The 57,671-nt window shown below is 29.6% G+C and carries 50 protein-coding genes, 3 riboswitches and 1 other annotated feature (2 of these 54 only partly in view); of the genes, 35 read left to right on the forward strand and 15 right to left on the reverse strand.

Annotated elements, in window-relative coordinates; genetic code table 11:
- The 5 genes from ACTNBA_RS05195 to ACTNBA_RS05215 all read left to right on the forward strand — a co-directional run.
- Window positions 1-1,141 carry the 3' portion of an NAD(P)/FAD-dependent oxidoreductase gene (locus ACTNBA_RS05195; RefSeq protein ID WP_441072916.1) on the forward strand. 143 nt of this gene lie to the left of the window's left edge, so only the last 1,141 of its 1,284 coding nucleotides appear in the window; its start codon lies off the left edge, out of view; the stop codon is at window positions 1,139-1,141.
- A gap of 1 nt (window position 1,142) precedes the next feature.
- Window positions 1,143-1,532 (forward strand): DUF1667 domain-containing protein, encoded by a 390-nt coding sequence (locus tag ACTNBA_RS05200; protein WP_441072917.1) that lies wholly within the window; start codon window positions 1,143-1,145, stop codon window positions 1,530-1,532.
- Window positions 1,522-3,078, forward strand: a complete 1,557-nt coding sequence (locus tag ACTNBA_RS05205; protein ID WP_441072918.1) for an FGGY-family carbohydrate kinase — start codon at window positions 1,522-1,524, stop codon at window positions 3,076-3,078. Before ACTNBA_RS05200 ends, ACTNBA_RS05205 begins: the two co-directional genes overlap by 11 nt.
- 21 nt (window positions 3,079-3,099) lie before the next feature.
- Entirely contained in the window at window positions 3,100-4,824 is a 1,725-nt protein-coding gene (locus ACTNBA_RS05210) for an FAD-binding oxidoreductase (protein ID WP_441072919.1), read from the forward strand.
- Between the two features lie 181 nt (window positions 4,825-5,005).
- Complete coding sequence (locus tag ACTNBA_RS05215; protein ID WP_441072920.1) at window positions 5,006-5,500, forward strand: hypothetical protein; 495 nt, start codon at window positions 5,006-5,008, stop codon at window positions 5,498-5,500.
- Window positions 5,501-5,608: 108 nt separating this feature from the next.
- On the opposite strand, the gene ACTNBA_RS05220 is transcribed toward ACTNBA_RS05215, so the two are convergent.
- Window positions 5,609-6,364 carry a creatininase gene (locus ACTNBA_RS05220; protein ID WP_035132102.1) on the reverse strand — a complete coding sequence of 252 codons (756 nt, stop codon included), beginning with the start codon at window positions 6,362-6,364 and terminating at the stop codon, window positions 5,609-5,611.
- 385 nt (window positions 6,365-6,749) lie between these two features.
- On the opposite strand from ACTNBA_RS05220, the gene zupT reads away from it, so the two are divergent.
- From zupT to ACTNBA_RS05240, 4 genes are all read left to right on the forward strand, one after another.
- On the forward strand, window positions 6,750-7,574 hold the full coding sequence (gene zupT / locus ACTNBA_RS05225; protein WP_441072921.1) for a zinc transporter ZupT: 825 nt from the start codon (window positions 6,750-6,752) through the stop codon (window positions 7,572-7,574).
- A 21-nt stretch (window positions 7,575-7,595) separates the two neighbouring features.
- A complete protein-coding gene (gene uvsE, locus ACTNBA_RS05230; RefSeq protein WP_441072922.1) occupies window positions 7,596-8,843 on the forward strand; it encodes a UV DNA damage repair endonuclease UvsE in 1,248 nt (415 codons plus the stop codon).
- Between the two features lie 105 nt (window positions 8,844-8,948).
- Window positions 8,949-10,889, forward strand: a complete 1,941-nt coding sequence (locus ACTNBA_RS05235) for a sigma-54-dependent Fis family transcriptional regulator (RefSeq protein ID WP_441072923.1) — start codon at window positions 8,949-8,951, stop codon at window positions 10,887-10,889.
- Window positions 10,890-11,226: 337 nt separating this feature from the next.
- The gene (locus ACTNBA_RS05240; protein ID WP_343826068.1) at window positions 11,227-12,306 is read left to right on the forward strand and encodes a 2,3-butanediol dehydrogenase; all 1,080 of its coding nucleotides are present in this window, start codon (window positions 11,227-11,229) and stop codon (window positions 12,304-12,306) included.
- A gap of 109 nt (window positions 12,307-12,415) precedes the next feature.
- On the opposite strand, the gene ric is transcribed toward ACTNBA_RS05240, so the two are convergent.
- Both ric and ACTNBA_RS05250 read right to left on the reverse strand, forming a co-directional pair.
- The gene (gene ric, locus ACTNBA_RS05245) at window positions 12,416-13,132 is read right to left on the reverse strand and encodes an iron-sulfur cluster repair di-iron protein (RefSeq protein WP_441072924.1); all 717 of its coding nucleotides are present in this window, start codon (window positions 13,130-13,132) and stop codon (window positions 12,416-12,418) included.
- Between the two features lie 127 nt (window positions 13,133-13,259).
- Complete coding sequence (locus tag ACTNBA_RS05250; protein WP_441072925.1) at window positions 13,260-13,967, reverse strand: Crp/Fnr family transcriptional regulator; 708 nt, start codon at window positions 13,965-13,967, stop codon at window positions 13,260-13,262.
- 198 nt (window positions 13,968-14,165) lie between these two features.
- Here ACTNBA_RS05250 and ACTNBA_RS05255 point away from each other — a divergent pair, with 198 nt between their 5' ends.
- From ACTNBA_RS05255 to bioA, 5 genes are all read left to right on the forward strand, one after another.
- A complete protein-coding gene (locus tag ACTNBA_RS05255; protein ID WP_441072926.1) occupies window positions 14,166-15,059 on the forward strand; it encodes an AraC family transcriptional regulator in 894 nt (297 codons plus the stop codon).
- Window positions 15,060-15,350: 291 nt separating this feature from the next.
- Complete coding sequence (locus ACTNBA_RS05260) at window positions 15,351-15,911, forward strand: biotin transporter BioY (RefSeq protein ID WP_035132089.1); 561 nt, start codon at window positions 15,351-15,353, stop codon at window positions 15,909-15,911.
- Window positions 15,912-15,935: 24 nt separating this feature from the next.
- The gene (gene bioB / locus ACTNBA_RS05265; RefSeq protein ID WP_441072927.1) at window positions 15,936-16,919 is read left to right on the forward strand and encodes a biotin synthase BioB; all 984 of its coding nucleotides are present in this window, start codon (window positions 15,936-15,938) and stop codon (window positions 16,917-16,919) included.
- Window positions 16,912-17,637 (forward strand): dethiobiotin synthase, encoded by a 726-nt coding sequence (gene bioD, locus ACTNBA_RS05270; protein WP_441072928.1) that lies wholly within the window; start codon window positions 16,912-16,914, stop codon window positions 17,635-17,637. The genes bioB and bioD overlap by 8 nt, the downstream gene beginning before the upstream one ends.
- An 18-nt stretch (window positions 17,638-17,655) precedes the next feature.
- Window positions 17,656-19,017 carry an adenosylmethionine--8-amino-7-oxononanoate transaminase gene (gene bioA, locus ACTNBA_RS05275; protein WP_441072929.1) on the forward strand — a complete coding sequence of 454 codons (1,362 nt, stop codon included), beginning with the start codon at window positions 17,656-17,658 and terminating at the stop codon, window positions 19,015-19,017.
- Between the two features lie 278 nt (window positions 19,018-19,295).
- Here bioA and ACTNBA_RS05280 read toward each other — a convergent pair whose 3' ends face one another.
- Complete coding sequence (locus ACTNBA_RS05280; RefSeq protein ID WP_441072930.1) at window positions 19,296-20,417, reverse strand: anti-sigma-I factor RsgI family protein; 1,122 nt, start codon at window positions 20,415-20,417, stop codon at window positions 19,296-19,298.
- Window positions 20,414-21,142, reverse strand: coding sequence for a hypothetical protein (locus ACTNBA_RS05285; RefSeq protein WP_441072931.1), 729 nt, complete (start codon window positions 21,140-21,142; stop codon window positions 20,414-20,416). The genes ACTNBA_RS05280 and ACTNBA_RS05285 overlap by 4 nt, the downstream gene beginning before the upstream one ends.
- Before the next feature lie 168 nt (window positions 21,143-21,310).
- On the opposite strand from ACTNBA_RS05285, the gene ACTNBA_RS05290 reads away from it, so the two are divergent.
- Together ACTNBA_RS05290 and ACTNBA_RS05295 are read left to right on the forward strand one after the other, a co-directional pair.
- Window positions 21,311-23,014 carry an ABC transporter ATP-binding protein gene (locus ACTNBA_RS05290; RefSeq protein ID WP_441072932.1) on the forward strand — a complete coding sequence of 568 codons (1,704 nt, stop codon included), beginning with the start codon at window positions 21,311-21,313 and terminating at the stop codon, window positions 23,012-23,014.
- 40 nt (window positions 23,015-23,054) lie between these two features.
- Window positions 23,055-24,797, forward strand: a complete 1,743-nt coding sequence (locus ACTNBA_RS05295; RefSeq protein ID WP_441072933.1) for an ABC transporter ATP-binding protein — start codon at window positions 23,055-23,057, stop codon at window positions 24,795-24,797.
- A gap of 142 nt (window positions 24,798-24,939) precedes the next feature.
- Here the strand turns inward: ACTNBA_RS05295 and ACTNBA_RS05300 are convergent, their stop codons facing one another.
- Window positions 24,940-26,256 carry a hemolysin family protein gene (locus ACTNBA_RS05300; RefSeq protein ID WP_441072934.1) on the reverse strand — a complete coding sequence of 439 codons (1,317 nt, stop codon included), beginning with the start codon at window positions 26,254-26,256 and terminating at the stop codon, window positions 24,940-24,942.
- A 246-nt stretch (window positions 26,257-26,502) separates the two neighbouring features.
- Window positions 26,503-26,608: riboswitch (SAM riboswitch) on the forward strand.
- 89 nt (window positions 26,609-26,697) lie between these two features.
- Window positions 26,698-26,815: riboswitch (SAM riboswitch) on the forward strand.
- A gap of 113 nt (window positions 26,816-26,928) precedes the next feature.
- Between ACTNBA_RS05300 and ACTNBA_RS05305 the strand changes: the two genes are divergently transcribed.
- The 9 genes from ACTNBA_RS05305 to ACTNBA_RS05345 all read left to right on the forward strand — a co-directional run bounded on the left by ACTNBA_RS05305 (window position 26,929) and on the right by ACTNBA_RS05345 (window position 37,092).
- Window positions 26,929-28,227 (forward strand): O-acetylhomoserine aminocarboxypropyltransferase/cysteine synthase family protein, encoded by a 1,299-nt coding sequence (locus tag ACTNBA_RS05305; protein ID WP_441072935.1) that lies wholly within the window; start codon window positions 26,929-26,931, stop codon window positions 28,225-28,227.
- Between the two features lie 4 nt (window positions 28,228-28,231).
- Window positions 28,232-29,116: a homoserine O-acetyltransferase/O-succinyltransferase family protein gene (locus ACTNBA_RS05310; RefSeq protein ID WP_441072936.1), complete on the forward strand. Its 885-nt coding sequence runs from the start codon at window positions 28,232-28,234 to the stop codon at window positions 29,114-29,116.
- Between the two features lie 40 nt (window positions 29,117-29,156).
- Window positions 29,157-30,383: a homoserine dehydrogenase gene (locus tag ACTNBA_RS05315; RefSeq protein ID WP_441072937.1), complete on the forward strand. Its 1,227-nt coding sequence runs from the start codon at window positions 29,157-29,159 to the stop codon at window positions 30,381-30,383.
- Window positions 30,384-30,418: 35 nt separating this feature from the next.
- Window positions 30,419-31,306, forward strand: coding sequence for a methylenetetrahydrofolate reductase [NAD(P)H] (gene metF / locus ACTNBA_RS05320; protein WP_150841781.1), 888 nt, complete (start codon window positions 30,419-30,421; stop codon window positions 31,304-31,306).
- Between the two features lie 36 nt (window positions 31,307-31,342).
- Entirely contained in the window at window positions 31,343-32,023 is a 681-nt protein-coding gene (locus ACTNBA_RS05325) for a methionine synthase (RefSeq protein ID WP_346866909.1), read from the forward strand.
- Window positions 32,013-34,391: a homocysteine S-methyltransferase family protein gene (locus ACTNBA_RS05330; protein ID WP_441072938.1), complete on the forward strand. Its 2,379-nt coding sequence runs from the start codon at window positions 32,013-32,015 to the stop codon at window positions 34,389-34,391. Before ACTNBA_RS05325 ends, ACTNBA_RS05330 begins: the two co-directional genes overlap by 11 nt.
- A gap of 111 nt (window positions 34,392-34,502) precedes the next feature.
- Window positions 34,503-34,734: a binding site (T-box leader), on the forward strand.
- Between the two features lie 131 nt (window positions 34,735-34,865).
- Window positions 34,866-35,387, forward strand: coding sequence for a serine O-acetyltransferase EpsC (gene epsC, locus ACTNBA_RS05335; RefSeq protein WP_346866911.1), 522 nt, complete (start codon window positions 34,866-34,868; stop codon window positions 35,385-35,387).
- A 36-nt stretch (window positions 35,388-35,423) separates the two neighbouring features.
- Entirely contained in the window at window positions 35,424-36,353 is a 930-nt protein-coding gene (gene cysK, locus ACTNBA_RS05340) for a cysteine synthase A (RefSeq protein WP_150841785.1), read from the forward strand.
- Window positions 36,354-36,507: 154 nt separating this feature from the next.
- Window positions 36,508-37,092, forward strand: a complete 585-nt coding sequence (locus tag ACTNBA_RS05345) for a hypothetical protein (protein WP_150841786.1) — start codon at window positions 36,508-36,510, stop codon at window positions 37,090-37,092.
- A 233-nt stretch (window positions 37,093-37,325) separates the two neighbouring features.
- On the opposite strand, the gene ACTNBA_RS05350 is transcribed toward ACTNBA_RS05345, so the two are convergent.
- The gene (locus ACTNBA_RS05350; RefSeq protein ID WP_441072939.1) at window positions 37,326-37,805 is read right to left on the reverse strand and encodes a TspO/MBR family protein; all 480 of its coding nucleotides are present in this window, start codon (window positions 37,803-37,805) and stop codon (window positions 37,326-37,328) included.
- A gap of 170 nt (window positions 37,806-37,975) precedes the next feature.
- On the opposite strand from ACTNBA_RS05350, the gene ACTNBA_RS05355 reads away from it, so the two are divergent.
- The 4 genes from ACTNBA_RS05355 to ACTNBA_RS05370 all read left to right on the forward strand — a co-directional run bounded on the left by ACTNBA_RS05355 (window position 37,976) and on the right by ACTNBA_RS05370 (window position 42,574).
- A complete protein-coding gene (locus ACTNBA_RS05355) occupies window positions 37,976-38,497 on the forward strand; it encodes a hypothetical protein (protein WP_441072940.1) in 522 nt (173 codons plus the stop codon).
- Window positions 38,498-38,599: 102 nt separating this feature from the next.
- Complete coding sequence (locus ACTNBA_RS05360) at window positions 38,600-39,460, forward strand: rubredoxin-like domain-containing protein (RefSeq protein ID WP_441072941.1); 861 nt, start codon at window positions 38,600-38,602, stop codon at window positions 39,458-39,460.
- A 127-nt stretch (window positions 39,461-39,587) separates the two neighbouring features.
- Complete coding sequence (locus tag ACTNBA_RS05365; protein ID WP_346847576.1) at window positions 39,588-40,238, forward strand: FMN-dependent NADH-azoreductase; 651 nt, start codon at window positions 39,588-39,590, stop codon at window positions 40,236-40,238.
- 347 nt (window positions 40,239-40,585) lie between these two features.
- On the forward strand, window positions 40,586-42,574 hold the full coding sequence (locus ACTNBA_RS05370; RefSeq protein ID WP_441072942.1) for a methyl-accepting chemotaxis protein: 1,989 nt from the start codon (window positions 40,586-40,588) through the stop codon (window positions 42,572-42,574).
- Between the two features lie 81 nt (window positions 42,575-42,655).
- Here the strand turns inward: ACTNBA_RS05370 and ACTNBA_RS05375 are convergent, their stop codons facing one another.
- Genes ACTNBA_RS05375 through ACTNBA_RS05385 form a run of 3 tightly spaced genes read right to left on the reverse strand, consistent with a single transcriptional unit; the run spans window position 42,656 to window position 45,542 of the window.
- Window positions 42,656-43,420, reverse strand: coding sequence for an ABC transporter ATP-binding protein (locus ACTNBA_RS05375; protein WP_441072943.1), 765 nt, complete (start codon window positions 43,418-43,420; stop codon window positions 42,656-42,658).
- Window positions 43,420-44,508 carry a FecCD family ABC transporter permease gene (locus ACTNBA_RS05380; RefSeq protein WP_441072957.1) on the reverse strand — a complete coding sequence of 363 codons (1,089 nt, stop codon included), beginning with the start codon at window positions 44,506-44,508 and terminating at the stop codon, window positions 43,420-43,422. Before ACTNBA_RS05380 ends, ACTNBA_RS05375 begins: the two co-directional genes overlap by 1 nt.
- An 8-nt stretch (window positions 44,509-44,516) precedes the next feature.
- Complete coding sequence (locus ACTNBA_RS05385; protein WP_441072944.1) at window positions 44,517-45,542, reverse strand: ABC transporter substrate-binding protein; 1,026 nt, start codon at window positions 45,540-45,542, stop codon at window positions 44,517-44,519.
- A gap of 133 nt (window positions 45,543-45,675) precedes the next feature.
- Window positions 45,676-45,844: riboswitch (cobalamin riboswitch) on the reverse strand.
- Between the two features lie 255 nt (window positions 45,845-46,099).
- Between ACTNBA_RS05385 and ACTNBA_RS05390 the strand changes: the two genes are divergently transcribed.
- Window positions 46,100-46,420, forward strand: a complete 321-nt coding sequence (locus ACTNBA_RS05390; RefSeq protein WP_346847572.1) for a (2Fe-2S)-binding protein — start codon at window positions 46,100-46,102, stop codon at window positions 46,418-46,420.
- A 159-nt stretch (window positions 46,421-46,579) separates the two neighbouring features.
- The gene (locus tag ACTNBA_RS05395) at window positions 46,580-46,756 is read left to right on the forward strand and encodes a (2Fe-2S)-binding protein (RefSeq protein ID WP_441072945.1); all 177 of its coding nucleotides are present in this window, start codon (window positions 46,580-46,582) and stop codon (window positions 46,754-46,756) included.
- A gap of 77 nt (window positions 46,757-46,833) precedes the next feature.
- On the opposite strand, the gene ACTNBA_RS05400 is transcribed toward ACTNBA_RS05395, so the two are convergent.
- A complete protein-coding gene (locus ACTNBA_RS05400) occupies window positions 46,834-47,115 on the reverse strand; it encodes a hypothetical protein (protein WP_346847571.1) in 282 nt (93 codons plus the stop codon).
- A gap of 492 nt (window positions 47,116-47,607) precedes the next feature.
- On the opposite strand from ACTNBA_RS05400, the gene ACTNBA_RS05405 reads away from it, so the two are divergent.
- Window positions 47,608-48,969 carry a short-chain fatty acid transporter gene (locus ACTNBA_RS05405; RefSeq protein WP_441072946.1) on the forward strand — a complete coding sequence of 454 codons (1,362 nt, stop codon included), beginning with the start codon at window positions 47,608-47,610 and terminating at the stop codon, window positions 48,967-48,969.
- A gap of 193 nt (window positions 48,970-49,162) precedes the next feature.
- Here the strand turns inward: ACTNBA_RS05405 and ACTNBA_RS05410 are convergent, their stop codons facing one another.
- From ACTNBA_RS05410 to ACTNBA_RS05425, 4 genes are read right to left on the reverse strand one after another with little or no spacing between them, the layout of a single operon-like run.
- Window positions 49,163-50,077, reverse strand: a complete 915-nt coding sequence (locus ACTNBA_RS05410) for a DUF4097 family beta strand repeat-containing protein (RefSeq protein WP_441072947.1) — start codon at window positions 50,075-50,077, stop codon at window positions 49,163-49,165.
- Window positions 50,078-50,105: 28 nt separating this feature from the next.
- Window positions 50,106-50,822 (reverse strand): hypothetical protein, encoded by a 717-nt coding sequence (locus ACTNBA_RS05415; RefSeq protein ID WP_441072948.1) that lies wholly within the window; start codon window positions 50,820-50,822, stop codon window positions 50,106-50,108.
- Between the two features lie 9 nt (window positions 50,823-50,831).
- Window positions 50,832-51,599 (reverse strand): ABC transporter ATP-binding protein, encoded by a 768-nt coding sequence (locus tag ACTNBA_RS05420; protein ID WP_441072949.1) that lies wholly within the window; start codon window positions 51,597-51,599, stop codon window positions 50,832-50,834.
- Window positions 51,600-51,601: 2 nt separating this feature from the next.
- Window positions 51,602-51,967 carry a GntR family transcriptional regulator gene (locus ACTNBA_RS05425; protein ID WP_150841796.1) on the reverse strand — a complete coding sequence of 122 codons (366 nt, stop codon included), beginning with the start codon at window positions 51,965-51,967 and terminating at the stop codon, window positions 51,602-51,604.
- A 393-nt stretch (window positions 51,968-52,360) separates the two neighbouring features.
- Here ACTNBA_RS05425 and ACTNBA_RS05430 point away from each other — a divergent pair, with 393 nt between their 5' ends.
- The 3 genes from ACTNBA_RS05430 to ACTNBA_RS05440 form a co-directional block, all read left to right on the forward strand.
- The gene (locus tag ACTNBA_RS05430; protein WP_441072950.1) at window positions 52,361-54,778 is read left to right on the forward strand and encodes a PAS domain S-box protein; all 2,418 of its coding nucleotides are present in this window, start codon (window positions 52,361-52,363) and stop codon (window positions 54,776-54,778) included.
- 156 nt (window positions 54,779-54,934) lie between these two features.
- Window positions 54,935-55,504: a TetR/AcrR family transcriptional regulator gene (locus ACTNBA_RS05435; protein ID WP_035132024.1), complete on the forward strand. Its 570-nt coding sequence runs from the start codon at window positions 54,935-54,937 to the stop codon at window positions 55,502-55,504.
- Window positions 55,505-55,708: 204 nt separating this feature from the next.
- A protein-coding gene (locus ACTNBA_RS05440) for a YhgE/Pip domain-containing protein (RefSeq protein WP_441072951.1) crosses the window boundary here: on the forward strand, window positions 55,709-57,671 show its 5' portion. 839 nt of this gene lie beyond the right edge of the window; only the first 1,963 of its 2,802 coding nucleotides appear in the window; the start codon lies at window positions 55,709-55,711; its stop codon lies off the right edge, out of view.

The following is a 57,671-nucleotide window of genomic DNA, read 5'->3' on the forward strand; positions in this document are numbered from 1 at the left end:
ATGTATTCATGATGGATTTGGATTAATTACCTTCAATGAGACACTTAGTGGACCAGAATATGCCGATAGATATATGAGAAAGATTAGGGAAAAAGAGATATCAATTTATAAATCAACATTTGTAAGTAAAGTAGAAAAGTTAGAAGAAAGTTTTATATTAACCTTAATAAATTCAAAAGAAGATGTTTTTCAGGTTAGCTCTAAGGCGTTAGTTTTAGCCAATGGGTGTAGAGAGAGAACGTCTAGACAAGTTTTTATAAATGGAGATAGACCTGCTGGCATATATTCAGCAGGAACAGCACAATATTTAACAAATATCATGGGTTATCTACCTTGTAAAAACTGTGTGATTTTAGGAAGTGGAGATATTGGATTAATTATGGCTAGAAGGTTAACCTTGGAAGGTGCCAAGGTTATAGGTGTGTATGAAATGAAAAGTACTCCTTCAGGATTAAGCCGAAATATTATGCAATGCTTAGAAGATTATAATATTCCATTACATTTATCCCATACAGTAACTAGGGTAATAGGGGAGAGCAAAGTTTCAGCAGTTGAAACATGTAGAGTTGACGAAAATATGAAGCTCATTGATGGAACAGAAGAGATAATTAAGTGTGATGGATTAATATTATCAGTAGGATTAATACCAGAAAATGAGGTAGCAGAAAGTTTGAATATAGAAATTGATCCATTAACCAAAGGACCAAAGGTAGATCATAACTTTAGGACAAGTGTAAATGGGGTATTTTCCTGTGGAAATTCTCTTCATGTTAATGATTTAGTAGATTATGTATCAGAAAGTGGGAAATATGCTGGAGAACAGGCAGCAACTTATGAAGAAAATAGTTATAGAAAATTAGTGGATATAACCTTTGATAAAAAAGAATTTCTATATGTAGTACCACAAAGCATAGATTTAAATTCTATAGATAAAGATATAACAATTTACTTTAGAAGTAAAGATGTAATAGAAGATGTAAAAGTGGAATTTTACTTAGGTAACAAGGTAGTATTTATGAAAAAGTATAATATAATAAAACCTCCGGAAATGGAAAAAATAATTTTAAACTTAAAATCATTTTCTGTAAATAATATGGATAATCTAAATTTGGTTATGAGTAAAATTAAAGAGGGTGTATAAGGTGGAGTTAAAAAGAATCACCTGTATAGTGTGTCCTAATGGTTGCAAACTTACTATAATTGAAAAAAATGAAGAACTATTAGTGGAAGGTAATAAGTGCAAAAGAGGCATAGAATTTGGAATTAATGAGATTAAAAATCCATTAAGAAGTATTGCTTCAACAGTAAATACAATATATAAGAAAATGCCAAGACTACCGGTGAGAACTGATGGACTGATTCCAAAGAGTAAAATATTTAATGTAATGAGAGAAATAAGTAAAGTAGTAATAACAAATCATGTTGATATAAATGATGTAATAATTGAAAATGTATTAAATACTGGAGTTAATATAATTTCAACCTCAAGTTTGATTGAGATATTAAAGGAGGAGTATCCGAATGGAGGATAAATATGTTCTCTCCATAGATTGTGGGACACAAAGTGTAAGAGCGTTGATATTTAATGGATTAGGTACATTAGTAGCTAAAGAGAAGCTAGATTTTCAACCATACTTTTCAAATAGACCAGGATGGGCAGAACAAGATCCAGAGATTTGGTGGCAAGGTGTATGTCATGTATGTACAGCACTAAAAGAGAATAATTCTGCTTTTTTCAATGAAATACTTGCAGTATCAGTAACAACACAAAGAGATACAGGTATAAATGTAGATAAAAATGGGGAAGCATTAAGACCTGCAATAATATGGTTAGATCAGAGGATGGCAGAGTGTAAAAAACCTATAAGTAAAAAATATGATTTTCTCTTTAGGTTAATTGGAATGAAAAAAGCCATAGAGGTTTCAAGGAAAAAATGTAAAGCAAATTGGATAATGGAAAATCAGCCGGAAATATGGAGAAACACTTATAAGTATTTATTACTTTCAGGATATTTAAATTTTAAATTAACAGGAAATTTTGTAGATTCTATAGCATCTCAGATTGGACATATACCTTTTAATTTTAAAAAGAAAGATTGGCCAAAAGGAAATAAAGATTATAGATGGGAAATTTCGGGAGTTGAAAGAGAAAAACTACCTCAGCTTGTAGAGGTGGGAGAAAGAATTGGGGAAATAAGTCAAGAAGTTGCAAAGGTTACAGGGTTAAAGATTGGAATACCTGTTATTGCAGCAGGATCAGATAAAGGTTGTGAAACCTTAGGTACAGGTTGTAAGAATGAAAAATGGGTAAATTTAAGTTTTGGAACAACAGCTACAGTTCAGACTATGTCAAAAAAATATATAGAGCCTTTAATGTTTATGCCAGCTTATCCAGCTTGCATCCCAGGATATTATAATCCGGAATTTGAAATTTTCAGGGGGTATTGGATGATTAGTTGGTTTAAGAGGGAATTTGCTAGAAAGGAAGCTATGGAAGCTGAAGAAAGAGGTATTTCTTATGAAGAAATATTAAATGAAAGATTAAAGGATGTTCCACCGGGATGCCATGGGTTAATGCTTCAACCATATTGGGGACCAGGTTTAAAATATCCTGAGGCAAAGGGAGCAATTATAGGTTTTGGAGATGTTCATACAAGAAGCCATATTTATCGAGCTATTATTGAAGGAATAAATTATGGATTATTAGATGGAATAGAAAAAATAGAAAGAAAGACTAAGGAAAAAGTGAAGTATGTAATGGTTTCAGGAGGCGGATCTCAAAGTGATACTATTTGTCAAATAACTGCCAGTATGCTAAATAGAAAGGTTTATAAAACTACCACCCATGAGACGTCAGGATTAGGAGCAGCTATTATAACTTTTGTAGCTTTAGGAATGTATGTAACTTACAATGAAGCTATTGAGAAAATGGTTCATTACAAAAAAATATTTACTCCAGAAAAAGAATATACAGAAATATATTCAAAACTTTTTAAGAAAGTTTACAAGAGAATATATAGAAGACTTAAATCACTATATTCAGATATTGGAAAGATAACAAATTATCCAGATATTTAATTGTATATGGGGGAATTATATATGAATAAAAATGAAGATATTTTCACACCAAATTGGTATGAAGATTTGCCACCAGAAGGATCCTATAGATCTATTTTAAAATGGGGAAACCCTAAGGAATTTAAACATCCCAATCCTAGATTATACACTTTGATGAAGAAAACCTTTGAAATGACTGATGATGATTTTAAAACACCTCAAAAAATGGGTTTAGAAAAGGTTAATTTTGAAAAAGAGATTACTTTAGCAGAAGGGCAAATTGCTCACTTTAAACACATAGTAGGAGAAAATAATGTAAGAATGGACCCTTATTCAAGGCTTCAAATAGCTTATGGAAAAACTATGATAGATTCAATGAGACTTAGAGAAGGTATCGTTGAAAATATTCCTGATATAGTAATACATCCAAGAAGCAAAGAAGATATAAAAGAAATAGTTGAGTACTGTAATGAAGAGAAAATACCAGTGTATGTTTACGGAGGAGGTTCATCTGTAACTAGAGGCGTTGAGTGTGTAAAAGGTGGAGTATCCTTAGATATGAGAGTTCATATGAATAAGGTAGTTAACTTTAATGAAATAAATCAAACAATAACTGTAGAAGCTGGTATGTCAGGTCCGAAACTAGAAGAAACATTAAATAAAGCAAAGGAACTCTTTGGTGCAAAGAGGGCATATACCTGTGGGCATTTCCCTCAATCCTTTGAATATTCGGTAGTCGGAGGCTGGGTTGTAACTAGAGGAGCAGGTCAGAATTCAACCTACTTTGGAAAGATTGAGGATATGGTTATATGTCAAGAGTATATCACGCCGGCTGGAGAAATAAAAACTGATGAATATCCTGCATTAGCTACAGGACCATCCATCGATGAAATCATGATGGGAAGTGAAGGTGCCTATGGAATATTAGTTTCTGCAACTCTTAAGATTTTTAGATACATGCCAGAAAATCAAAGGAGATTTAGTTATATATTCAAGAACTGGGAAGATGCTAGAAATGCAGCAAGAGAGATTATGCAAGGGCAATTTGGATTTCCATCAGTATTTAGATTATCAGACCCAGAAGAAACTGATGTTATGATGAAACTCTATGGCGTAGAAGGAACAATTATTGATAAAATAATGACTGTAAGAGGATATAAGCCAAATGAGAGATGTATGTTTTTAGGATTTACAGATGGAGAAACATGTTTTACAAAGGTAGTAAGGAAAAAGGTTCATAAGATATGTAAAGCGTATGGAGCTATGTCGACAACAGGATATGTAACTAAGGCATGGGAGCACGGAAGGTTTAGAGATCCATATTTAAGAGAAGATTTACAGGATTATGGTATTATGACTGATACCCTTGAATGTTCAGTTAATTGGGAGAATATGGATTACGTTCATAAGGGAGTAAGAGCTTATTGCAAAAGTAGACCAAATACAATTTGTATGACACATATGTCTCATGTTTATCCACAAGGTGCAAATCTGTACTTTATTTTTATAGCTAAAATGAATAAAATAGATGAGTATTTAGAATATCAATATGGAATACTTGATAATATTCAGAAGTATGGAGCTGCGATGAGTCATCACCATGGAATAGGAAAGATGACAGCCCCTTGGCTTGAAGGTCAAATAGGTAAAAATCAAATGGAGGTATTCAAGGTATTAAAAAGTCATTTTGATCCAAATAATATTATGAATCCAGGTGGAACATTAGGTCTTGATTTATCTGATGATAAGAAAAGAATGGTAAAGTAAAAGGATGAAGTAAAATTTAGCTTTAGTGTACCCATAATTGTACTAAAATTTTAAAAAAATAGGTAGAAAAGCATTCTTTATTACTTTTATATTTTTAAAGAAGATATTTAAATTGTAACACAAGTTTTTTCAATCCATAATATAATAACAACACAGTATGTTATTATATGGAGGAATAATAGTGAAAGAATTTTTAAGTGTTGAAGGAGTAGTTAAAAGTATAGAAGTGATGAAAACATCAGTAAATGACACATCGGCATGTACAATGATAATGTCAGTAAGAGGAAGAAGAGATGATGATTTTAACTTAGTAGTTAGCCGAGATACTTACTTTGTAGACCATGTTAATATAAGACCTGGCGATTATATAATTGGATTTTATGATGCATTGGCACCTGTTCCATTAATATTTCCACCCCAGTATAGAGCTATTGTTATAGCCAGAAAATCAAAAAAAGAAAATGTCAAAGTGTCTCATTTCAATAGAAGATTAGTCAGTAGAGATGATTCACTTAGACTTAATATTAGTAATAGAACACAAATATTACTTGAAAATGGCCAGAGCTTTTTGGGCAATATAGAAAATAGAAATCTTGTGGTTGTATATGGAATGAGTACCAAGAGTATACCTGCAATTACAACACCATCACAAATTATAGTTTTATGTGATAATTAGATATTTTATAAATAAGTTTGCCTAGTATGAATAATTATAATACTAGGCAATTTTATTATATTAAATAGAAGCATAATAATTTTATAAATTAAGCGATAATTCTTAAATTTATCTGAAAGCTTCTTTAACTATTTTAACAATGTTTGGAATAACGTCATCTACAATTATTTTTCCCCTTGCAGCTGAAGAGGATTTAGCTGATGCAAGTATTCCAGTTTCGGGAACGATATCTTTTTCTATAGGATATCTAAAATAAGTTGCTGGACTAGCATTTTCAGTATCTAATATTTTATCTTCTCTAACAAGCTCTGGTGCAAAGTACATCATTAATGAAGTCTCTGTAACGGCAGCATGTTCTAAAGCCCATCCTGGGAATGGTACTTCATCAAAAACTTTATCAATAACATCAGGTGACATTGGATCCCACCAGTTAGTAAGAAGAAGCTTTACCTTGTCTCCATATTTTGCAGAACATAGATCCATAGCTTCTACAATAAATGCTTCGTTTTCAAAGTGAGCACTTAAAATAAATATTTTTGTAAATCCATCACGAACAAATTCATCAACAATATCCATTACTAAGGCTTGTAATGTAGCACCATTTAAGTCAATAGTCCCTGGAAATAATGGACCACCACCACTTAATGGTTTTGATTTATATCCATAAGAAATTGTTGGAGCAACTACTCCATTTATTTTTTCAGCTATGCGATAAGCAAACTCTCTTGCTAATACAGAATCTACACAGGTAGGTAAGTGAGGGCCATGTTGCTCTGTAGCACCTATTGGTAATATAATTACATCATCTTTTTTCTTTGCAAACTCTTGCCATGTCATATTTTCCATTTTAACATTTTCATACATAATTAATGTCTCCTATTCTTAAGTGTAATAAAGTTTTTTGATAAGTATTTATATAATAAAAATAAAGTTTACATAATATTATTGTAACATAAGTATGCTTTTACATAATAACCATATTATAAACAAAAATATAAATAGAACTATTAAAATACTAGCATAAGTATTATTTTATATAGGATAGCATAGTAGTGATTTTTAAATTGATTATGATATAATAATTATACTATTAAAGGAAAATAGAGTAATTCATCCTATGAAAATGATTAGGTTTAATTAGGGTGAAAATTAGTTAAAGTTGCATTAATTGATATTGTAATGATTAAACAAGTTTGTGTAAATTATTAATAAGTATATGAATAAAATATAGGATTTAGGGGGAAAAGATATGGAACAGGTTTTTATTGCCTTTGCATTAACGTTATTTGCAGGGCTATGTACAGGAATTGGAAGTGCTCTTGCGTTTTTTGCTAAAAAGACCAATACAAAATTTTTATCAATTAGTTTAGGATTTTCTGCAGGAGTTATGATATATGTTTCTATGATAGAAATTTTTGTTGAAGCTAGGAACTTATTATCCGTTGAACTTGGATTTAAATTGGGTTCTTGGGTTACAGTAGGAGCTTTCTTTTTTGGTATGTTAATTATAGCGATTATTGACAAAATTATACCAAGTGGTGAAAATCCTCATGATATTTATAAAATTGAAGAATTAGAGGGAACGGAAAATGAAAATTTAAAAGATACATCAAAAGATAATAAGAAATTGCTTAGAATGGGATTACTTACAGCACTAGCGGTGGCTATTCATAACTTTCCAGAAGGATTGGCTACTTTTATTTCTGCATTACAAGAACCATCAATAGCCATACCTATAACAATTGCTATTGCTATTCATAATATTCCTGAGGGTATCGCAGTGTCAGTTCCAGTATTTTATGCTACAGGTAGTAGAAAGAAAGCCTTTCTATATTCTTTTCTATCTGGACTGTCAGAGCCTCTAGGTGCTATTATTGGTTATTTAGTGCTAATGCCATTTATTAACAATGTTACTCTTGGAATTATTTTTGCTATAGTTGCTGGTATTATGATATTCATTTCTCTTGATGAATTACTTCCATCGGCAAGAGAATATGGTGAACATCATTTATCTATCTATGGACTAGTAGCGGGAATGGCTGTAATGGCAATTAGCTTATTACTTTTCATTTAAGTAAAAGGATGGTGTTGTAAGTTGCTTGAAAAAAATAGAATTGGATATGCATGTACACCTGCATCTATTCCATATAAAACTTCAAGAAGCTTTTTATTAAAAAATTTTAGTGATAATGTTTTTAATCAGTGTGTTAGAAGTAACATTGATGATTTAATGAATATATTAAAGTGGAATGTAGAAAATGCAATATATTTATTTAGGATAAGTTCAGATATAATTCCCTTTGGTAGTCACCCCATTAATAACCTAAAGTGGTGGGAGACCTATAATAAAGAACTTACAGAGTGTGGAGAATTTATAAAAAATAATAATATTAGGGTTTCTATGCATCCTGGTCAATATACAGTTCTAAATTCTCCTAATGAGGAAGTTGTTGAGAAAAGTATTATGGATCTAGAGTATCATTGCAAATTTTTAGATAGTTTAGGTGTGGACTATTCTAACAAAATTATACTTCATGTTGGAGGGGTATATGGAGATAAAATTTCTGCCATGGAACGATTTAAGCATAATTTTAATAGACTATCAAACTCTTTGAAAAAAAGATTGGTAATTGAGAATGATGATAAGAGTTATACCATAGAAGATGTATTAAATATTTGTAATGATATTAAAATACCAGCAGTGTTTGATAATCTTCATCATCAGCTCAATCCTTGTTCTTTAGAGTGGAAGGATATTTTATACTCTGTTAAAAATACATGGAAGGTTGAAGATGGTCCAGTAAAATTCCATTATTCTGATAGGGATATAAGTAAAAAAGGAGGAGCTCATTCTAAGTTTGTTGTTACTAGTAATTTTTTAGATTATATGAAAAGTATTTCAGAAATTAATTCAGATATTATGCTTGAAGTTAAGGATAAGGAAATATCAACAATCAAGTGTATTTGCACTCTTAATGAGGACTTACCAATTTCAATAAGGACAGAGCAATGGGCGAAGTATAAGTATTCTTTAATGGAAAAGGATTATTTTTATTATAAAAAATGTAGTAGCTTAGTAAATTCTCCTATACCAATGAGAGAAGTGTATATGTATATAGATCAGTGTTTAGAAAAACCTTTTAGTAGAGGAAATTTTATTAACACAGCACAACATGTTTATGGATATATAAAAGATAAAGCAACATTAAAAGAAAAGAACAGATTTAATGAACTTTTAAAAAATCCAGATGAAAATAATATTAAGGTAAAAACTTTGTTAAAGAAACTAAGTGAAAAATATGGAGTGGATTATATTAATAACTCTTATTATTTTATATATTAGATTTAGTTCTAGGTATACATTTTATCCATGGTGATATAAAACAAATACTAAAATAATAAATTTATTGTTTTAAGTATATATTTCTTAAGGGGTGGGAGTGTAAGAATGGATAATTATACGGAATTAATTACAAAAGCATGGAATGAATTTGTGAAATACGGTATAGATAATAAAAAAGTTAAAAAAGATATAAGAGATTCATGGATAAGATGTAAAGAGTATAATGTAGACTATATGGATGGAAGAGGTGTTGAGAAATATAAAGCTCCTGTAGGAATTAAAGTTAAAGAGAATATAGATTTAGTTTCAGTAGCACATTCTATAATGGAGAATTTGTATAACACCATATCAGGTTCAGGCTTTGCTTTATTCCTTGCAGATAAAGATGGATATATAATAGATGTTATTGGTGACGATAGTATTTTAGAAAAAGCCAGGGATTTAAGATTTACAAAGGGAGCCTTATGGTCAGAAAAAGCAGTAGGAACTAATGCTATAGGAACCTGCTTATATCTTAATAAACCAATACAAACTATTGGGGCTGAGCATTATGGTATACAACAACATTCTTGGACGTGTTCATCAGCACCTATACATGATAGTGATGGGAAAATAATAGGGTGTATAAATATGTCTGGCATATGCAAGGATGCACATCTGCATACTTTAGGAATAGTTATTGCAGCAGCTGAATCCATAAAGAAACAGTTAGAACTTATATTATCCTATAATTTATTAAATATAACTTTTGATTCCATTGTAGAGGGAATGATAGTAATAGATGAAAAATTTAATATTAAGAGAGTGAATCATAGAGCAGAAAATATTTTAGATATGAATCAAGATGAAATATTTGAAATAAATATAAAAGAAGCTCTAGGTAATTTAAATTTTGATTACATTATAGAAAATTATGAGGAAGCGTATAATAACATAGAATGTGACTTTAATATTAAGAATAAAAGAATAAAATGTATATTAAATGTTGTACCCATGAATGTTAATAATAGGTCTATGGGAGTAGTTATAACTTTTAGAGAAAGTAAATCTGTACATAGGTTTGTAAATAAAGTGGTAGGATATAAGGCTAACTATAAGTTTAAAGACATTGTAACTAGTAACGATCAAATGATAAATATGATAAATTTTGCAAAAAGGGCGTCAAGAAGTGATTGCAATATATTAATAGAAGGACCTAGCGGCACGGGAAAAGAACTGGTAGCTCAAGCTATACATAATTATAGTGAAAGAAGTAATGGCCCTTTTGTAGCTGTAAACTGTGCTTCAATTCCTAGAGATCTAATGGAAAGTGAATTTTTTGGTTATGATAAGGGCGCTTTTACTGGAGCTGCTAAAGAGGGACATCCAGGGAAATTTGAATTAGCAGATGGTGGAACAATTTTCTTAGATGAATTAGGAGAACTTCCTTTAGGTATGCAATCGAAATTATTAAGAGTTTTAGATAACAATACCATAGTTAGAGTAGGCGGAAATTACGAAAAGAAATTAGATGTAAGAATAATAGGAGCAACTAATAAAGAGTTAAAAGAAGAGGTAAGTAAAAAAACTTTTAGAGAAGATTTGTATTACAGGTTAAATGTAATGAATATAAAAACCATCCCTTTGAACGAAAGAAAGGAAGATATAGAGACACTAGCAAGACACTTTGTTAATAGTCTTAATTTTAAAAATAAAGATAAATATAAACTAATAACAACAGATTATATAAATGAACTAAAAAAACATGATTGGCCTGGAAATGTAAGAGAACTTAGAAATGCTATAGAAAGGGATTATTATTCTAGTGAAAAGGATATAATTTGTGTACAATCTTTGGAAAAGTCACAAATAATAGAAGCTAATTTTAATAATGAGAAAGCAAGTGATGTAGATGAAATAGTACCTATAGATATTTTAGAAAGAGAAAGTATAATAAAAGCTATTAACTCTTGCGGAGGTAACATATTAAAGTCTGCGGAAATGCTAGGAATAAGTAGAGCTACTATTTATAGAAAGATAAAAAAATATAACATAAAAAACCTATAAATTACTTTGTTTTTTTATTATCAATGATTAGAATCATATATGTATCAAAATGAGAATTAAATATAAAAAATCTCAAGATGAGACACTGAGGTGTGTATCATTTTGAGATTTTTTTATTTACCATATAAATTAAATTTTTATATAGGATTTATAATAAATTTAATTAGAAATATAGAATGGGACTTAGTGTAGTCATTTACATAGCTATAAGTAAAATAGGAAAAATAATGTCTAAAAAAGTATTTTAAGTAATGATTTTGGCATAAGACTTGCATGATAAATATGTGAGAATATTAACAATGTACTAGATTATTATTTTTTAGGAGGTATTTTTATTATGAAAGCAGCATTATGGTATGCTAAGAAAGATATTAGGGTTGAAGAGGTAGATGAACCAAAGGTTACTAAAGGAAATATAAAAATTAAAGTTAAATGGTGTGGAATATGTGGTTCAGATTTGCATGAATATTTAGGAGGACCTATTTTCATACCTGTTGGACAACCTCATCCTTTAAGTGGGAATATAGCACCAGTAGTTCTAGGGCATGAATTTTCAGGGGAAGTTGTAGAAGTAGGAGAAGGAGTAACAAAATTTCAAATAGGTGATAGAGTTATTGTAGAACCTATAGTAGCTTGTGGAGAATGTCCAGCATGTAGAGAAGGTAAATACAATCTATGCTCTTCCTTAGGATTTCACGGACTTTGTGGTAGTGGTGGAGGACTTGCAGAATATACTGTATTTCCAGAAGAATATGTGCATAAAATGCCAGAGGGGATGACTTATGAACAAGGAGCTTTAGTAGAACCAATGGCGGTAGCACTTCATTCTATTAGAATTGCTAATTTTAAAACAGGAGATACTGCTATTGTACTTGGTTCAGGCCCAATAGGACTTGCAACTATTGAATGCTTAAAAGCAGCAGGAGCAAAACTAGTAGTAGTGTTGCAAAGAAAATCAATAAGACAGGAATATGCAAAGAGGGCAGGAGCAGATGTTGTTCTTGATCCAAATGAAGTTGATATAGCTATGGAGGTTAAAAAACTTACTGGTGGAACAGGTGTAGATGTGGCCTTTGAAACTACAGGAGCAAAGATAGGCTTTGATATAGGCATAGATAGTCTAAAATATGAAGGAACTATGGTAATAACAAGTATTTGGGAAGATGAAATAAACTTTAACCCTAATGTCTTAGTATTTTCTGAAAAGAAAATAGTAGGAACTTTAGCCTATAGACATGAGTTTCCAGCAACAATTGCGCAAATGAGCGATGGAAGAATTAAGGCAGAAGGATATATAACTAAGAAAATAGCACTTGAAGATATAGTTGAAGAAGGATTTGGAGCTTTGACAGGTCCTGAAAAGAAAAAACATGTGAAAATTCTTGTAACTCCAGATAAAGCTCTTTTAAATAAATAAGAAATCAGAGAAAATGTAGAGATACAAAATGAGTATGGAATAAAATGGCGAAAGCCTAAGGAAACAAATTATCCTTAGGCTTTTAAATTTTTTATTTTAATAAAATTACTTATTGATGTTTGTTAATATCCAAGTTCATTCTCTTAAATAGAATATTGTTTTCAAGATGAATATGCTGGAATAAATCACTCTCTAGTTCTTCAATAATTTTAAAAGTTACAACATAGGTGTTACAACCGTCATTAGGAACTTTGAAATCATTTGTAATTTTTCTAAGTTCTTTTAGAATATCTCCAGCACCTTCATGCTCATCCTCGGTTTCATTAATTACTTCATTAATTTTTTGAAGTTGATTAACACTTGGATTTTTATCATATTCTTTAATTAATGGGAAAAGAATTTGTTCTTCTTTAAGCAAATGTTGTTCTAACTCAGTTTTAAGCATTGAAAAGAGCTTATGGACTCTAAATAGTACGTTATGGTTTATACCATGAACTCTCATTATTTTTGTTGTTAACTCTCCTAATTCAGGAAGTACTCTCTTAGTATAGGCATGATGAGTATTTTCAATATGGTCAATTAATTCACTTGATGTCAATGCCCTAAAATCTATGAATACTTCTTTTGTATTATTACTTTCTTCAAAAATCTCATTTATTTTATTTAATATTAGATTTTCATCAAGATGTAATTCATAGAGTACATCTTCAAGGGGTCTATTACCTCCACAGCAAAAATCAATTTTATATTGTTTGAAAATTTCACTAGCCTTAGGCATAATTGAAACAATTTCTCCTACGGTTTGAGAACTATTAAATTTATTCATATATATTCCTCCAATACAGTGTTATTTAAAGATTTCTTGTTTATAACTCTATAATATATTAGTTATATAAAATATTCTGTGACTGGAGTCATAGTTTTAAAACAAACTATCTAATTATTTTTATTTTTTAATTCATTAAAGCATCTATATCTCGTATCAAAATCTGTTTATTTCCTATCATATCAATGACACCTTCATCTTGTAGTACGCTTAATTTCCTACTAACCGTTTCTCTAGCAGTACCTATATAATTAGCTATTCCTTCACGGCTTAATGGGAGCTCTACAATAACACCATTAGGATGTTTTTTACCATACCTTTCTGCAAAATCAAGAAGTAGTGAATTTATACGCCACTCTATGTTTTTAGTACCCATATTTTGCACTGAGCTCTCTATTTTATCCATTCGACTACATAATTCTTCTATGATTTTAATCCCTATTTTAGGATAATTAATTAAAAGATTTTGAAAGTCATTTTTATTTATCATGCAAATATAAGTAGTTTCTAATGCTTCAACATTATAGGTGGATTGTTGATTATTTAAGAGATTTTTTTCACCAAAGAAGTCACCGTGATCAAATATATATAGAATCTGTTCTTTACCTTCGATAGTATAACGAAATACTTTTACCTTGCCTTTATCTATAATAATTAAATTTTCTAAATAACTCTCTTCCATTATAATTAGCTCACCTTTTTCATATTTTCTTTTTACAATTAAGGTAGCTACCTTACTTAATTCTTCAGAAGATAAACTTGAGAAAATTGGAACTCTTTCTACACATAATTTATGAAGACAATTTTCACAATTACATTTTTTATATTCAGTCATGAATAATCACATCCTTATTTATGAGATGATAAGTTATTTTAAATAATATAACTCTGAATTTCTTTAAAATTAATATATCATTAAAATATTCAAAAGTGAATATTGGGTTTTAAATTTAGATTTTAGCAAATTAGGAACAGCTTAAATTTTAAAGTCTTGATATAATAAAGATACCCTAGGGAAAAGGTCGTGATAAAAGTGAACTACAGTAAGGATATTGATAGGTGTATTGAATTTATAGAAAATAATATTAAGGAAGCTATTACTGTGAGTGAAGTTGCTGAATATGTGGGGTATTCTGTAAACCACTTTTGTAGAGTTTTTACTTTATGTAAAGGTATATCTATAATGGAGTACCTTAGAAAACGTAAGCTATCATTAGCAGCATTAGAACTATTTAAAGGAAGAAAAATTATTGATATTGCCCTTGAATATGGATTTGAAACACCGAGTGGATTTTCAAAGTCCTTTCGGAAAGCTTTTGGATATAGTCCAACACAATATATAGCTAGAATGGATGGATACTTTAATAAGGGAATAACATTTAAAATTGGAGGTTATATTATGAAGCCTATTATTGTTAAAAAGCCAGCTTTTAAGGTAGCTGGATATGGAATAAATACTAATATTGGAGGAACAAGTTATACAAAGGATATTGCATCCTTTTGGAGCAATTATGATGGAGAAAATTTAGAAACAAAGATGTATGAAATCTTAAATCCTCCTAATCATGGGGAAGTTGGTCTATGCGTTCCAACTGATAAAGGGGGAAATGTATGCTATCTTTTAGGAGTCATTGTTGAGGATTTCTCTAAAGTTACAGAGGATATGATTACAGTGGAAGTACCAGAGGCGGAGTATGCAGTATTTACAACTCCTCCAGTGGATGTTACTGTAGACCCTAACCAAGATAAGTTTTCAGAAGTGATTAAAGAAACTTGGAAATATATATTTGAAGAATGGTTTAAAGATAGTGGATATATCTATGACGAAGATAAATTAGATTTTGAATTTTATGATGAGCGTTGTCATTATCGAACAGATACGATTATGGAAATTTATGTTCCAGTAAAAAGGCTACTTGAAAATTAGTTAAATATTAAAGTACAGGCTAAACTTTTGGTGAAAATCAGAAAAGAATTTTGAATTAGAGCCTATGAAAAATAATAAATATAATACTTGATAAATGAGAGAGCATTGCTATATAAAGAGCATGCTCTCTAATTTTTATGTACTTGTTAATAATACCTAATGTATTTTTAGCCTAGACTAAGGGGAAATATTTATATTAAGATTGTAAACTATTAATTAATATATTGGTTGACAATAAAGAAATTCTTAATTATAATCACACTATAAAGTAAATATTTTAAGGAGAGAATTATGAAAACTACCAAGAATACGAGAAATTTGATTTTAGTAGCTATGTTTGCAGCCTTAACTGCTATTGGTGCATTTATTAAAATACCAATACCTTATGTGCCTTTTACTCTTCAATACTTATTTTGTGCTTTAGCAGGAGTTATCTTAGGATCTAAACTCGGCGCACTATCCCAAATAATTTATGTTATGGTTGGACTTGCAGGTGTACCAGTATTTACTGAAGGGGGAGGGCTTAGCTATGTATTTAAACCTACCTTTGGATATCTTATAGGATTTATAGTGGCAGCTTATGTCATAGGAAAGATAAGAGAAAAGATTAAGGAATTAAGTTTTATTAAAGCTATGGGGATGCTTTTAGCTGGACTATTTTTTATTTATTTATTTGGAGTTATATATCTTTATGTTAGCTATAACTTATATCTAGGACAACCTATGTCACTATATTTTGCATTTTTTAATGGCTTTGTACTATGCATATCTGGAGATTTGATTTTAACAGCCTTTGCAGCTTATGTAGCAATAAAAATAGTACCTATATTTAAAAGGTTTGGATACATTTAATAAAAGTGAAAGAAGGCTTGAAGTATGAAAAGTTTTATTAAGGATTTAGAGATAAGAATTTTATCAGGTGAATACATAAATTTTCAAGAAGCAATGGCATTAACAGAGCTTAGAAATAATGAGGAGATTGAACAATTATGTCTTAGTGCTAATAATATAAGAAAAACTTTTTGTGGTAATAAGGTAGATCTTTGCTCTATCATGAATGCAAAATCAGGTAGATGTTCTGAAGATTGTAAATTTTGTGCGCAATCTGTTCATTATAATACTAATGCAGAAGTCTATGATTTAGCTTCAAAGGAAGTAGCATTAAAGTTAGCAAAGGAAAATGAATCAGAGGGAGTAAATAGATTCTCTTTAGTTACTAGTGGTAGAGGGATTACAAGTAGTGATTTTGAGAAAGTTTTAGATATATATGAAAAACTTAATAGAGAACTAAAGATGAAATTATGTGCCTCTTTAGGAATACTTGAGTACGATAAGCTACTTAAGTTAAAGGAAAGAGGAATAACTATGTATCATCACAACTTAGAAACAAGTAGGGAATTTTATAAGGAAATATGTACAACTCATAGTTATGAAGAAAGAATAGATACCATAAAAGCTGCACAGAAGGCAGGTATACCTGTATGTTCAGGAGGAATTATTGGACTTGGTGAAAGTTGGGTTGATAGAATTAATCTTGCTTTTCAATTGAAAGAATTAAAGATTATGTCTATTCCGGTGAATGTACTTAATCCTGTAAAAGGTACGCCTCTTGAAGATTCTAAAAATTTAAGTCAAAAGGATATTTTAAAGACCATTGCTATTTTTAGGTTTATAAACCCTAAAGCTTTAATCAGATTAGCTGGTGGTAGAAATCTCATTAGGGATTTGGGGAAGGAATGCTTTAACTCAGGTGCAAATGCTACTATTACTGGAAATTATTTAACCACTTCTGGTAATAAAATATGTGATGATAAGAAAATGATAAGTGAGCTAAAGTTGGAGGTTAGAAGTAATGGCTAAGGGGATATTTATAGTTGGAACGGATACAGATGTAGGAAAAACTGTTATAACTGCAGGACTGATTCATGTCCTTAGAAGTAAAGGGCACAGAGCAACATATTTTAAGGGAGCTTTAAGTGGGGCTATAGAAAAAGGTGATAAACTAATTCCTGGAGATACTGACTTAGTAAGTCAGGTTAGTGGATTAAAGGAACCTTATGAAAATATAACTCCATATATATTTAAGACAGCGATATCTCCACATTTAGCTGCCCAAATAGAAGATAAACCTATAGATCTAAATATTATAAAGGCTAAATTTGAGAAGCTAAAAGAAAAATATGATTTTATAATTGCAGAAGGTAGTGGTGGTATAATATGTCCTCTAATAAATCGAGATGAAGAAATATATACACTAGGTGACCTTATTAAGGATTTAAATATGAGTACCGTGGTTGTAGCTAGAGGTGGAGTGGGAACAATAAATCATTCAGTACTTACTGTGAAATATATGGAGTCCATGGGAATCAAAGTAAAAGGAATTATTATAAATAATTATGAAGACAATTATATAATTAAAGACAATATTAAGGTTATTGAAAAACTTACTGGAATTTCTATTGTAGGTAAATTTAAAACTATAGATAACTTGGATAAAGGTAATATAGATAATATAAGAACTGCTGCATCAAGGATTTTTAATGATAAAAGTATTATAGAATGGATGGAAGAATTGTAGTAAAGGGTAGGTGTTTATATGAAGGATTATGTAAAAAGAGATTTAGAATATATATGGCATCCTTGTGCACAGATGAAGGATTACGAAGAGCTTAATCCTATAGTTATTGAAAGAGGAGAAGGTGTTTGGCTTTATGATATTAATGGAAACAAGTATTTAGATTGTATATCATCTTGGTGGACAAATACCCTAGGTCATAGCAATAAAAGATTAAATAAAGCCATAAAGAATCAAATTGATGAAATAGAACATGTTATCTTTGCTAATTTTTCAAATAAACCGGCTATTGACTTAGCAGAAAAGTTAGTAAGCATAACACCAGAAGGATTAAATAAAGTATTTTATTCAGATAATGGATCTTCTGCAGTGGAAATAGCTTTAAAGATGAGTTTTCACTATAATATGCAAAGAAATAAAACTAAAAAGAAGAAATTTGTAGCTTTAAGTGATGCCTATCATGGAGAAACTTTAGGTGCTCTATCTGTGTGTGATATTGATACCTTTAATATGATATATAAACCCTTGCTTTTAGATACTCTTAGGATTAATGGACCAGATTGTTATAGGTGTAAATATGGCTGTACTAGAGATAAATGTAGTGCTGAATGCTTTGAAGCTATGGAAAAATGTTTAGTTAAAAATCATGAAGAGATAAGTGCTGTAATAGTTGAACCAATGGTTCAAGGTGCAGCAGGAATGAAAATTTATTCACCTTTTTATCTAAAAAAACTTCGTAATCTTTGTGATAAGTATGATGTACATTTGATAGTAGACGAAATTGCCATGGGATTTGGAAGAACAGGAGAGATGTTTGCATGTAATCATGCAGATATAAGTCCAGATTTTATGTGCCTTTCAAAGGGTATTTCTGCAGGATATATGCCAATGTCTGTAGTTATGACTACTAATGAAATATATAATTGTTTTTATGGTGATTATTCAGAAAGAAAATCTTTTTTACATAGTCATACCTATGCAGGAAATGCTATGGCTTGTGCTATTGCTTTAGAAAATCTAAAAATATTTGAAGAAGAAAATATAATAGAAAATAATAAAGTTAAGGGAAGATTAATAGAAAAACTTACAATAGAAAGAGCAAAGAATTGTAGTCATATAGGAGAAGTAAGAAGTATAGGCATGATAACTGCTATTGAAATAGTAAAGGATAGAGATACCAAGGAGAGATATTCTTGGCAAAGTAGAGTAGGTTATGAGATTTATAAAATAGCATTGAAGAAAGGGTTACTATTAAGAGCTATAGGTGATGTACTTTATTTCATACCTCCTTATGTAATAAGTAAAGATGAAATAGAATTTATGATAGATATTTGCTTTGAAAGTATAGAAGAATATTTTAAGTATAATTTTAAAATAGAATAACAGTAAAATAAATATGTAAATATTAAACTAGTATTATATATAGATATTTAACTATTAAACTAGTTAAATAGTTGTTCTGTTTATGCGGGTTTCAGGGGTGTTTATAGGCATATAAAAAATACAAAGAGTATGGGGGCATTAGGGGCATACTCTTTGTATTTTTTTTGTACTTTACGATGTTTTTATCTTTAGTTTATTTAATTTATGTTTTTATCTTTAGTTTGTTTAAATTATATTTTTATCTTTAGTTATATAAGTAATATATATAAAAACTATTATTAGTTTTTATTTGATTTTTCATTACCTTTTTTTCCTGGATTTTCAGGTTTGTTAGGTGTTTTTTCTTTAGATTTCTCAGGCTTGTTAGGTATTTTTTCTTTAGATTTTTCAGTATTGTTGTTATTTTTTTTCTCAGTTACTTCAGATTTTTTATTAGCTTTATTCTCAGTCTTTTCAAGCTTGTTAGTAGCTTTTTCTATTTTATTCTGAGATTTTTGGCTAGCTCTTTCCTGAGTAGATTTAGTATCATTGGTATTTTCAGCTTCTTTAGTTAGGGCTTTATCAGTTTTTATTTCATCTGCCACTTCTGTACTATCTGTAGTTGATTCTTCAGTAGATTCATCTTCATCAGAAGTTTCAGTTTGTTCTATTTTAGCTTTCTTATTTTCCTTGATAGCACTCATAATTTCTTTAACAGGTTTGTTTAACCACTCTTCAAGAATAATGCTTTCTGGATTTGAAGAACTATTTTGTAGTTTTTCAACTAAATTTAGTTTACCAGGTGTTACACCCAGTTCTTTGGCTTTTTGTACTCGTTCAAATCCAACACTTATAGTTTCAAGGGTAATATCTTCACCTATTTCTTCAATTTCAGTTTCTAAACTTTCTTGTAGTTTTTCAGCAAGTTCATCTGATTTTTCTTGATCTTCACCAGAAGTTGCAATAATAATTCCACCATCAATGTCATTATCAATGCTATTATCAAAATAACCATCTTCACTAATTTGATTAACGGTTTCAGCAACTGCATCTTCAATTTTTTGATTTTCAAGCTTGTTCAATTCAAGTTCATTAAGAATTTCCTGACCATCATCATTAACTGCAGTTACACTAATTACCTTGTCAAAACGATTTAAAGAATATTCAATAGAAGGATTTACATCTAAACTCACATAGGAGTAAGGTGTTTTATAGGCCCATAGTGTTATGCCTCCTACAATTGCAATCATAGCAGTTAAAGCAGAACACATTACCAATTTATTTATATTTTTTAAATTGCTACTTTTCATTTCAATCACCTGTCCAATGATATAATTTTTATCTTTTACTTTTGATATGCAGCCATCTTCAGAAAGGACTGCAGCATAGCCAGCCTTGATTTCTACAACAACAGATTTCATTTATTAATCTCCTCTCTGATGTACCTGAAATAGTAAGCTAGATTTGGATACTCTCCGGATAGTATCTCTACTGCTGCTATTATATATTTTCGGTGACGTTCTAATATTTTTCGGGGTACATTTAAATTTTTTTCAATTATTTTTAATGGTAGTTGTTTTGAACTTTGTAACTCATTAATTAATATTGGGTTATTGAGTAAATATACTACAACTTTTGCACAGGACGATTTTGTCTTTTTTGCTTTAGGTGAACATGTAGATAAATCTAAAAAAGAAAAGCCATAATAGAAAAATACTTCATTTGCAGCTTCAATCTCAAATTTTAGTGTATAATTTTCTTGGTGAATTATCTTTTCTGCTACTGCAAGTCCAAGTGCAATATCTTTATCATTTTCATTTTCGTCTAACTGACAATTAAATATGGCAGGATTTACGGATAATTCTAAGTTATATTTCTTCTGAAGCCTAAGATAATCAATAAGACGCCTACGAATTATAAGCTCGGCAAAACTGAGAAAGTTTCCTTTAATTAATTCGTAGCCTTTAATTGCTTGTACAAATGCCTGAAGTGAAACAGACCATTCATCATCACTTTTAGTTATGTATTTTCGGGTTATTCTTGATGTACATTTCAAAATAAACAATTCATTTTGCTCAATGAAACTATTTAATAGATCCTGATTATTAGCAGCATCTATAGCCATATAATCTATTTCTCTCAACATGGCACCTCCTTATTCTTATTATTCTATCATCTAAAAATTATTAGGTAAACCTTTAGAACTATAAATCGCTAAAGCAAATTTCTGAATTTTAAAATAGATTTTTTAAAAACTTTAAGATATAATATATTTAGGAAAACGAAATATATTATATCTTAAAGGTGGAATATTATGAAGCAAATATTTAAGTATTTAAAACCTTATAGAGTAAACATGCTTATAGGATTTTCAATAAAGTTTACTGGAACTATTGTAGAACTAGCAATTCCATGGATTTTGTCTTATATGATTGATGAAATTATTCCATTAAAGCAGGTATCTCTAATTTTAATTTGGGGTGGAATTATGCTTTTATGTGCCATTTGTGCAGTAACTTTTAATATATTAGCTAACAGAATGGCTTCAAAGGTGGCAAGAGATACCACAGAGCGAGTTAGAAATGATTTATTCTCTAAAATGATATGTCTTTCTGATAGACAAGTGGATGCTTTTACACTACCTTCTTTAATTTCTAGAGCTACCACGGATACTTATAACATCCATCAGATGGTGGGAATGATGCAAAGACTAGGTATTAGAGCTCCAATAATGCTTATTGGTGGAATAATTATAACATTGACATTAGATCCATTACTAACTTTAGTAATGATTTCAGTAATGCCTATTATTTTTATCACTATTATGTACATATCAAAAGTAGGTATCCCTATGTATTCAATTGTTCAGAAAAAAGTAGATGATTTTGTACGTGTAGTTCGTGAAGATGTTACAGGAATTCGTGTAATTAAGGCTTTATCAAAGGAAGAACATGAGAAGGAAAGATTTAATGCTCGGAATGATGCTACAGTAATTCAAGAAAAGAAGAGTGGTATGGTTATGGCTATACTAAATCCAGTAATGAACCTTTGCTTAAATGTGGGGACAGTATTTGTTATTTTGGCTGGAGCTTACAGAGTAAATAGTGGAGCCATTAAACCAGGAGCAATAATTGCATTTTTAACATATGTAACTTTAATATTAAATTCCCTTTTATTTATTTCCAGAGTATTTACTAATTACTCCAAAGCAAGTGCTTCCGCAAAGCGTATCACTGAAATACTAAATGAGAAAGAAGAATTGCCAATTAGGAATATACCAATTATAGATACAGATTATGCTATTGAATTTCAGAATGTCTCTTTTTCTTATAATCATAAAGAAGAAAATGTGAGTAATATAACCTTTGGAGTTAAAAAAGGTGAAACTCTAGGTATTATAGGGGCTACAGGCTCAGGAAAATCTACTTTAATTAAATTATTAATGAGATTTTATGATGTAGATCAGGGTTCTATTTATATAAATGGACAAGATATTAGATCTATTAATATGAAAAAGTTAAGAGAAAAGTTTGGAGTGGTATTTCAAAACGATTTTATAAGCACGGATACAATTTATGAAAACATTAAGTTTGGAAGAACTCTAGAGAATAGTGATATAAGATCAGCAGCAGATTATGCTAAGGCAACTGAGTTTATTGAAGGCAAGGCAGAAGGCTTTAATACTAAAGTTGCAGTAAGAGGTGCAGATTTAAGTGGTGGACAAAAACAAAGAATGCTTATAGCCAGAGCCATAGCAGCACACCCAGAAATATTAATTTTAGATGATTCTTCTAGTGCTTTAGATTATAAGACAGACGCTGTACTAAGAAAAAATCTTACAGAACATTTTAAAGATACTACAACTATAATGATTGCTCAAAGAATTAGTTCGATTTTTAATGCAGACCACATCTGTGTATTAGAAGATGGTTATGTTATAGGGTATGGAACTCATGAAGAACTTATTGAAAGTTGTGATGTATATAAAGAAATTAATAAGTCTCAGATGGGAGAATAAGTTATGGAAATCAAAGTAAAAAGGAGGACATTTTTAATTTATGAAGGATAGAAAAAAGAATACATTAAAAAGAGTAATGTCCTATTTATTTGAATACAAGATATTAATTATCATAGCAATTATATTATCCATAGGTTCTAACGTATTTGCCTTAATTGGTCCAATGTTATCAGGTTATGCTATAGATAATATTAATGTTGGAAGAGGGGCAGTAAATTTTTCTAAGATATATTATTACTGTGGACTTATGATTGGATTCTATATTTTATCTTCTATTTTAGCTTATATTTTATCAGTACTTATGCTAGAAATTAGCAAGAGAATATCCTATAGACTAAGAAAAGATTTATTTGATAGATTATTATCTCTTCCAGTAGGATATTTTGATACCCATGCAACAGGAGATATCATAAGCAAAATTTCCTATGATGTGGATACTTTAAATTCTACCTTAACATCTGATTTAGTGAGCATTTGCTCAAGTATAATTACTGTGATTATATCCTTTGGGTCTATGGTTATGATATCTGAAAAGTTAGTTTTAGTATTTGTATTTACAGTTCCTATGTCTATTATACTTACTAAAAGAATAACTAGGGTAACAAGACCAATGTTTCGTAATCGTTCAAGAAAATTAGGGGAACTTAATGGAATGGTAGAGGAGTTTGTATCAGGTCAAAAGACTTTAAAGGCTTATCATCAAGAAGAAAACACAAAGAAAAAATTTGCAAGTAAAAATGAAGAAGCAGTAAATGCTTATTATCGTGCTGATTATTATGGTTCTATGGTTGGTCCTTCAGTTAACTTTATGAATAATTTATCACTAACTCTTATCAGTATTTTTGGTGCTATTATGTATCTTTTTGGACAAATGACTTTAGGAAACATATCTTCCTTTGTACTGTATTCTAGAAAATTTTCAGGACCTATTAATGAAGCGGCTAATATCATGGGAGAATTTCAATCCTCCCTTTCTGCTGCTGAAAGAATTTTTCAATTAATGGATGAGCTATCAGAGGTAGGAGATAAAGCAGGAGCCAAAGAGCTTGTGGATATGGAAGGAAATGTGAAGGTAGAGAATATTTCCTTTGGATATAATAAGAATAAGATTATTCTTAAGAATCTTAGTATGAATGTACCTGCTGGAAGTATGATTGCTATAGTAGGCCCTACAGGAGCAGGAAAAACTACTTTAATTAATCTTCTCATGAGATTCTATGATGTTAATGAAGGGGAGATTAAGGTAGATGAAAATTCAATATCACAGGTTACACGTAAGAGTTTAAGAAAAGCTTATGCTATGGTACTTCAAGATACATGGCTATTTGAAGGAAGTATATTTGAAAATATTGCTTATGGTAATGAAAATGCAACTATGGAAGATGTTGTAGAAGCAGCTAAGGCAGCTAAAATTCATTCATATATAAAAAGACTTCCTAAGGGCTATGATACAGTAATTACTGATGATGGAGCTAATGTATCTAAAGGACAAAAACAACTGCTAACCATAGCAAGGGCTATGCTTTTGGATGCAAAGATGCTTATTTTAGATGAAGCAACTTCTAATGTTGATACTAGAACGGAAGTTCAAATTCAAAAGGCTATGAGAAATTTAATGAAGGATAAAACCTGCTTTGTAATTGCACATAGGCTTTCTACCATAAGGAATGCAGATCATATTCTAGTGGTTAATAATGGGAATATAGTTGAACAAGGAAATCATGTGGAGTTATTAAAACAAAAGGGTTTTTATAGTCAATTATATAATTCTCAGTTTGAATAATTAATAAAAAAGGCTATCTTCAAATAATTAACTAATACTATAAAGATAAATTTGCACTTAACAATATAAGTGTAAATTTATTTAATGGTATTAGTTTTTTTAGATAGCCAAATTTATATTCAATTTAATTATTTACTTGAAATTAAAATTCAATGCTGTTGCTTTTATTTATTATAAGATGAATCTTATCTATTCTTCTATCATCTAAGGCTAAAAGTTTTAGGGTTACATTATCTATTTGAACTTGATGGTTATTTGTGTCCTTAGGGAAAGTTCCAAAGGTTTCAAGGAATAAACCACCTATGGTATCTGCAACCTCTGAATCTAAAGAGAGATTTAAAAAATCATTCAAATCAGATAGGGTAAGTAATCCACTAACTATATAGTTTTCCTCATCTACTTTTTCTATTTCAGGTTGTTCATCATCATATTCATCACAAATTTCTCCCATTACTTCTTCAATAATGTCTTCTATGGTAACAATACCTGAAAACCCACCATATTCATCTATTAATATAGCCATATGATTCCTATTTGTCTGAAGTTCTCTGAATAAATTATCAATAGAATTTGTCTCAGGAACAAAATAAGGTTTTTTCATTATATCTTTAATAGAAATATTATCTATGCCCTTTTCTACTATACTTGCAAATATATCTTTCATATAAAGCACGCCTACAATATTATCAAAGTCCTTATCATAGACAGGTATTCTAGAAAAACTTTCACTCAGGATATAACTTATGTTGTCTTTAATGGAATCATTTACTTCTAGTAGATAAGCCTCTGTTCTTGGTGTCATAATTTCTTTAGCCATGGTGTCATCAAACTCAATTATACCATCAATCATCTCACGTTCTATCTTATTAATAGCGCCCTGTTCTTGGCCAATTTCAATAAGACTTCTGATTTCTTCTCTTGAAACCTGATCTTCCATACCATCTGTCTTAATTCCAAAGAGTTTCATTATAAGATTAGTGGAGCAAGATAAAAACCATACGAAAGGTTTAGTAAATTTAGCTATAAGAACTATAGCTTTTATAGAAAACATAGCTACCTTCTCTGAATTTTGAAGAGCTATTCTCTTTGGAACTAGTTCTCCTAGAACTAACGTTAGATAAGATATAAGCAAGGTTATAACAACTAGAGCTATTTTATCACTGTATGGTATACCAAATCCAGATAGTGTATCTGAAAAGCCTACAGAAATAGATGTAGCTGCTGAAGCAGATGCAAAGAAACCTGCAAAGGTAATTCCTACTTGGATAGTAGATAAGAAATTATTAGGATCCTTTAAAATTTTTTGAAGAAGTAAGGCCTTCTTATTACCTTCATCCGCTAAAAGATTTAGTTTAGTTTTGTTTAAAGATACAATTGCCATCTCTGCAGATGCAAAGAAAGCATTTATTAAGATTAGTAAAAAGATTAGAATAAAACTGCCACTGGGGCTCCCGTCCATTCTTATATTCCCCCTTATTTTAAAATGTAGTGAGCTTATTATAGCATACTAATTTATAGGTAATCAAATAACAGACTTAATTATTTAAGGTTAAATATGGCAAAAGAATCAAGTCTCCTTATTAAATCTATGGATATATAGTATTTACTTTAATACTCTATGGTTTAATTAGCTATTAAATAAAAAATCTATTGACATAGATATTCATAGTCATTATAATGATATGTAATAAAATATTTAATATAATACTTATCAAGAGAGGTGGAGGGATAGGCCCTATGAAACCCAGCAACCAATGTGTTCATCTACATATATGGTGCTAAATCCTACAGTATGAGCTGAAAGATAAGAAGACGATTGTTACAACCTCTTTCAGTGAAAGAGGTTTTTTGTTTTCAAATTGTTTTTAGAAATTATACTATTTAAAATTTAATAATGAAACTCTTATCAAGAGAGGTGGAGGGATAGGCCCTATGAAACCTCGGCAACCTTCAGACCCATTTGTCTGAAAAGGTGCCAATTCCTACTCTAATTTTACAAAATTAGAGAAAGATGAGAGGGAGCTATAACATGGGTACCCTTGTATGTAAATCCCCTTTCATCTAGATTATTTAAATTTAGATGAAAGGGGATTTTATGTTTTCTAATAAAATATTTTAAGGAGAGATTAAAATGGGAGAAAGAAAATTAAAATTTGATACGTTACAAGTTCATGGAGGTCAGGAAATAGATAGTGCAACAGGCTCTAGAGCAGTTCCCATATACCAGACTACATCCTATGCTTTTAATAGCGTTGAGCATGGAGCTAATCTATTTGCTTTAAAGGAAGAAGGAAATATTTACACAAGAATAATGAATCCAACAACGGATGTTTTTGAGAAAAGAGTGGCAGCTTTAGAAGGGGGTGTGGGTGCTCTTGCAGTTGCATCTGGTTCTGCTGCAATCACATACGCAATAATTAACATAGCAGGAGCAGGAGATGAAATAGTTGCAGCTAGCACTTTATATGGAGGCACATACAATCTTTTATCTACAACTCTTACTAAGTTAGCTATTAAAACCGTATTTGTAAATCCAGATATCATAGAAGATTTTAGAAAGTCTATAAATAATAAAACTAAGGCTATTTATTTGGAAACTATAGGAAATCCAGGGATAAATCTTATTGATATTGAAGAGGTAGCCAATATTGCTCATGAGCACAATATACCACTAATTGTAGATAATACATTTGGGACACCATACCTTATACGTCCAATAGAACATGGAGCTGATATTGTAGTTCATTCTGCAACAAAGTTTATAGGGGGACATGGAACTTCAATAGGTGGAATAATTGTAGATTCTGGAAAATTCCAATGGTTGAATAACCCGAGGTTCCCAGAGTTTAACAAACCAGATTCTAGTTATAACGGTATAGTATATGCAAAAGATATAGGAGCAGCAGCTTATATTGTAAAAGCTAGAGTACAACGTTTAAGAGATACAGGAGCATCCTTAAGTCCTTTTAACTCATTTTTATTTTTACAAGGCTTGGAGACACTTTCATTGAGAGTTGAAAGACATGTGTCAAATGCTAAAAGGATTGCGGAGTTTTTACAACAACATCCACTTGTATCATGGGTAAATTATCCTAGCTTAGAAGGTAATAAATACTATGCTCTTTCACAAAAGTATTTTCCAAAGGGTGTTGGTTCCATATTTACATTTGGCATAAAAGGTGGAGTAAAGGAAGGCGTAAGATTTATTGAATCACTTAGCATATTTTCTCATCTTGCTAATGTTGCAGATGCAAAATCTCTTGTAATACATCCAGCAAGTACTACTCATGCTCAATTAAATGAAAAGGAACAATTAAATGCCGGAGTTACATCAGATATGATAAGACTTTCTATTGGAATAGAAGATGTGGATGACCTTATAGAAGATATAGATCAAGCTCTTAAAAAAGCAGTTTTAAAGGAATGGTGATGGAATGTCCTTAATAATAGATAAAAATCTTTTATCAGTAAATAAGTTAATTGAACATGGAATTCAAATTGAAGATGCTTCTCACAGTTACAATTCAGATGTGATACGTATTTTAATTGTAAATTTAATGCCTAAAAAGTGTGAAACAGAATTTCAGTTTTTAAGTATATTTGGCAATATGAATACAAGTATAAAGGTAGATTTCTTGTATATGGAAACCCATACACCACTAAATACAGATAGAACCTATTTAGAGAGAAATTATAAAACCCTAAATCAGGTAGCAAATAGTAATTATGACGGGGCTATTATTACGGGAGCTCCCTTAGAATTTTTAAATTTTAATGATATCGAATACTGGAAGGAACTACAGAGAGTAATTGATTTTTTAAATAAAAAAGTTAAGTCTACATTATATATATGTTGGGCAACAATGGCTGGTTTATACCACAATTTTGGAATAAATAAATGTGTAACAACAGAAAAGATTTTTGGAGTTTTTCCTCATGTAATTGTAAAGAAAAAGGAGCCTCTATTAAAAGAGATTAATGATGGATTTATAGTTCCTCATTCAAGATATGGGAGAGTTAGAAAACAAGATATAGAAAAAATAAAAGAATTAGAAGTCCTATGCGAATCAGAAGAATCAGGTATCTATATAGTAAGCACAAGAGATAAAAAACAAATCTATATTACAGGACATCCTGAGTATGAGAGATGTACTTTAAAAAAGGAATATGAAAGAGATATAAAAAGTGGATTTAATATAAGCGTACCTAAAAATTATTTTCCAAGTGATGATTCTAGCCAAGAAATTAACTTAGATTGGAGTAGTAATTCACAGCGTTTATTCTCAAATTGGGTAAGAGAATATTTAGTAAAAAGTTAAAATATGCAACTAATTATATTAAAAGAGGAGTGATGTTTTTATGAATATAGGATTATTAGGATTTGGAACTGTAGGCACAGGAGTTTATGAAATTATATATAAAAGAAAAAGGATTTTTAAAACATTAGTGGGTGATGAACTATCTATAAGTAAAATTCTTATTAAAGATATAAATAAGGATAGGAGTATAAAGGATTGTAAAAATAAACTAACAGATAATCCTTATTTTATTTTAGATGATCCAGATATAGATATAGTCATAGAAGCTATAGGAGGAATAAAAGAAGCTTATGAATATATAAAATATGCTTTAACAAAAGGGAAACATGTTATAACTGCAAATAAGGCGGTGGTTGCAAGGCATATGAAGGAACTTATAGATTTAGCAAATAAAAATAAAATAGCATTTTTATATGAAGCTAGTGTGGCAGGTGGTGTTCCTATTGTTAAACCTTTAAAACAACAAGTAACCTTAAATGATATTAAAGAGATAAATAGTATATTAAACGGTACTTCTAACTTTATATTAAGTAAGATGATTAAAGAAAACCTAGACTTTTCACAGGCGCTGGACATTGCTCAAAAGTTAGGTTATGCGGAAGCGGATCCAACGGATGATATTGACGGATATGATGTTAGAAGAAAATTAGCAATTTTATCTACCATAGCCTTTAAAAGAGAGATAAAAGAAGAAGATATTTACTGTAGAGGCATTAGAACTATTAAGGCAGTAGATATGAAGGCAATAAAGGAATTAGGATATACGGTAAAACTATTAGCAAAGGCTTTATTTAATGAAAATAACTATTATTTATCTGTAGAGCCTAATATTTTGCCTAAGGATTCATTTTATGCAAAGGTAGAAGATGCTAATAATTTAGTGTCTATTACTGGGAATGATATAGGAGAGCTGAAATTTTATGGTGCAGGTGCGGGTAAACTACCTACAGCAAATGCTGTGGTAAGTGATGTTCTTGATATTATATATAATAATTATGGAAGTTGTGGAATAAATCGGGAAGAAGATAAATTATGCAATAATACAGATTTAGTTAAGGATATATATTATATAAGAATAAGTCCTAAACATGGATTAGATGAGAAGGTATTAAACCTTATTAAAGAAGAAAAAATAGTTGATAAAATGATAAAAACTGGTGAAAATATTATATTTACCTCTAAAGATATAGATTCTGTAAAAATAAGTAAATTTATTAGTAACATTAAAAACTCCATTAATGATGAGTTTTATGCTGTTATTAGATAACAAATATTGTATTATTCTAAGAGGGGGTATAGTAAATGCATATAAAAGAGTTATTTAAGGAAAAAGAAGTAGTTTTTTCTTTTGAAATATTTCCACCTAAACCTACATCACCAATAGAGACTATATACGATACTTTAGAGGGATTACAAGGTTTGAATCCTGACTATATTAGTATTACCTATGGAGCTGGTGGAAGTGTTAATAATAATAGAACATGTGAGTTATCATCTTTAGTTAAAAATAAATATGGTATAGAGGCATTAGCACATTTAACGTGTATAGGTTCTACTAAAAGTGAAATAAATGGAATTTTAGAAAATTTAAATGAAAATGGAGTCGAAAATATATTAGCTTTGAGGGGAGATGTTCTTGAAGGAAATCCCTCAATAGGAGAGTTTAATAATTCTCAAGAACTAATAAACCACATAAAGGAAACCAAGGAATTTGGAATAGCAGCAGCTTGCTATCCTGAAGGTCATATTGAAAGTAGAGATATAGATAGGGAAATTGAAATATTAAAGTTAAAGGAGAATGCAGGAGCAGAATATTTAATTTCCCAGCTATTCTTTGATAATAATTATTTCTATAAATTTTTAAATTCTGTAGAAAAAAGTAGTATAGAGGTACCTATTCAAGCAGGTATTATGCCAGTAACCAATAAAAAACAAATTGAAAGGATAGTTTCTCTTTGTGGAGCTAATCTACCCTCCAAGTTCATAAAAATAATAAATAGATATGAGCATGATAAGGATGCACTGAGAGATGCAGGAATAGCATATGCATTAGAACAAATAGTGGATTTAGTTTCTACTGGTGTAAGGGGAATACATCTTTATACAATGAACAATCCATATATAGCTAAAAGAATTACTAATAGCATTGGATCAATACTAAATTCTATAAATAAAAGACAAGTAATTTAATATATAATTAATGAATAAGGGAGGTGGAGTTTGCCCATGAATAAATTTCTACAAAATAAACATGAGGTTTTAAGATATTTAGGATATAAAAATCAAGTTTTAGATAAAGTTACTAATGATTTAATTGATGAATCAATGGATGAAATGAGAAGTTTAATTAAAGCTAGATATGTATATAAATTCTTTAACATTAGGAAAGAGAAGGATAGAATATGTATTTTAAATAGCAATTTTAGTATAGCAGGAGACGATATTAGAAAGCACTTAGATAAATCAGAAGTCTGTATCTTAATGGCTGCAACTCTAGGAAATAGTGTAGATGAAAAAATAAGATATTATGAAAAGATAAGCATGACTAAGGCATTAATACTAGATGCTTGTGCTACAACAGCTATAGAAGAACTATGTGATAGAATATGTGAAGAGGTGGAGGAAGTTGTACAAAATGAAAACAATACACTAACATCTAGGTATAGTCCTGGATATGGAGACTTACCCATAGATATACAAAAAAAATTTCTCACTATGCTCAGTGCAGAAAAATCTATAGGGCTTACTGCATCCTCTAATAGTATTTTAATACCAAGAAAATCTGTTACAGCCATAGTAGGGGTTGTTAAAAGAGGGAATAATTGCATAAAGAAGATAAGCTGTTTACAGTGTAATAAATATTCTAATTGTATGTTTAGAAAAGGGGATGATAGATGTGGGAATTAAAGAAAAATTGAAAGAAGGAATTTTAATTTTTGATGGTGCTATGGGTACTATGTTGCAAAGTAGTGGATTACAGTTAGGTGAATTACCGGAAATGTTAAATATTACTGATTCAAAAATAATAATTCAAATACACAAAGCTTATATTGAAGCTGGTGCAAATGTTATTACTACCAACACCTTTGGAGCTAACGAAATTAAGCTTAAAAATAGTAATTTTAGTGTAGAGAAAATAATTCATTCAGCAGTAGAAAATGCAAAAATAGCTACTAAGAATAAACAAGTATATGTAGCTTTAGATATAGGTCCCATTGGTGAACTATTAGAGCCCATGGGGACTTTAACCTTTGATGAAGCCTATAATATTTTTAAAAGGCAGATTATTCAAGGGGTAAAAAGTGGTGTTGATTTAATCTTAATAGAAACCATGACAGACTTATACGAAGCAAAGGCCGCAGTATTAGCAGCTAAGGAAAATTCAGATTTGCCAGTATTTTGTACAATGAGCTTTGAGGCAGATAAGAGGACTTTCACAGGGTGCAATGCCATATCTATGGTAATGGTACTAGAAGGGTTAGGCGTAGACGCTCTTGGAGTTAACTGTTCTTTAGGACCTAAAGAAATAGAACCTATAATAGATGAAATATTAAACACATCTAAAGTGCCTGTAATGGTCCAGCCTAATGCAGGATTACCTAATATTATAAAGGGTGATATGATATTTAATATTTTGCCAGAAGAATTTGCAATTTACGGAGCAAAGTTTAAAGAAAAAGGTGTAAAAGTAATAGGAGGATGCTGTGGTACAACAGATAGACATATAGAAAGTCTAGTAAAAGCTTTAAAGAAAGTAGAAATAAAAGACAAGAAATATAGTCCTTTAAGTGGTGTATGCACTCCTACTAAAGCAGTAATTATTGATCAGGTCAAAGTAATAGGAGAAAGGATAAATCCTACAGGTAAAAAATTATTTAAGGAAGCATTAAGAAATGGAGATTTAGATTATATTCTTAGAGAGGCTATAGCTCAAGTTGATGCAGGAGCTCATATTTTAGATGTTAATGTAGGTCTTCCAGAAATAAATGAAGAAGAAATAATGGTTAAGGTTATTAAAGAAATACAATCCATATTGGACGTACCTCTTCAGATAGATTCTACAAATGCTAAAGCTATAGAAATGGGATTAAGATATTATAATGGTAAGGCTATAGTTAATTCAGTAAATGGAGAAAATAAAGTTTTAGAAAATATCTTACCTATAGTGAAAAAATATGGAGCTGCTGTAGTGGGACTTACTTTAGATGAAAGAGGAATACCTTCAAGTGGGGAAGAAAGATTTAGAATAGCTGAAAAAATAGTAAAAACAGCAGAAAGTTATGGTATAGATAAAAAAGACATATATATAGATTGCTTAACATTAACAGCTGCTGCCCAACAGAAAGATGTTAAGGAAACTTTAAAAGCACTTTCCTTAGTAAAAGAGAAGTTAAATGTAAAGACTGTACTTGGAGTATCCAATGTATCTTTTGGATTACCTAATAGGGAAATTCTAAATAAAACATTTTTAGCAGCAAGTTTATTTGCGGGTTTGGATTTACCTATAATAAATCCCTTAAATAAAGAAATCATGGACACAATAGTAGCCTCTAAAGTTTTATGGGATGAAGATAAGGGAGCAAAGGAATATTTAAAATATAATGAAAATATATCTAAAGAACAAATACCTATAAAAAAAGATGTGAACAATATTCAAGATGATTTATTTAAAATAATATTAAAAGGTATTAAAGAAGAAGCTAAAATAGCTACAGTGAAGTTATTAGAAAATAAACAACCATTAGAAATTGTAAATGAATATATAATTCCTGCCTTAGATATTGTAGGGGAAAAATATGAAGATGGAAATATATTTCTTCCACAACTAATTCAATCTGCAGAAACAGTAAAAGAATCCTTCAAGGTTATAAAAGATAAGTTAAGCAAGGGAACTGATACTGAGATTTCAAAAGGAAAGATAGTATTAGCCACTGTAAAAGGTGATATACATGATATAGGAAAAAATATAGTAAAGGTACTTCTGGAGAATTATAACTATGAGATTATCGACTTAGGAAAAGATGTTTCTAAGGAAAAGATAGTAGAAGCTGTTATTAAAAATAATGTTAAGCTAATAGGACTTAGCGCCCTAATGAGTACTACAGTTAAAAATATGGAAGAAACCATATTTGAACTAAAAAGGACTAAGCCAGATTGTGTAGTTATGGTGGGTGGAGCGGTACTTAATGAGGAATATGCAAATATGATTAAAGCAGATTTTTATGCTAAAGATGCAAAGGAATCTGTAACCATAGCTAGGAAAGTATTGGGATAAAACAAGTTACATCTTATTAAAAATTATTAACAAAAAAATATATGTACATAAATAAAACTAGTTGACATTTTTTATTTATGTGCATATAATAAAACATAATAATTTAATTATACAAATACATTGAAGAAGGAAAGTAATATTTAATGAAGATTCAGAGAGAATATCCATTAGCTGAAAGGATATTTATTGGAATTATATATGAAGTGCCCTTTGGAGTACGATACCGAATTAAGTAGGCTATCGCGGTTTTAACCGTTATATTAATAGAGTATGATAGTACTTGAAGAGTGGGGTTATTTTTTTACCAAATAGAGTGGAACCGCGGATATTATCCGTCTCTAAGTTTATCTTAGAGGCGTTTTTTTTATCTCTAAAATAGCTTAAAGATAGTATGAAGTTAATTATTTAGATTAAAAATAAGTATATTGTTGATTTATGGTTTTACAATTGAAAGTTTTATGGAGGAAATATATTATGAACTTTTTAAAATCGCTTAAATATGATATAGACTCAGTTTTTCCAAGAGATCCTGCAGCTAGAAGTAGGATTGAGATATTTTTATTATATCCTCACATAAAGTCTCTTATATTTTATAGAATATCTAATTTTTTATATAGAAAAAAATTATTCTTTTTAGCAAGATTTATTTCAAATATCAGTAGATTTATTACAGGTATAGAAATACATCCAGGAGCTAAAATAGGAAGAGGTTTATTTATTGATCATGGAATGGGGGTGGTAATTGGTGAAACAGCAGAAATTAAAGATAATGTAACTATGTATCATGGAGTTACACTTGGTGGAACGAGTAATGAAAAGGGAAAACGGCATCCAACTATAGGAGAGGATGTAATTATTGGAGCTGGTGCTAAGGTTCTAGGAAATATATATATTGGTAGAGGAACCAAAATAGGATCTAACTCAGTAGTACTACAATCTACAGAAGAAAATTCAACTGTAGTAGGAATAGCTGCAAAACCTTTAAATAAAAAATAATATTAAATTTTAATAAAATATAGGGAGGAATTATTCATGAAAAAGATTTATAGGAGTTTAACAGAATTAATAGGAAATACACCACTATTAGAGCTTTCAAATTATAATAAAAAGCACAATTTAAAAGCAACTATAGTTGCAAAATTAGAATATTTTAACCCAGCAGGAAGTGTAAAGGATAGAATTGCAAAGGCAATGATTGATGATGCAGAGGCTAGAGGAATTTTAAATGAAGATTCCGTTATTATTGAACCAACTAGTGGAAATACTGGTATAGGGCTTGCTTCAGTGGCATCAGCAAGAGGATATAAAATAAAATTAGTGATGCCAGAAACTATGAGTATTGAAAGAAGAAACTTGATGAAGGCTTATGGAGCTGAGATTGTGTTAACAGAAGGTGCTAAAGGGATGAAGGGAGCAATAGCTAAGGCTGAAGAGTTAGCTGGTGAAATTCCAAATTCATTTATTCCCGGACAATTTGTAAATCAAGCTAATCCAGCAATTCATAAAGCAACTACAGGACCAGAAATTTGGGAAGATACTGATGGTGAAGTAGATATTTTTGTAGCTGGAGTTGGAACAGGAGGAACTATAACTGGAACGGGTGAATTCTTAAAGTCAAAAAATTCAAAGGTGTCAGTTGTAGCAGTAGAACCAGAAGATTCACCTGTGTTATCAGAGGGTAAAGCAGGACCTCATAAAATTCAAGGAATAGGTGCTGGATTTATTCCAGAGACTTTAAATAAAGAAGTTTATGATGAAATCGTAAAAGTATCTAATGATGATGCTTTTGATACAATTAAGGAACTAACAAAGACTGAAGGATTGTTAGTTGGAATATCTTCAGGAGCTGCATTAAAAGCAGCTACAGAATTAGCTCTTAAGCCAGAAAATGAAGGGAAAACTATAGTTGTTTTACTACCGGATACTGGAGAAAGATATTTATCAATTCCAAATTTTATATAGAGTATAACTAGTTAAGGAGAAGGGGTAAAGTTATACCCTTCTTTTTGTTAATTGAAATTTAAATAATTCATATTGTATTGAAATAATATTTAATATAACATTATATATAGAAATAAATGATAATAGTTAAATTAAATGTTAGGGGCGAGGTCTAGTGGCAGATAAAAATGGAGATGAATATGTAGTTTTATCCTTAAACCAATTAATAATAGATAATGAGGGGAAAACGGGGATCCCCTTTGAGGTACTGAGAAAGGTCTTTGGGTTTTCCATAAATGTAAAGGGACCTCATATTTATATAAAAAGTGCCTCAGATAAATTTGAAATTGCTACAGATAAATATAATAGGAAAGAGGGATCTACAGATAATTTTTTAGAAGACTTTAAATTTTTAAAGGAGAAATTTTCTTTTAAAGAATATTACCAGGGCTCTCTAATATATAGCTCAGACTTAAGGGGACTTAAGCACTATGATGTATTAATTACAGAAAATTCAACTTGGTGTAATATAACCCTAAGAGGAGACTATGTGAATTATTGTGATTTCTCAAGTAATAAAAATATAATAGCTCCACTTATGAAATTTTACTTTCCTAAGGATTATGATAAAATTCTTAAGGATATTTTAGAAAAGGAAAATGCAAGATACATATGTGATGAAAGAGATGTACTTATAAGAAAAGATTTTGATGATAATACCAAAGAAATCGTATTTTCTCAGTTAGGTGGAAGTTTGTAAAATAAAAATAGATTTTTTAGTAGAATTTCAATAAGAAATACATAGGATTTATTTTTAATTTGAAACTTAGGGAAAATGCAAAATAAGGAATACTCTTATATGGTATTCCTTATTTTGTGAGAAAATATTTATATTTAATCTTATTTGTTCTTGCGTAATAAGTTCCAAAGTGATGTAATGTAAAATAATAGAGTAGTAGCAAGTAGCAAGTAGCAATTAAAATTTGAATATATTTAAATGTTTAAAAGGATTATATTATAATTTAAGTACGCAGCAAATATTAGCCATAAAAGATATGGTATCTGTAAATATGCAGCACATTTATTTATCTTAGAAAAATTATATATCATAAAGGAAACTAATACTATCAATACCAAAATCCAAATGAAAGCAAAGGTAAATTGATTTAAGTTGAAAAATATTATAGACCAAAAGAAGTTGACTATCAGTTGAGCTATATAAAGTTTAAGACTATATTCTTTATATGGAGAATTTGATTCATAAACTATATAGGCAGAAATACCCATAAGTATAAAAAGAATAGTCCACACAATTGGAAAGACAATAGCTGGAGGAGCTAAATCAGGCTTTATAAGATTAGCATAAACTTCTCTACTATTTCTTGTAAGTAGTGAAGAGAGAAATCCGGTTCCTAAACTGAGTATTAAACTAATTATTAATGGTTTTAATTTAATGGTATATATATTTGACATATTTTCACCTCCTTAATGCTATAGAATTTAAATTTAGAGTTCATATAAAGTATATTAAAACTATTATAAATTAGTACTTATATAATAATCATATTATTATGAATATATTTTAGATATAATTACATAATATTTATTTGTGAGTGAAACTCATATTATAGAAGGGGATTAAGATGAATAATTTATTACATCCAGTAAATGAGAATAAGTTTAAAGAAATAGTTAATATAAGATTTAACAACATTAATGAAGGATTTAATAATTATAAGAGTGCAATGTTAGAAAGTAAAACTTTAGAGGAAGCTGAGGAAAATATAATTAAATTTATGGAGGAAGTTATAATATTAAATGGTGAGGATAACACCTTTGTAGATTTATATTTTTCTACTTTAGAAAAAGAAGATAAGGAAAGACTAATAGGGTTATTGGAAGAAAAAGATAAAGAAATAATGGAAAGTATTAAGGATACTTTACAGGGAGACACAATTTATTTTAGGTTAACAAAAGACATCATACCATTTATAACTAAATTAAGTACTAGAGAAGTTCTATTCTGTACTGTATATTTCACAAAATACCCATTTACTATATGGGGTAACTATAATAAAAAATTTCCATGTTTTTATAAGGAAGATAAAGTATTGGATTTATATACTAATATTGCAAAGAAATGCGATGTTGAAATTATTGTTTAATAATAGCTATTATTGACTAATTTATGAGTTAGTAATACTATAAGTATATAGCTATAAGGAAAATTACAGTTATAATATAGGGTATATATGGAGGAATTCAACATGAAAAAATTTATTTGCAAAGTATGTGGATACATATATGAAGGTGAAAAATTACCAAGTGATTTTGTTTGTCCAGTCTGTGGCGTGGGGTCAGAGATGTTTGAAGAATTGAAGGAAAGTAATTTGTTTAGTAAATTTAAAGTGCTTAATAAGGTTAAAGAAAACGATGTAGTTACATCTTTTTATTTAGCTTCTGTAGATAAAAAAGTTTTAAAAACACATAAAGCTGGACAATTTATTTCTATAAAACCAATAACTGAAGGGGATAAATCTAGTGAGGTTAGACAATATTCCTTATCTATGAAGCCAGGAGAAGAATTTTATAGAATAAGTGTTAAAAGAGAAGATAAAGGATTAATTTCCAGATATCTTCATGACAATATAAATGTAAATGATGAAGTAGAAATAACAGAACCATTAGGCGAATTTATATTAAAGGATAACAATAAACCCTTAGTGCTTATAAGTGGTGGAATTGGAATAACGCCTGTGATGTCAATGCTTTATAAGGCTATAGAAGAAGGACGAAAGGTAAAATTTATTCAGGCAGTTATAAATTCAAATGTTCATACTTTTAAAAATGAACTAAGGGATTTAGCTAAAAAATATGATAATGTAGACGTAGAATTTTTCTATAGTAAGCCATCAGATAATGATAAACTTGGGGAAGATTATCAATTTGAAGGATATTTAACTAAGGAATGGATTGAAAAAAATCTATCAAAGGATGAAGAATTTTATTTCTGTGGACCTTTAGGGTTTATGAAAATGATATATGATGCCTTAAAGGCAATGGGAGTGTCAGAGGATTATATAAATTATGAAATGTTTGGTCCATCTGCTGACTTATCAAAAATGTAGTTTACAGGGATATTTCAAAGTATATTTGAAGTATCCCTGTATTTTTTTATATTCTCCTAAATAGTTATGAATATTTTAAGCTTTAAAGCAAAGAATAGCAATATTAATAATTATAGAGGTGAAATTTATGAAAAAGTTATTGTATATAACTGTAAACTCTAAACCAGAAGAGTTATCTGCTAGTAAAACAGTAGGTAGAGCATTTGTAAATAAATTTTTAGAAAAGCATAAGGAGTTTATTCTAGAGGAATTAGACCTTTATCAGTGTCACATACCTAGACTTGAGTATGAATACTTTGAAAAAAGAAATTGTATGATTAAGGAAGAAGATTTTAGTAAGTTGAATGAAAAACAACAAGAAGAAGTTCATAAAATTGTAAAACTTGTGGATCAATTCAAAGAAGCCGACTTATATGTAATAGCAGCGCCGATGTGGAGTCTTTCCTTTCCAGCTCCATTAAAAGAATATATTGATTGTATAGTTATGGATGGAAAAACTATAAAAATATCAGAAAACAAAATGGAAGGACTATTAAATGACAAACCAAGGGCTATGGTATATATCCAATCATCGGGGGCATCTATTCCATGGATGTTAAGGTCTATTTTTAATAAAGGACTTGATTATGTAAGAGATATAATGAAGTATATAGGAATTAAAAAATTTGAGGAACTATTGGTGGATGGAACAGGTTTTACTGAAGAAGAAAGAAGAGAAGCTATAGAAGAGGCTAACAAAGAAGTAAATAAACTTATAGAAGAAATTTGGGAAAAATAATTAATATATTACAAAAAACTGTTAATATCCTACATATTAATAGTTTTTTTGCGTATACATAGGATGTTTTTTTTACTAAAGTGTTTATTATAATTCCGTTGATACGATTATAATTGTGTAACCTTTAATAAACAAATAAATTATATATTTTTATTAATAAGATTACTATTTAATTTTAACATAGTTATATATTATAGAATATTGAAGAAGTTTAAAATTAGACTAAGAAAGGAGATGGATATGAAATATATGCTTGTAGAAAAAATAATATATAAAAAGTAAAATTGTATGTGTTGAGTAAGCAATGACTTATATGTAAGACTGGAATTAATTATAGGGGGAGAATTATGTTTAAGTTTAAGCGTTTAGGAACTAAAATGACTGTGTTTATAGTAGGCATAGTGTTAGTTGGAATGTTAACAACTCAATTAACAACTACTATAATAATGAAACAAAATCTTAAAGAAGATACAAGTGAAAGAGGAACTACAGTAGTAGCAGAATTAGGAAAGTCCTTTGAAAAGGAGCTATTACAGTATGAAAAAGATTTAAAATTAATTGGAGAAGAAAGTGCTTTTAATAAGGAAGTGCTTAAGGATTCTGTAGCTTTAGAAGAGGTATCATCATTATTTAAGAATTATACTGAATCTAACTCACAGATATTAAGCATATATGTAGGATTTCAAGATAAAAGTATGCTTGCAGAACCTACATGGGAAGTGCCAGCAGACTATGATGTAACCCAAAGAGAATGGTACATAAAGGCATCAGAAAGTCCAGAAGATGTAATATGGACAGAACCATATATTGATGCCGACAATAATGTTCCAGTAATTACAGCAGCAAAAGCTATAGTTGAAAATGGAAAAGTAAAGGGCGTATTAGCTGTTGATTTATCTCTAGAAAACTCTTTAAACAATGTTAAAGAGCATAATGTAGGATACAAAGGTTATGCATTTTTAGTTAGCAATGAAGGAGTTGCACTATACCATCCAAAATTAATAAATGAAAACCTAAAAGAGCAACCTATGTTTGGTGAGATTTTCAAATCAGAATCAGGTTCTTATAAATTTAATGAAGGTAAGGAAGATTTAGAAGTATATTACTATACTATACCAAACTTCAATTGGAAAGTAGGAGCTGTATATAATGAGAAAGATATGCAAGCTAGTATAATTGAAATTAATAATTTTACTATGGCTATAACTTTTGTAGTGATGCTAGTATTAGCTATAATATTATTTATACTTATAAAAAGAATATCTAATCCTTTAGTTAAGTTATCCAAGGAAGCAAAGTTAGTAGCAGAAGGTGATTTAACAGTAGATATAAAATCTAAGTTGAAGGATGAAATTGGACAAGTAACTAATAACTTCAATAGCATGGTTAAGGATATTAACAATATAGTATCTAATGTACAAAAATCTATATATCAAATCAATAGTGCTAGTGAAAATCTAAGTGCTATATCAGAAGAAACTACAGCTTCAACAGAAGAGATAAATGCTGCAGTTGCAGAAATAGCTAGAGATACCTCAAATCAAGCAGAGACTATTGTAGGCATAGTAGACAAGGTAGAAAAACTTAATGAATCCATTGAAGATATTAATAATATTATCAATAAAATGAATGAACTATCCAATTCTTCTACAGCAGCATCAGAATTAGGCTTAGAAAATGTAAGTAATTTAAATATAAAAATTAATGAAAACACTACTGAACTTAATAAGGTAAATGACATATTCCAGGGATTAGTTTACAAGCTACAAGAAATAGATAAGGTTATCGATATGATAACTAATATATCTGATCAAACTAACTTACTAGCCCTTAATGCAAGTATAGAAGCAGCCAGAGCTGGAGATGCTGGAAAAGGATTTGCTGTGGTAGCAGAAGAAGTTAGAAAATTAGCAGAGCAATCTAGTGATGCAACAAATAAGATTAAGGAATCTTTAACTAATATAAATAAAGAAACTAATAATGTGAAAAGTGCAATACTTTATGCTAATGATATAAACAAAGAAACTGCAAGTGCTGTATTAAGTACAGAACAATCTTTTAATTCTATTAATGATGAGTTACAAGAAATAGTTGAATTAATAAGAGAAACAAGTCATAGAACAGAAGATATTAATAACTATAGTGGAAATATCTTAGGTGGAGTAGAAGACATTTCAAATAATGCACAACAGAATGCCTCTACCGTTGAAGAAGTTAGTGCTTCTATAGATGAACAAAGCGTTGTATTTGGAAGTATAGCACAACACTCTGAAGAATTATCACAATCTTGTCATGATTTATCGCAATTAATTAATCATTTTAAAGTAAGTAAGTAGAAATATTTTTTAGACTATAATAATGAAATAAATTATGGATAAAATAAAGGGTATCTCAAGTTGTGGAGATACCCTTTATTGTTACATAGGGTTATAACAAATATTTAATAAAGTAGTTGTAGGATTTTCTATAATAACTGAATCAACTCCATAAACATCTTTAATTAACTTAGAAGTAAGAATTTCTTTAGGTGTACCATAAGCAACGATTATACCTTCTTTTAAAACATAAAGTTTGTCACAATACATTGCTGCAATATTTAAATCATGAATTGCAGCCACTACTTCTATGTTAAGATTTTTTACAATACTCATAAGCTGAATTTGATATTTTATATCTAAATGATTAGTTGGCTCATCCAAGATCAAACATTCAGTTTGTTGTGCTAATGCTCTAGCAAGAATAATACGTTGTTGTTCACCACCGGAAAGAGTTAAAAAACTTCTATTTATAAAATTTACCATTCCTACTTTATCTAAGGCATCATAAATTATATCATAGTCCTCTTTTGTATCTCTATCTAAAAATTTTTTATGTGGAGACCTACCCATGAGTAATATATCTTTTACAGAAAAATCAAAATTATAATTATTATGTTGAGAAAGGACAGCTAATTTTTTAGAGCTTTCTCTTACTGAAATTTTGCTTAAGTCAATATCATCTAATTTTATTATGCCACTATTAGGTTTTAAGCTTCTATAGATACACTTTAATAAGGTAGACTTACCACTACCATTTGGTCCAATGATTCCTATGAATTCTTTATTATTTGCATTAATATTAATCCCCTTTAGAATGTCAGTATCACCAATTTTAACTTTTATATTCTCTGTTGAAATATGCATTAATTGATACCTCCAAATCCATAGGATTTTTTTATCATAAGCCATACAAAGCAAGGCGCACCTACCATAGAAATTAATATACCAATTGGAACCTCGGTGCCTTTTATTATAATTCTAGATAGTACATCTGCCCAAATTAGAAATATTGCACCTAGTATAGCTCCTATAGGAATTATTTTTTTATGATCTGTACCAAATAGTATTCTAACTATATGGGGGATTATAAGTCCAATAAATCCAATCATACCTGAGGAATATACTATTACACCAATCATTAAAGAAGTAATAATTAAATAAATGATTCTAAATCTATGTAAATCAGTACCTAAAGTAACAGATACTTCATCACCTAAAAGCATTAGATTTAGAGTTCTATATTGGGTCATAAAGAATAATGTTCCTATAAAAATAATAGGAAGTATAAAAGAAATTTCATTCCAATTAGCACCAGCCAAACTACCCATAAGCCAAAAACTAATGTTTTTCATTCCTTGAGAATCATTGGTAATATAAACTATAAAGCTTGAAAATGCACTACATACAGAGCTGAGAGCCATTCCGGAAAGAAGTAATTTTACAGAATTCGTTCTTCCACCTATATTAGAAAGCATTAAAACTAGCATTGAGATAGAAAAAGCGCCTATAAATCCCATTATTCCAATATAACTGCTACCTAAACTTGCGCCAATACCGAGTAGAATTGCTAAAGTAGCCCCAAGGGATGCTCCAGAAGATATTCCTAAAATATAGGGGTCGGCTAATGGGTTTTTAACAATGGCTTGCATTACAATTCCAATTACGGATAATCCCATTCCAACAGCTATAGCTAAAACTGTTCTAGGCATTCTAATCAACCATATAACATCTATTTTAGCAGCACTTGTAGAGAGCTCACCTATATTAAAAAGTTTATAAAGAATAATCCCATATACTTCTTTCATGGATATATTTACTGAGCCAATAGTAACAGCTAGTCCTATTGAAAGAATAAGTATTATTAAAAGAACAAGAGAAGTACCTATATAAATAGGCATTCTCTTAAAAATATTAGAATATCTAGTTCCGTGTAAATTTTTATTTTTAATCATCATAATTACTACTTACCTAAAGTTCCATATAAACCTTCAGAGAAAGTATTTATTCCATCTATAGTTCTGATGCCACTAGAATACATTTCTCCTAAAGATATAGGATATACTCTTTTATTTTTAATAGCTGAAAGTGTTTGAAGAGATTCATCTTTTAAAATTTTATCTACTTCTTGTTGAGGAATGTTTTCATCGCCTCTATCCATATAAACTACAAATATACAATCAGGGTTAAGAGTTATTAAGTCTTCTTTACCAATACTGTTTCCTTCGGGATTTAATAAATTAGCTCCAAGTTTTGTTATCATATCACCAGCTAAAGTATTAGCTCCGTAAGTACTGATTTTATCATCAAAGAATTCTACAACTAAAGTATTTTGTTTATCTTTATTTTTAACTGAATTAGCAGTATTTTCAACGGACTCAGTAATTTTATTCACTAGAGCTTGTGCTTTATCTTCAACATTGAAAATTTTTCCTAAGTTTAAAATGTCAGTAATTTCATTATCAATAGTTTTTTCTATAGAGATACCACTATTTAAAGATATATATGTATTAGTGCCATTATCATTCCAATAAGATACATCACCAAGATTTTTATCCTTAAAAAGTGAATACCAACCAACAATGAAGTCTGGTTCAGACATAACCACAGTTTCTTTTGAAGGCGTAAATTCTTTTAAATAATTAATTTTTTCAAAAGCAGCTTTATATTCTTCCTTTACAGGATGGTCAAGACCAGCAGCAGCCACTATTTTATCTTCAAGACCTAAAGCAAGAAGGGTTTCTATAGAGTTTTGATATACAGCAAAAACTTTTTCTGGCGCTTTATCAAAAGTTAGTTTTATAGGTTCTTTTTTGAAGTTATAAGTTTCAATTGTTACTGGATAATGAGAATCTTTAATTTCATTTTGAGGTGGATTAGATTTCTCAGTAGAAGTGTTTTTATCAGATTTGCTATTACTACAACCTACTAGACTAAGGATAAGTAATACGCTCAATAGAAGTGAAGTAATTTTTTTAAAATGTTTCATTGTAATTCTCCTTTAACATTATAATTATAATCAGTTAAATATTATAATTTGTATGAATATAAGGATACTCTTGATAAAACCATAGACAAAAGCATAGTTGTCATGGCGAATATCACTCTTTACTCGAAGAGTATCGATATTTTTAATATTGGTAAGTATCCTGACTTATAGATCATTATATTAATTAACCTTCCCAAACAAAAGTTCAGTGGTATAAATAATTAATACTCACTAATTACAGTAGCGGTACTGTGTGGAAATTTCATCCATCTTCCTTTGAAACCAATATCATTCATATACTATTATATTTCAACAATCCATACTTTATCATAGTTGAGAAAGGTTGTCAATGAATAGAAAGGAAGAACTCTTTAAATTTCCGGCAGACGCAAATATATTCTATACTGAATATATTATTTAAAATAACAAAGAATAGAAGTGTGGGTATATCAACCATGGAAGACGAATAGTAAATATGTAATAATAAATATTGATTAATAAAAACTATTAGGTTATAATGGAAATATATAAATAAGAGATTTAAGGAGGAATATGAAATGTCACTAGAACAAATCGTATGTTTATGTAATGGGGTTACTTATGCTCAAGTAAGAGAGGCTATGGCTCAAGGGGCTAGATCAGTAGAAGATATTCAAGCTGCTACAGGAGCAGGAGATGTTTGTGGAGGATGTATTGAAAGAATTGAAAAAATATTAGGCGATGTATGCACATGTAGAAATGTTTCTACTGAAGAGGTGGTGAAAGCAATACAAAATGGAGATACTACCGTAGAAAAAGTAGGTGTAACTACAGGGGCAGGAACAGCATGTGGAAAATGTAAATGTGTTATTGAGAGTTTAATTGAATCAAATAAATAATATGTTTTAATGTTACAAACAATTTCATTAGCTGTAAATCTAAAATCTAAAAATATAGTGTATTGAAATGTGATTTATAGTAATACTATTATAGAATAATTACATTATATATGATTAGTTATGTTAATCATATATGCCTATATTAAGGAGGAAGAATAAATGTCAGAAAATAGAATTATATGTACTTGTCAAGATGTAGACTATAATACTATAAAGAAAGCCATTGAAGATGGTGCTAAGACAGTAGATGATATAATGGAGACTACAGGAGCAGGAACTGTTTGTGGAGGATGTATTAGTGAAATAGAAGAAATTCTCCAAGAATTAAAAAAATAATTAATAGAAATTTTTAGGTCTATATTGATATATAAATTAGTTATATCAATATAGACCTAAATTAATTTTCATGTTTATTAGTTTTTCATCTGATTTTTTACATCATTTTTTAATTCTTTAGCTATTGTTTTCCCTCCAACCATAGCTTTATTGTACAGGTTTTTAGCTAATTGACCTTCTTCTCTAACTTCATCTTTCATTTGATTTTTAAGGTCGTGAACAAATTTCTTATTTGAAATAAATTCTTTAATATCTTCCTTTTTTTCACCATACTGAATTTTAACTTCAGTATACATATCCTTAACTTCACTAGTAACTTTATTCATACCTTCTTTAACTTCATCACCTATTTTATTCATAAAAATCTCCTCCCATAAAATTATTTTAAATGAAATTTAGTATCATATAGTAGAAATTATTATAAAAAATAAAAGAAAAATTTAATTCTATTTTCTATATAGTTTACTCAAATTACAAAATAATATTTAATGAATTTAATGGATATTCAATTTTAAAATTTAAATGGTTATATTAAAAAATATAGTGAAAGAATATACTCACCCCATGTATTAATAAAATAAAGAACCATAGATTAAGCTGTATGAAAAAAGTATTATATATGTATTATTAAGTAATAAAATTTAAAAAAAGTAATATGTATATTTTAAAAATATTGAAAATATGGTATACTAAACATGGATTGGGTATACATGACTTGAAATAGTCAATATAGTTAAAAATTTAACTATCCCAATAAAAGTAATATAATTGATAGCAACAAATAGCTACATAAAAAATATAACTATTTGCTGATATAAAGAAATCCATATATTTATTAAGGGGGAAAGAAAATGTTTAAAAAATTTACAAATGGTTGCGTTAAATTAGTTCAAAATTACCTACCAGATCCATTTTTATTTTGTATCATTTTAACTTTCATAATCTTTATTTCAGGTGTTTTATTCACAGGACAATCTCCATTATCTATGATTATTCATTGGACAAATGGATTTTGGAGTTTATTAGCATTTGCAATGCAAATGGCATTGGTTCTTGTTTTTGGTCATACCTTAGCTAGTGCACCAGCATTTAAAAAAATTACAAAGAAACTAGCTAGAATCCCCAAAACACCAACCCAAGCAATCTTATTAGTTACTTTTGTATCTTCTATAGCATGTATATTAAACTGGGGATTTGGATTAGTTATAGGAGCAATATTTGCAAAAGAACTTGCAAAGGAAGTAGATGGTGTTGACTATAGACTTCTAATAGCTTCAGCTTATTCAGGTTTTTTATTATGGCATGCTGGACTATCAGCATCAATTCCATTAACTCTTGCTACTGGTGGAGAATCTTTAGTTAAAGCTACAGCAGGAGCAGTAAGTGCTGCGGGAGTACCGACTAGTGAGACTATATTTTCACTATTTAATCTAGTTATAGTAGGCGTTTTAGTAGTAACTCTACCACTTATAAATAGAGCTATGCACCCAGATAAGGGCAGTGTTGTAGTTATAGATAAAGGATTATTAGAGGATGAAGAAGTGTTTGTAGAGATGCCAAAAGAAAATATGACTCCAGCTGATAAGTTAGAAAATAGTAAGATAGTTACTTGGTTAATTTCAATAATGGGATTTACCTATATATTATATTATTTTATTACTTCAGGATTTAATTTAAACCTTAACATAGTAAACTTTATATTTTTATTTTTAGGCATTTTGTTACATGGAACTCCTAAGCGATTTATAAATGCTCTAATGGAGGGCGCTAAAGGAGCGGGTCCTATATTACTTCAGTTTCCATTTTACGCAGGTATAATGGGCATGATGACAGGAGCAAATGCAGAGGGGATATCTTTAGCTGTATTAATGTCAAATGTGTTTGTAACTATTTCAAATAAAGTTACATTCCCAATGTTCTCATTTTTAAGTGCAGGATTAGTTAATTTCTTTGTACCATCTGGTGGTGGACAATGGGCTGTACAAGCACCTATAATGATGCCAGCTGGAGCAGAACTTGGAGTAAGCACAGCTAAAACAGCAATGTCAATTGCTTGGGGAGATGCGTGGACAAATATGATTCAACCATTCTGGGCTTTGCCAGCACTTGGAATAGCAGGTCTAGGAGCAAAGGATATTATGGGATACTGTATAATAGATTTATTATACTCAGGAGTGATAATTGCAGTAGGCCTTACTGTTATAGGTATGTAGAATTATTTTATAAATCTATATACTTAGAATAAATTCTGTCTACAATATAATACAAAGGACTTTTATAAAAATATATAAATAATCTTATATAAAATATTGAGCATGTACTTTAATATTACGAGGCGCTTTAGCCTTAATAATATAAGTACTTGCTCAATATTTTTCCACACTAAGTTATTTTATGATAAATTAGTTAGTTTACAATCAGATTACCTACGCCTACATTTAGATCAAAGGTGTATATATCTTCACCAGAAGTTTTGGCATTTATATCTATGCTACCTATACCAGTAGAAGTATCTAGCTTTACAGGAGAATTATTTGGAATAGATATAACAGTTTTACCTACACCACCATCATAAGTTAAGTCTCCTCCAACTTCAGCAAAGGTAATGGAAAGATTACCTACACCACCATCAATATCTATATCACCACATTTGTTAGAAAGATCTATGGTTGTATTTCCAACTCCTTGTTCAAGCTTTAGTTCTTGAAAAACTATATCTTTCAAGGTAAGATTTCCAGCACCACCTTCAACCTTTAATTTATTAATATTTATTCCATTAATAGAAATGTTACCAGCACCACCATGTAATTCTAAATCCTTATTAAAATCTTTAGGAACATTAATAGTAATTTCTCTAGATGTAGATTTATTAAAAAAGCCTAAGTTTATAGAAGAATTTACACCATGTTCTTTAATATTGAGGGTATTTCCTATAACATCAATTGTGGTTTTATCTACAAAGGAACTAGATCCCCTGCAAGTTATAGTAAAATCTGAACTGTCAACGGAGTTAATATTTACATTAGAAGCATGGATTTCAATATCTATATCTTCTATATTTTTCATAGGAATGGTTTTGGATATGTCTTCATCATAGGTGGTTAAATTTCCATTATTATCAAAGTCATCAAAGTTATTACTAATATCATCTAAATTATCTAGAAAGTCTGTACCTAGATTCCCAAATAATTTATCATTATTAAAATTCACTGAATTACTATTCTTAGGTCGAGATTTCACACCAAACTCTACATTACAACCCACAAGAAGAGTAGTCGTAAGTATTAGAGTAGGAATTATAATAAAAAGTTTCTTCTTCATAAAAAACACCTCTATTTTAATAAATTAATTAAATTATATCTAGTTTTTTGTCTATTCTATTGGCAGCAACTATTTGAAGTATAATTAGGGCTAATATATCTATAATTATTGCAAATATATCTAATTCAATAGCTCCATATTTACCTATGGTCATATACATATAAGGTAAAAAGTATAATATTAAATTAGCTATAAAGGAGTAAATAATATTTCCAACAATACTAGCACCTATTACAGCCAATACACATAAAGCAGTGCTTCTAATATAGGAACCTAGTATTGCGATTAATGCAGTTATAATTAAATAACTTATAATAGTACCTAAGGACATAGATAATGAAATATTAAGAACTATGGATGGGAAATTGCCAGAGTTAACCATAGCACCTAAAGCTACAATTATAGTAATAAAAAGATTTATAAAAATTAATTCTAAAAGATTACCTAGAATAAAATCTATACCAGATATAGGAGCTAAAAATAAAAGTCGCCCATATTCCTTTGATAATTGCATAGAAAATATTATTATATGAGCTATAAAATTCGTAGCGATAAGAATTGAAACAGCTGGTATTAGATCTAACCCTTGAGTGAACTTAGACAAAAATGAACTTGACCCAAGAGCTAAAACTAGAATAATAGCTTCTATTAAATACATAATTCTCAAGGTTCTAAAAGAATATTTAGCTATACTAAAAATATTTTTCATTTTAATTGATTTACTTTTAATTATTTTATTTTCCATAATATTCACCTATTCTGCAAATACCTTTCTATATATTTTGTCTATAGACGTACCGTACTTTATACGTAATTCTTCTGCATCGCCTTTTTCAATTATTGAGCCATCACCTAAAAATATTACTTCATCAAAAATCTGCTCAAGTTCCCCTACATAATGAGTTGTAATTATCATTGAAGCATTACTATCTAAATTATCTATAATTGCATTAATTATCTTATCTCTACTTATAATATCAACTCCAGAAATAGGTTCATCAAGGATATATAAGTTGCAATTTCTACTTAAGGTTAGGCTAAGAGCAACCTTTTCTAACATTCCTTTAGATAATGATTTAAGTTTTGCATCTGTTTGGATATTCATAAATTTTAATAAGCTTAGAGCTTTAGATTCATTAAAATCATAAAAGAAATCTTTATAAAACTTAATAGCATCATTTACCTTCATCCACTTAAATAGATAATCTTTTTCCTGTAGGTATGAAACAAACTGCTTAGTTTCCCTTCCAACTGACATGCCGTTAATAGTTACAGTTCCTAGAGTTGGTTTAAAGAGTCCAGATATAACATTTAACAAGGTTGTTTTTCCTTGACCGTTTGGGCCAAGGATTCCAAGAACTTTTCCTTTTTTTAAGTTAAAACTTATTTCATTTAAAATATGCTTAGCTCCAAAATTTTTGGATAGAGTAGTTATTTCTAGTACATTATCACTGAATGTGTTTAAATCCACATTATTTAAAAGTTCATCTTTAGTTACTATGGTAGTTGCATCATTCTTCAAGATTATTCCTCCTCATACATATTCATAATTAGTTCTAAAATTTCTTCTTTAGAAAACCCTAAGGTTTTACTTTTGTGGATAAAATCCCTTAGTAATTCTTTAGAATATTCTTTTCTTAGATTATCTATTATAGTTTCATCCTCTGTTAAAAATTTTCCGATACCCCTTTGAGTATTTATTAATCCTTCATTTTCAAGCTCAGAATAAACTCTTAATATAGTGTTTGGGTTAACTTTGAGTTCACTGGCATAATCCCTAACAGACAATAATCTCTCCCCTTTTTTAAGTTCTCCAGAAACAATTTTCATTTTCATGTAATTTTTTATCTGAATATATATAGGTTCCTTTGAGTTTAATTCTAACTCCATTTCATCACCTCATCTTATCAGTTATAGTGTCTTAATTACATGATACACTAGTACTGACTTAAATGGTATTATTAAAAAGTGCCATATAATCTGATTAGAGTAAAATAGATGTAAATTACTCTTGTTTTCTCTAATTTATAAGGAAATAAGCAATTTAGAAGATAAAATACTACAAAATAATCCAATATATAATAATTCATGTCATTAATTTGTTACTATATATTGTAATATATTACTTTAAAATGTATAATTGGTAGTGTGAATATACACTTGTAGAGAAATATGGAGATATAATATAAATAAATATACATATATGATAAAAAGCTATAAAAATTAACTTTTATAATAATTTCAGTGCAGTGAAGAAAGATATAATAAAGGAGATGGAAGTTTATGGAACAGGTTTTTAATAGTCTAGATGAAATGATATTAGTAGTTGATAGTAAAGAAAAAGTTCTATTTGCAAACTCTAAGTTAATAGAACGGTTTGAATTAAATGAAAAAGACTTACAAAAATCTTATAGAGACATAGCTTTACAACAAGATAGGGATATACTAAGGGAACTTATATGTAATTTTGAAATGTATACTAATAGAGTTATAGAGTATACGCTTTCTTTACAAGGGTTAGGCAAAATTCACTGTGATGTAAATGTTAACAAAGGAATGTGGTGCGGAGAGTCAGCTTTTTTTGTTACATTAAAAGAAAAAGAAATATATAGTAAAAAAAGTTTAGAAATACTTCTAGACAAGCTACCATATAGCATGTGGATGAAGGATGTTGAGGGCAAATATATATATGCAAATACTCAATATGTAAAAAACTTGGATGTTGATAAGGAGAGGGTTATAGGATCTTATGACTGGAACTTTTGTGATGAAGACCAATGTGATTATTCAAGTGAAACAGATCATGAAGTAATTGTTGATAAAAGACCAATACTATATGAAAGAGCGATTCATAATTCAGAAGGTGATATGTGGCTTGAAACTTATAAGGCTCCAATATTAGACCAATATGGAGAAGTAAAGTATATAATTGGTGTTTCAAGGGATATAACTTTTAACAAGAAGATAGAATCAGAATTGTTAGATAGTCATAAACAATTTTATGCTTTAAGTGAAGTAGTAAGCAATGGTTATAATGAAAGTAGTGGAAGATTTGATAATTTAAAAGAAGATATTATCCAAAAACTAGGTGCAGATGCTATAAATATCTGGGCCTATGATGATAAGGAAGGTAAACTTAGTTGTAAATGTTATCTAGGAAAATATAATGAAATAGATATTAACAATATAGAGTTTCCAATAACCTATGAAGAATTGGATAGATTATTTATAGAAGAGGGTGGCGAGGGATTAAAGCCACTGTGTGATAGAAAAAATTATCCTAATAAAGACATATTAGAAAAAAAAGGTGTAAAGTTTGTTGGAATATATAAACTTGAATATAATAATAGAATTATCGGTGTAATGAATTTCTTATATAGTGAAATGGATGGTAAAAAACTAAATAACCATAATTTTATAAAAGTATTGTGTAATCAAATCGCAGTAATAATAAAAAATGATATTTTATCTAAAGAGATTAAGTTAGAACTTAAAAAACGTATGGAAACAGAAAGTGAGCTACAATTATTTTTAGATACTGCTATTGACTTGATGGTTATAATTGGAGAAAACGGAAACCATAGAAAGTTAAATTCAGGGTGGGAAAAGACTTTAGGATGGAGCAAAGAGGAACTTTTAAAGATGAAGTGGACAGATATAATTCACCCAGAGGATTTAGAATTAAAGAATGAATTTATAAAAAAATTAAAAACAGAAGAAAAGATAATGAGTTTTAAGATTAGACTTATGTGCAAAAATGGAGATTCAAAGTGGATTCAATGGAATAGTAGATATTTAAAAAGTAGAGGAATATCTATTTGTACAGGTAAGGATGTAACAGAGCAGCATCAACTAGAAGAGCAAAGAAAAAATTATGAAGAAGCAATAAAATTAGAGAAAATTAAAGGTGAGTTTTTTTCAAATATATCTCATGAATTTAAAACTCCATTAAATATTATTCTTACAACTATGCAACTTATAAATAGTAATATAGAAAAAGAGCGTATTCGTGCTGACAAAGGCGTGGCTTTAAAAAGATACATGAATTCTATTAAACAAAATTCTTATAGACTATTAAGGCTTGTTAATAATCTAATAGATATAACTAAGATAGATGCAGGATATTATAAATTACAACTTGAAAATCATAATATTGTTAATGTTGTAGAAGATATTACCATCTCTGTAGCTCAGTATGTTGAGAATAAAGGAATAGAATTAATATTTGATACAGAAATTGAAGAAGAAATAATTGCTTGTGATCCAGATAAAATTGAGAGAATAATGCTTAATTTATTATCCAATGCAATTAAGTATACAAAGGTAAATGGAAGAATTGAAGTATATTTAGGTATTGATGATGGGAAAGTCTTCATATCAGTTATGGATAATGGAGAAGGAATAGAAAATGAAAAGGTAAATTTGGTATTTAATAGATTTATTCAAGCAGATGATACTTCAGAAAGAAGATATGAAGGTAGTGGAATTGGATTATCACTGGTTAAATCCTTAATTGAAATGCATGGTGGCAGCATTAATGTGACAAGCAAGGTTGGTGAAGGTACTAAATTTACATTTTATCTTCCAATAAGGATTGTAGAAATGGAGGAGGGCGAAAAAGACCATGTGCCTCATAAAAGTGAGATGATAAGTTCAAAGGTAGAAAAATGCAATATAGAATTTTCGGACATATACAATTAATGTGACTCCTAAAATCATTATTAGAAATTTTATTTTAGTTTATTATTTAGTAGTATATAAATATTATGATATAATAATGTTTATATTACTAAAAGATAAAATATAAATTATAAGGAGTTGTGTTGCTTCATATCATGATGGATAGAAGCGTATATTATGAATAAGACTAGAAAAATTATTTTTGAGGCCGCAATAAAAGTATTTTCAAGCAATGGTTACGAGAGTGCCACTATGGATGAAGTAGCAAGCGAAGCTGGAGTTGCAAAGGGAACTTTATATTATCACTTTAAAAGTAAAGAGGAATTATTTTATTTTGTCGTACAGACAGGAATTGATTTAATAAACAGTGAAGTTGAAGAATCCATAAAAGAAATAAGTGATCCTATAGAAAGATTGAAGGAATCTGCTAGGGTTCAGTTAAAATATGTGTATATTAATAAGGATTTATTTAGAGTAATAATGAGTCAGGTATGGGGACAAAAGGAACGTCATGAAGAAATAAGAGAGCAGGTAATGAACTTAATTAATATGAATTCTAAATTTTTAGAAGGAATTACAAAGAGTAGAAATATTTCTGACGAAGATTCAGATATATTAAGTTACTGCTTTATAGGGGTATTATTTTCATCTGCACTCTATGAAATTATAAATAATGATAATTATAATCATGATGAAGTAGTAGAAAAATTTATGGATTACATTAACTATGACATAAGATTATCTTGAGATATCAAATATAAATAAAAAAAATATACGATTTTAATAGAAGAGTTTTCTAACTAGGAGAATAGCAAGTTAGAGAGCTCTTTTTTAATATTTTTGAAAAGGATAACAGTAAAAATATTCTTTAATAATATTGACTAGTCAGTGCAAAAATAGTATATATATAATATTGACTGTAAAGTATAAAAAATTAAAGAAGGTGATAGTGTGAACTTTTTAAAAATTGCCGGTAAGGATATAAAAAGCATTTTTAAGAACAGATTCATAAGAGTATCGGTTATTGCAATTATTATAGTACCATTACTATACTCATTGTTGTACTTAGATGCATTTTGGGATCCTTATGCACGAATTCAAGACATGACCATAGCTGTAGTTAATGAAGATGGTGGTGCCTTACTTGATGGAGAACAGGTAAACTACGGTGAGGACATTGTAGAAAACTTAAAGGGAAATGAAGAGGTTGGCTGGGATTTTACTAGCAATGAAAAAGCCAATGAAGGTTTAGAAAAACAAGGGTATTATGCTAAATTTGTAATTCCAGAAGATTTTTCAGAAAGTGTTGTGGCTGCAAAAGAAGGTAAGCCTCAGGTAGCAGATTTACAATTTGTTTGTAACGAAAAGAAAAACTTTTTAGCAGCTCAAATCAATTCACAGGTTGAAAAGTTACTAAAAGAAGAAATTGTAGGAACAATTTCAAGCAACTATGTCACTGTTGCTTTTGATAAGCTATATGAAGCAAAAGATGGATTTATAAAGGCAGCTGATGGAAGTGAAAAACTTTATAATGGAATTGGTGAACTAAATGAAAAGGTACCTATGCTAGCGGAAGGTGCTAATAAACTTGGAGATGGTTCAGCACAATTAAAGGATGGACAAGGTGCTCTTAACTCTGGAATAAAGTCAATAAATAATGGCTTATCAGAAGTGAATAGTAAGGTGCCAACTTTAGGTTCAGGTGTAGAAAAGCTATATAATGGCTCACAGGAATTGAAAAATGGACTATCAGAAGTAAATAGTAAGTTTCCAGCTTTAAGCTCTGGAGTAGATAAGTTATATGCTGGTTCACAGGAATTGAAAAATGGACTATCAGAAGTAAATAGTAAGGTTCCAGCCTTAAGCTCTGGAGTAGATAAGTTATATGTTGGTTCACAGGAATTGAAAAATGGACTAGGAACTGCAGCAAATGGGTCAGTTGCATTAACAGCAGGAAGTAAAGGTCTTTATGGTGCATTTAATACAACAATTTATCCAAATGTAAATTCACTTAAAGATGGAGCTAATGAGTTAAATGGCAAGTTAAAAGATGGAGAAAGTAGAGTAAAAAAATTAAAAGAAGGTGGAGAAAAATTAAAAGCTGCCAGTGATAATGGGGTAGCGCCATCATCAGGTATAAATAAAGGATATCAATCAGTTACAGATGGAGTTAATGAGCTTATAAGTGGAGTTAATACATCTTCAGAAAAAATGGATAAAATAGCTAAGAGTATTGTAACAGCAGTTCAATCAAATCCAGAGGTAGCAAAAGACCCTAATATTCAAGATGCACTTAAAAAGATACAAGATCTAAGTAAAGAAACTAGTGAAACACCAAAGCAGATACAAGCATTACAAGCTGGAACTGAGGAATTTGGTAATAAACTAGGGGAGTACAATGGTAAGGTTAATGACTTTGCAACAGGTACATTAGCTTTAATAGATAATGTTAATAACATTGGTGCAGGAGTAAACAAAATCAGTGGAGGCTTAAATTCCTTAGAAGCTGGACTTAACGAAAATACTAAAGATTCATTTGGAGCTGGATTAAAATCATTATCAGACAATATGTCTGGTTTAAATGCAGGAATCAATAAGTTAAACAGTGGATCTAGTGAAATTAATGGTGGTCTTGGACAGCTAAGAAGCAATGTTCCAGCTTTAAGTGGTGGAATACAAGCTTTATATAGTGGATCTAGTGAAATTAATGGCGGTCTTGGACAGCTAAGAAGCAATATTCCAACTTTAAGTGGCGGAATACAAGCTTTATATAGTGGATCTGGCGAATTAAACGGAGGTCTTGGACAGTTAAGAAGCAATGTTCCAGCTTTAAGTGGTGGAATACAAGCTTTATATAATGGTTCAAATCAACTAGTAGATGGTTCTAATGCACTAGTAGATGGACAAAACAAGT

The sequence above is a fragment of the Clostridium sulfidigenes genome, assembly GCF_052067195.1.
Classification (GTDB): domain Bacteria; phylum Bacillota; class Clostridia; order Clostridiales; family Clostridiaceae; genus Clostridium_J; species Clostridium_J sulfidigenes.

Excerpts from the sequence above, each read along its gene's own strand:
- ACTNBA_RS05295 (WP_441072933.1), top strand. The coding sequence starts at position 23,055 with ATGAAGGATAGAAAAAAGAATACATTAAAAAGAGTAATGTCCTATTTA.
- ACTNBA_RS05210 (WP_441072919.1), top strand. The coding sequence starts at position 3,100 with ATGAATAAAAATGAAGATATTTTCACACCAAATTGGTATGAAGATTTG.
- ACTNBA_RS05325 (WP_346866909.1), top strand. The coding sequence starts at position 31,343 with ATGAATAAATTTCTACAAAATAAACATGAGGTTTTAAGATATTTAGGA.
- ACTNBA_RS05300 (WP_441072934.1), bottom strand. The coding sequence starts at position 26,256 with ATGGACGGGAGCCCCAGTGGCAGTTTTATTCTAATCTTTTTACTAATC.
- ACTNBA_RS05240 (WP_343826068.1), top strand. The coding sequence starts at position 11,227 with ATGAAAGCAGCATTATGGTATGCTAAGAAAGATATTAGGGTTGAAGAG.
- ACTNBA_RS05405 (WP_441072946.1), top strand. The coding sequence starts at position 47,608 with ATGTTTAAAAAATTTACAAATGGTTGCGTTAAATTAGTTCAAAATTAC.
- ACTNBA_RS05435 (WP_035132024.1), top strand. The coding sequence starts at position 54,935 with ATGAATAAGACTAGAAAAATTATTTTTGAGGCCGCAATAAAAGTATTT.
- ACTNBA_RS05400 (WP_346847571.1), bottom strand. The coding sequence starts at position 47,115 with ATGAATAAAATAGGTGATGAAGTTAAAGAAGGTATGAATAAAGTTACT.
- bioA (WP_441072929.1), top strand. The coding sequence starts at position 17,656 with ATGAAGGATTATGTAAAAAGAGATTTAGAATATATATGGCATCCTTGT.
- ACTNBA_RS05290 (WP_441072932.1), top strand. The coding sequence starts at position 21,311 with ATGAAGCAAATATTTAAGTATTTAAAACCTTATAGAGTAAACATGCTT.
- ACTNBA_RS05220 (WP_035132102.1), bottom strand. The coding sequence starts at position 6,364 with ATGTATGAAAATGTTAAAATGGAAAATATGACATGGCAAGAGTTTGCA.
- ACTNBA_RS05260 (WP_035132089.1), top strand. The coding sequence starts at position 15,351 with ATGAAAACTACCAAGAATACGAGAAATTTGATTTTAGTAGCTATGTTT.
- ACTNBA_RS05285 (WP_441072931.1), bottom strand. The coding sequence starts at position 21,142 with ATGTTGAGAGAAATAGATTATATGGCTATAGATGCTGCTAATAATCAG.
- zupT (WP_441072921.1), top strand. The coding sequence starts at position 6,750 with ATGGAACAGGTTTTTATTGCCTTTGCATTAACGTTATTTGCAGGGCTA.
- ACTNBA_RS05235 (WP_441072923.1), top strand. The coding sequence starts at position 8,949 with ATGGATAATTATACGGAATTAATTACAAAAGCATGGAATGAATTTGTG.
- ACTNBA_RS05360 (WP_441072941.1), top strand. The coding sequence starts at position 38,600 with ATGAAAAAATTTATTTGCAAAGTATGTGGATACATATATGAAGGTGAA.
- ACTNBA_RS05250 (WP_441072925.1), bottom strand. The coding sequence starts at position 13,967 with ATGACTGAATATAAAAAATGTAATTGTGAAAATTGTCTTCATAAATTA.
- ric (WP_441072924.1), bottom strand. The coding sequence starts at position 13,132 with ATGAATAAATTTAATAGTTCTCAAACCGTAGGAGAAATTGTTTCAATT.
- ACTNBA_RS05365 (WP_346847576.1), top strand. The coding sequence starts at position 39,588 with ATGAAAAAGTTATTGTATATAACTGTAAACTCTAAACCAGAAGAGTTA.
- ACTNBA_RS05350 (WP_441072939.1), bottom strand. The coding sequence starts at position 37,805 with ATGTCAAATATATATACCATTAAATTAAAACCATTAATAATTAGTTTA.
- metF (WP_150841781.1), top strand. The coding sequence starts at position 30,419 with ATGCATATAAAAGAGTTATTTAAGGAAAAAGAAGTAGTTTTTTCTTTT.
- ACTNBA_RS05205 (WP_441072918.1), top strand. The coding sequence starts at position 1,522 with ATGGAGGATAAATATGTTCTCTCCATAGATTGTGGGACACAAAGTGTA.
- bioB (WP_441072927.1), top strand. The coding sequence starts at position 15,936 with ATGAAAAGTTTTATTAAGGATTTAGAGATAAGAATTTTATCAGGTGAA.
- ACTNBA_RS05425 (WP_150841796.1), bottom strand. The coding sequence starts at position 51,967 with ATGGAGTTAGAATTAAACTCAAAGGAACCTATATATATTCAGATAAAA.
- ACTNBA_RS05415 (WP_441072948.1), bottom strand. The coding sequence starts at position 50,822 with ATGGAAAATAAAATAATTAAAAGTAAATCAATTAAAATGAAAAATATT.
- ACTNBA_RS05315 (WP_441072937.1), top strand. The coding sequence starts at position 29,157 with ATGAATATAGGATTATTAGGATTTGGAACTGTAGGCACAGGAGTTTAT.
- ACTNBA_RS05280 (WP_441072930.1), bottom strand. The coding sequence starts at position 20,417 with ATGAAATCTGTTGTTGTAGAAATCAAGGCTGGCTATGCTGCAGTCCTT.
- ACTNBA_RS05410 (WP_441072947.1), bottom strand. The coding sequence starts at position 50,077 with ATGAAGAAGAAACTTTTTATTATAATTCCTACTCTAATACTTACGACT.
- ACTNBA_RS05305 (WP_441072935.1), top strand. The coding sequence starts at position 26,929 with ATGGGAGAAAGAAAATTAAAATTTGATACGTTACAAGTTCATGGAGGT.
- bioD (WP_441072928.1), top strand. The coding sequence starts at position 16,912 with ATGGCTAAGGGGATATTTATAGTTGGAACGGATACAGATGTAGGAAAA.
- ACTNBA_RS05370 (WP_441072942.1), top strand. The coding sequence starts at position 40,586 with ATGTTTAAGTTTAAGCGTTTAGGAACTAAAATGACTGTGTTTATAGTA.
- ACTNBA_RS05390 (WP_346847572.1), top strand. The coding sequence starts at position 46,100 with ATGTCACTAGAACAAATCGTATGTTTATGTAATGGGGTTACTTATGCT.
- ACTNBA_RS05380 (WP_441072957.1), bottom strand. The coding sequence starts at position 44,508 with ATGATTAAAAATAAAAATTTACACGGAACTAGATATTCTAATATTTTT.
- ACTNBA_RS05375 (WP_441072943.1), bottom strand. The coding sequence starts at position 43,420 with ATGCATATTTCAACAGAGAATATAAAAGTTAAAATTGGTGATACTGAC.
- ACTNBA_RS05355 (WP_441072940.1), top strand. The coding sequence starts at position 37,976 with ATGAATAATTTATTACATCCAGTAAATGAGAATAAGTTTAAAGAAATA.
- cysK (WP_150841785.1), top strand. The coding sequence starts at position 35,424 with ATGAAAAAGATTTATAGGAGTTTAACAGAATTAATAGGAAATACACCA.
- epsC (WP_346866911.1), top strand. The coding sequence starts at position 34,866 with ATGAACTTTTTAAAATCGCTTAAATATGATATAGACTCAGTTTTTCCA.
- ACTNBA_RS05310 (WP_441072936.1), top strand. The coding sequence starts at position 28,232 with ATGTCCTTAATAATAGATAAAAATCTTTTATCAGTAAATAAGTTAATT.
- ACTNBA_RS05385 (WP_441072944.1), bottom strand. The coding sequence starts at position 45,542 with ATGAAACATTTTAAAAAAATTACTTCACTTCTATTGAGCGTATTACTT.
- ACTNBA_RS05395 (WP_441072945.1), top strand. The coding sequence starts at position 46,580 with ATGTCAGAAAATAGAATTATATGTACTTGTCAAGATGTAGACTATAAT.
- ACTNBA_RS05430 (WP_441072950.1), top strand. The coding sequence starts at position 52,361 with ATGGAACAGGTTTTTAATAGTCTAGATGAAATGATATTAGTAGTTGAT.